At 70.1% G+C, this 55,888-nt stretch carries 56 protein-coding genes, 1 tRNA gene and 3 pseudogenes (2 of these 60 cut by a window edge); 41 read left to right on the top strand and 19 right to left on the bottom strand.

The window, feature by feature from the left end:
* From IH00_RS0111220 to IH00_RS0111265, 11 genes are all read left to right on the top strand, one after another.
* Positions 1-661: the end of a GMC family oxidoreductase gene (locus IH00_RS0111220; protein ID WP_031072256.1), read on the top strand. It extends 950 nt beyond the left edge of the window; 661 of the gene's 1,611 nt are visible here — the last part of the coding sequence; its start codon lies beyond the left edge, outside the window; the stop codon is at positions 659-661.
* The gene (locus IH00_RS0111225) at positions 658-1,665 is read left to right on the top strand and encodes a DMT family transporter (RefSeq protein ID WP_199819735.1); all 1,008 of its coding nucleotides are present in this window, start codon (positions 658-660) and stop codon (positions 1,663-1,665) included. Before IH00_RS0111220 ends, IH00_RS0111225 begins: the two co-directional genes overlap by 4 nt.
* On the top strand, positions 1,662-2,921 hold the full coding sequence (locus IH00_RS0111230) for an ATP-grasp domain-containing protein (protein WP_031072261.1): 1,260 nt from the start codon (positions 1,662-1,664) through the stop codon (positions 2,919-2,921). Before IH00_RS0111225 ends, IH00_RS0111230 begins: the two co-directional genes overlap by 4 nt.
* A gap of 58 nt (positions 2,922-2,979) precedes the next feature.
* Positions 2,980-4,362, top strand: a complete 1,383-nt coding sequence (locus IH00_RS0111235; protein WP_031072270.1) for a hypothetical protein — start codon at positions 2,980-2,982, stop codon at positions 4,360-4,362.
* A gap of 9 nt (positions 4,363-4,371) precedes the next feature.
* Positions 4,372-5,067: a class I SAM-dependent methyltransferase gene (locus tag IH00_RS0111240; protein ID WP_031072272.1), complete on the top strand. Its 696-nt coding sequence runs from the start codon at positions 4,372-4,374 to the stop codon at positions 5,065-5,067.
* Between the two features lie 24 nt (positions 5,068-5,091).
* Entirely contained in the window at positions 5,092-6,366 is a 1,275-nt protein-coding gene (locus IH00_RS0111245; protein ID WP_031072274.1) for a diaminopimelate decarboxylase, read from the top strand.
* On the top strand, positions 6,363-7,205 hold the full coding sequence (locus tag IH00_RS0111250) for a 2,3,4,5-tetrahydropyridine-2,6-dicarboxylate N-succinyltransferase (RefSeq protein ID WP_199819736.1): 843 nt from the start codon (positions 6,363-6,365) through the stop codon (positions 7,203-7,205). The genes IH00_RS0111245 and IH00_RS0111250 overlap by 4 nt, the downstream gene beginning before the upstream one ends.
* Positions 7,206-7,208: 3 nt before the next feature.
* Positions 7,209-8,393, top strand: a complete 1,185-nt coding sequence (locus tag IH00_RS0111255) for an aminotransferase class I/II-fold pyridoxal phosphate-dependent enzyme (protein ID WP_031072278.1) — start codon at positions 7,209-7,211, stop codon at positions 8,391-8,393.
* A 38-nt stretch (positions 8,394-8,431) separates the two neighbouring features.
* The gene (locus tag IH00_RS0111260; protein WP_031072280.1) at positions 8,432-9,787 is read left to right on the top strand and encodes a M20/M25/M40 family metallo-hydrolase; all 1,356 of its coding nucleotides are present in this window, start codon (positions 8,432-8,434) and stop codon (positions 9,785-9,787) included.
* 375 nt (positions 9,788-10,162) lie between these two features.
* Entirely contained in the window at positions 10,163-10,381 is a 219-nt protein-coding gene (locus IH00_RS42725; protein ID WP_158827779.1) for a hypothetical protein, read from the top strand.
* 6 nt (positions 10,382-10,387) lie between these two features.
* On the top strand, positions 10,388-11,263 hold the full coding sequence (locus IH00_RS0111265) for a DUF2637 domain-containing protein (protein WP_063835353.1): 876 nt from the start codon (positions 10,388-10,390) through the stop codon (positions 11,261-11,263).
* A gap of 42 nt (positions 11,264-11,305) precedes the next feature.
* On the opposite strand, the gene IH00_RS0111270 is transcribed toward IH00_RS0111265, so the two are convergent.
* Positions 11,306-11,839 (bottom strand): TetR/AcrR family transcriptional regulator, encoded by a 534-nt coding sequence (locus IH00_RS0111270; protein WP_052411334.1) that lies wholly within the window; start codon positions 11,837-11,839, stop codon positions 11,306-11,308.
* A 110-nt stretch (positions 11,840-11,949) separates the two neighbouring features.
* Between IH00_RS0111270 and IH00_RS0111275 the strand changes: the two genes are divergently transcribed.
* Positions 11,950-14,034 carry a pectinesterase family protein gene (locus IH00_RS0111275; protein WP_031072286.1) on the top strand — a complete coding sequence of 695 codons (2,085 nt, stop codon included), beginning with the start codon at positions 11,950-11,952 and terminating at the stop codon, positions 14,032-14,034.
* A 337-nt stretch (positions 14,035-14,371) separates the two neighbouring features.
* On the opposite strand, the gene IH00_RS0111280 is transcribed toward IH00_RS0111275, so the two are convergent.
* The 5 genes from IH00_RS0111280 to IH00_RS0111300 all read right to left on the bottom strand — a co-directional run bounded on the left by IH00_RS0111280 (position 14,372) and on the right by IH00_RS0111300 (position 17,393).
* The gene (locus IH00_RS0111280) at positions 14,372-14,773 is read right to left on the bottom strand and encodes a DUF4234 domain-containing protein (RefSeq protein ID WP_199819737.1); all 402 of its coding nucleotides are present in this window, start codon (positions 14,771-14,773) and stop codon (positions 14,372-14,374) included.
* A gap of 131 nt (positions 14,774-14,904) precedes the next feature.
* Positions 14,905-15,441, bottom strand: coding sequence for a hypothetical protein (locus IH00_RS0111285; protein WP_158827781.1), 537 nt, complete (start codon positions 15,439-15,441; stop codon positions 14,905-14,907).
* Positions 15,442-15,540: 99 nt separating this feature from the next.
* Positions 15,541-16,080, bottom strand: coding sequence for a DUF4396 domain-containing protein (locus IH00_RS0111290; protein ID WP_031072292.1), 540 nt, complete (start codon positions 16,078-16,080; stop codon positions 15,541-15,543).
* A 146-nt stretch (positions 16,081-16,226) separates the two neighbouring features.
* Positions 16,227-16,856, bottom strand: a complete 630-nt coding sequence (locus IH00_RS0111295; protein WP_031072294.1) for a DUF305 domain-containing protein — start codon at positions 16,854-16,856, stop codon at positions 16,227-16,229.
* 90 nt (positions 16,857-16,946) lie between these two features.
* The gene (locus tag IH00_RS0111300) at positions 16,947-17,393 is read right to left on the bottom strand and encodes a DUF6153 family protein (protein WP_031072296.1); all 447 of its coding nucleotides are present in this window, start codon (positions 17,391-17,393) and stop codon (positions 16,947-16,949) included.
* 439 nt (positions 17,394-17,832) lie between these two features.
* Between IH00_RS0111300 and IH00_RS0111305 the strand changes: the two genes are divergently transcribed.
* The 4 genes from IH00_RS0111305 to IH00_RS0111320 all read left to right on the top strand — a co-directional run bounded on the left by IH00_RS0111305 (position 17,833) and on the right by IH00_RS0111320 (position 20,675).
* Positions 17,833-18,975: a PP2C family protein-serine/threonine phosphatase gene (locus IH00_RS0111305; protein WP_052411321.1), complete on the top strand. Its 1,143-nt coding sequence runs from the start codon at positions 17,833-17,835 to the stop codon at positions 18,973-18,975.
* A 73-nt stretch (positions 18,976-19,048) separates the two neighbouring features.
* Positions 19,049-19,477, top strand: a complete 429-nt coding sequence (locus tag IH00_RS0111310) for a hypothetical protein (RefSeq protein WP_031072301.1) — start codon at positions 19,049-19,051, stop codon at positions 19,475-19,477.
* A complete protein-coding gene (locus IH00_RS0111315; RefSeq protein WP_199819738.1) occupies positions 19,456-19,704 on the top strand; it encodes a helix-turn-helix transcriptional regulator in 249 nt (82 codons plus the stop codon). The genes IH00_RS0111310 and IH00_RS0111315 overlap by 22 nt, the downstream gene beginning before the upstream one ends.
* Positions 19,701-20,675, top strand: coding sequence for an NAD(P)-dependent alcohol dehydrogenase (locus IH00_RS0111320; RefSeq protein ID WP_031072304.1), 975 nt, complete (start codon positions 19,701-19,703; stop codon positions 20,673-20,675). Before IH00_RS0111315 ends, IH00_RS0111320 begins: the two co-directional genes overlap by 4 nt.
* A gap of 153 nt (positions 20,676-20,828) precedes the next feature.
* Here the strand turns inward: IH00_RS0111320 and IH00_RS37230 are convergent, their stop codons facing one another.
* A complete protein-coding gene (locus tag IH00_RS37230) occupies positions 20,829-21,065 on the bottom strand; it encodes a hypothetical protein (RefSeq protein ID WP_063835359.1) in 237 nt (78 codons plus the stop codon).
* A 5-nt stretch (positions 21,066-21,070) separates the two neighbouring features.
* On the bottom strand, positions 21,071-21,631 hold the full coding sequence (locus IH00_RS0111330; RefSeq protein ID WP_031072308.1) for a DUF5994 family protein: 561 nt from the start codon (positions 21,629-21,631) through the stop codon (positions 21,071-21,073).
* 291 nt (positions 21,632-21,922) lie between these two features.
* Between IH00_RS0111330 and IH00_RS0111335 the strand changes: the two genes are divergently transcribed.
* The gene (locus IH00_RS0111335) at positions 21,923-22,447 is read left to right on the top strand and encodes a DUF5994 family protein (RefSeq protein ID WP_031072309.1); all 525 of its coding nucleotides are present in this window, start codon (positions 21,923-21,925) and stop codon (positions 22,445-22,447) included.
* A 195-nt stretch (positions 22,448-22,642) separates the two neighbouring features.
* Here the strand turns inward: IH00_RS0111335 and IH00_RS0111340 are convergent, their stop codons facing one another.
* Together IH00_RS0111340 and IH00_RS0111345 are read right to left on the bottom strand one after the other, a co-directional pair.
* On the bottom strand, positions 22,643-23,476 hold the full coding sequence (locus tag IH00_RS0111340; protein ID WP_039946727.1) for a YhjD/YihY/BrkB family envelope integrity protein: 834 nt from the start codon (positions 23,474-23,476) through the stop codon (positions 22,643-22,645).
* A gap of 231 nt (positions 23,477-23,707) precedes the next feature.
* Entirely contained in the window at positions 23,708-26,332 is a 2,625-nt protein-coding gene (locus IH00_RS0111345; RefSeq protein ID WP_031072311.1) for an RICIN domain-containing protein, read from the bottom strand.
* A 298-nt stretch (positions 26,333-26,630) separates the two neighbouring features.
* On the opposite strand from IH00_RS0111345, the gene IH00_RS0111350 reads away from it, so the two are divergent.
* Complete coding sequence (locus IH00_RS0111350) at positions 26,631-28,181, top strand: sigma-70 family RNA polymerase sigma factor (RefSeq protein WP_031072312.1); 1,551 nt, start codon at positions 26,631-26,633, stop codon at positions 28,179-28,181.
* A 498-nt stretch (positions 28,182-28,679) separates the two neighbouring features.
* Entirely contained in the window at positions 28,680-31,049 is a 2,370-nt protein-coding gene (locus tag IH00_RS0111355) for a non-reducing end alpha-L-arabinofuranosidase family hydrolase (RefSeq protein WP_031072313.1), read from the top strand.
* 253 nt (positions 31,050-31,302) lie between these two features.
* On the opposite strand, the gene IH00_RS0111360 is transcribed toward IH00_RS0111355, so the two are convergent.
* Complete coding sequence (locus IH00_RS0111360; protein WP_031072314.1) at positions 31,303-31,704, bottom strand: hypothetical protein; 402 nt, start codon at positions 31,702-31,704, stop codon at positions 31,303-31,305.
* On the bottom strand, positions 31,701-31,949 hold the full coding sequence (locus IH00_RS0111365) for a type II toxin-antitoxin system CcdA family antitoxin (protein ID WP_031072315.1): 249 nt from the start codon (positions 31,947-31,949) through the stop codon (positions 31,701-31,703). Before IH00_RS0111365 ends, IH00_RS0111360 begins: the two co-directional genes overlap by 4 nt.
* Before the next feature lie 1,958 nt (positions 31,950-33,907).
* Here IH00_RS0111365 and IH00_RS0111370 point away from each other — a divergent pair.
* Entirely contained in the window at positions 33,908-34,201 is a 294-nt protein-coding gene (locus IH00_RS0111370) for a hypothetical protein (RefSeq protein ID WP_031072318.1), read from the top strand.
* A 262-nt stretch (positions 34,202-34,463) separates the two neighbouring features.
* Positions 34,464-34,997, top strand: a complete 534-nt coding sequence (locus IH00_RS0111375; protein ID WP_031072320.1) for an NUDIX hydrolase — start codon at positions 34,464-34,466, stop codon at positions 34,995-34,997.
* Here IH00_RS0111375 and IH00_RS37235 read toward each other — a convergent pair.
* Positions 34,975-36,318, bottom strand: a pseudogene (locus tag IH00_RS37235) (hypothetical protein). The gene IH00_RS0111375 and the pseudogene IH00_RS37235 sit on opposite strands and share 23 nt — an antisense overlap.
* Positions 36,319-36,586: 268 nt before the next feature.
* Here IH00_RS37235 and IH00_RS0111390 point away from each other — a divergent pair.
* Positions 36,587-36,937 (top strand): hypothetical protein, encoded by a 351-nt coding sequence (locus IH00_RS0111390; RefSeq protein WP_234334822.1) that lies wholly within the window; start codon positions 36,587-36,589, stop codon positions 36,935-36,937.
* Positions 36,918-37,632, top strand: a pseudogene (locus tag IH00_RS43950) (site-specific integrase); the annotation flags it as partial. The gene IH00_RS0111390 and the pseudogene IH00_RS43950, both read left to right, overlap by 20 nt.
* 481 nt (positions 37,633-38,113) lie before the next feature.
* Here the strand turns inward: IH00_RS43950 and IH00_RS40120 are convergent.
* Positions 38,114-38,335: pseudogene (locus IH00_RS40120) on the bottom strand (transposase); the annotation flags it as partial.
* 963 nt (positions 38,336-39,298) lie between these two features.
* Here IH00_RS40120 and IH00_RS0111400 point away from each other — a divergent pair.
* Positions 39,299-39,655, top strand: a complete 357-nt coding sequence (locus IH00_RS0111400) for a hypothetical protein (RefSeq protein WP_158827785.1) — start codon at positions 39,299-39,301, stop codon at positions 39,653-39,655.
* Between the two features lie 713 nt (positions 39,656-40,368).
* On the opposite strand, the gene IH00_RS0111405 is transcribed toward IH00_RS0111400, so the two are convergent.
* The 3 genes from IH00_RS0111405 to IH00_RS0111415 all read right to left on the bottom strand — a co-directional run bounded on the left by IH00_RS0111405 (position 40,369) and on the right by IH00_RS0111415 (position 42,794).
* A complete protein-coding gene (locus IH00_RS0111405) occupies positions 40,369-41,079 on the bottom strand; it encodes a creatininase family protein (RefSeq protein WP_234334823.1) in 711 nt (236 codons plus the stop codon).
* A 19-nt stretch (positions 41,080-41,098) separates the two neighbouring features.
* Positions 41,099-42,226 carry an NsdA family TPR-like regulatory protein gene (locus IH00_RS0111410; protein WP_158827787.1) on the bottom strand — a complete coding sequence of 376 codons (1,128 nt, stop codon included), beginning with the start codon at positions 42,224-42,226 and terminating at the stop codon, positions 41,099-41,101.
* Between the two features lie 187 nt (positions 42,227-42,413).
* Positions 42,414-42,794, bottom strand: coding sequence for a GntR family transcriptional regulator (locus tag IH00_RS0111415; protein ID WP_052411323.1), 381 nt, complete (start codon positions 42,792-42,794; stop codon positions 42,414-42,416).
* A 399-nt stretch (positions 42,795-43,193) separates the two neighbouring features.
* Here IH00_RS0111415 and IH00_RS45045 point away from each other — a divergent pair, with 399 nt between their 5' ends.
* The 8 genes from IH00_RS45045 (at position 43,194) to IH00_RS0111455 (ending at position 48,937) form a co-directional block, all read left to right on the top strand.
* Positions 43,194-43,328, top strand: coding sequence for a hypothetical protein (locus IH00_RS45045; protein ID WP_267882558.1), 135 nt, complete (start codon positions 43,194-43,196; stop codon positions 43,326-43,328).
* 197 nt (positions 43,329-43,525) lie between these two features.
* Entirely contained in the window at positions 43,526-43,843 is a 318-nt protein-coding gene (locus IH00_RS0111425) for a hypothetical protein (RefSeq protein ID WP_031072339.1), read from the top strand.
* Positions 43,840-44,481, top strand: coding sequence for a GGDEF domain-containing protein (locus IH00_RS0111430; protein ID WP_031072341.1), 642 nt, complete (start codon positions 43,840-43,842; stop codon positions 44,479-44,481). The genes IH00_RS0111425 and IH00_RS0111430 overlap by 4 nt, the downstream gene beginning before the upstream one ends.
* Positions 44,481-45,656, top strand: coding sequence for a hypothetical protein (locus IH00_RS0111435; protein ID WP_031072342.1), 1,176 nt, complete (start codon positions 44,481-44,483; stop codon positions 45,654-45,656). The genes IH00_RS0111430 and IH00_RS0111435 overlap by 1 nt, the downstream gene beginning before the upstream one ends.
* Positions 45,656-46,018, top strand: coding sequence for an RRQRL motif-containing zinc-binding protein (locus IH00_RS0111440; RefSeq protein WP_031072343.1), 363 nt, complete (start codon positions 45,656-45,658; stop codon positions 46,016-46,018). Before IH00_RS0111435 ends, IH00_RS0111440 begins: the two co-directional genes overlap by 1 nt.
* A 26-nt stretch (positions 46,019-46,044) precedes the next feature.
* On the top strand, positions 46,045-46,269 hold the full coding sequence (locus tag IH00_RS0111445) for a hypothetical protein (RefSeq protein ID WP_031072344.1): 225 nt from the start codon (positions 46,045-46,047) through the stop codon (positions 46,267-46,269).
* A gap of 94 nt (positions 46,270-46,363) precedes the next feature.
* Positions 46,364-48,544, top strand: a complete 2,181-nt coding sequence (locus tag IH00_RS0111450; protein ID WP_031072345.1) for a cell division protein FtsK — start codon at positions 46,364-46,366, stop codon at positions 48,542-48,544.
* A gap of 141 nt (positions 48,545-48,685) precedes the next feature.
* Positions 48,686-48,937: a hypothetical protein gene (locus tag IH00_RS0111455; protein ID WP_031072346.1), complete on the top strand. Its 252-nt coding sequence runs from the start codon at positions 48,686-48,688 to the stop codon at positions 48,935-48,937.
* 15 nt (positions 48,938-48,952) lie between these two features.
* On the opposite strand, the gene IH00_RS0111460 is transcribed toward IH00_RS0111455, so the two are convergent.
* Positions 48,953-49,234, bottom strand: coding sequence for a hypothetical protein (locus tag IH00_RS0111460; RefSeq protein WP_031072347.1), 282 nt, complete (start codon positions 49,232-49,234; stop codon positions 48,953-48,955).
* A 56-nt stretch (positions 49,235-49,290) separates the two neighbouring features.
* Here IH00_RS0111460 and IH00_RS0111465 point away from each other — a divergent pair, with 56 nt between their 5' ends.
* The 8 genes from IH00_RS0111465 to IH00_RS0111500 all read left to right on the top strand — a co-directional run bounded on the left by IH00_RS0111465 (position 49,291) and on the right by IH00_RS0111500 (position 55,188).
* A complete protein-coding gene (locus tag IH00_RS0111465) occupies positions 49,291-49,479 on the top strand; it encodes a hypothetical protein (protein ID WP_031072348.1) in 189 nt (62 codons plus the stop codon).
* Positions 49,480-49,490: 11 nt separating this feature from the next.
* Positions 49,491-50,108: a hypothetical protein gene (locus tag IH00_RS0111470; protein WP_031072349.1), complete on the top strand. Its 618-nt coding sequence runs from the start codon at positions 49,491-49,493 to the stop codon at positions 50,106-50,108.
* Positions 50,102-50,383: a hypothetical protein gene (locus IH00_RS0111475; protein WP_107064445.1), complete on the top strand. Its 282-nt coding sequence runs from the start codon at positions 50,102-50,104 to the stop codon at positions 50,381-50,383. The genes IH00_RS0111470 and IH00_RS0111475 overlap by 7 nt, the downstream gene beginning before the upstream one ends.
* Before the next feature lie 17 nt (positions 50,384-50,400).
* Positions 50,401-50,952 carry a hypothetical protein gene (locus IH00_RS0111480; RefSeq protein WP_052411324.1) on the top strand — a complete coding sequence of 184 codons (552 nt, stop codon included), beginning with the start codon at positions 50,401-50,403 and terminating at the stop codon, positions 50,950-50,952.
* Positions 50,953-51,038: 86 nt separating this feature from the next.
* A complete protein-coding gene (locus tag IH00_RS0111485; RefSeq protein ID WP_031072354.1) occupies positions 51,039-51,965 on the top strand; it encodes a bifunctional DNA primase/polymerase in 927 nt (308 codons plus the stop codon).
* The gene (locus IH00_RS0111490; protein WP_031072355.1) at positions 51,962-53,512 is read left to right on the top strand and encodes a YfjI family protein; all 1,551 of its coding nucleotides are present in this window, start codon (positions 51,962-51,964) and stop codon (positions 53,510-53,512) included. The genes IH00_RS0111485 and IH00_RS0111490 overlap by 4 nt, the downstream gene beginning before the upstream one ends.
* Before the next feature lie 284 nt (positions 53,513-53,796).
* Positions 53,797-54,003: an excisionase family DNA-binding protein gene (locus tag IH00_RS0111495; protein ID WP_031072358.1), complete on the top strand. Its 207-nt coding sequence runs from the start codon at positions 53,797-53,799 to the stop codon at positions 54,001-54,003.
* Between the two features lie 30 nt (positions 54,004-54,033).
* Complete coding sequence (locus tag IH00_RS0111500; protein ID WP_031072360.1) at positions 54,034-55,188, top strand: tyrosine-type recombinase/integrase; 1,155 nt, start codon at positions 54,034-54,036, stop codon at positions 55,186-55,188.
* A 51-nt stretch (positions 55,189-55,239) separates the two neighbouring features.
* Here the strand turns inward: IH00_RS0111500 and IH00_RS0111505 are convergent.
* Positions 55,240-55,313 (bottom strand) — tRNA-Gly (locus tag IH00_RS0111505).
* Positions 55,314-55,779: 466 nt separating this feature from the next.
* On the opposite strand from IH00_RS0111505, the gene dcd reads away from it, so the two are divergent.
* A protein-coding gene (dcd, locus tag IH00_RS0111515; protein WP_031072362.1) for a dCTP deaminase crosses the window boundary here: on the top strand, positions 55,780-55,888 show its beginning. Its footprint extends 467 nt past the window's final position; 109 of the gene's 576 nt are visible here — the first part of the coding sequence; it begins with the start codon at positions 55,780-55,782; its stop codon lies beyond the right edge, outside the window.

Genomic DNA, 55,888 nt, shown 5'->3' on the forward strand with positions numbered 1-55,888 from the left:
GCTGCGCGAACTCGCCGTCTACGCGCGCGAGCGGCGCGGGCTGCTCAGCCTGCCCATCGCCCTCGGGCACGGCTTCGTCCGGACCTCGGACGAGGAGACCCGTCCCGACGTGCAGTTCCACTTCGCACCGGCCAGTTACGGCGAGGGATCGAGCCGGCGGCTCGACACCTCGCCCGGCATGACCGTGGGCGTCTACCCGCTGCGGCCGGAGTCCAAGGGCTCCATCCACATCCGCTCGCGCGACCCGCTGACCCCGCCCGCGATCCGGCCGCGCTTCCTCGACGCGGAGGCCGACCGCACCCGGCTGGTGGCGGGCATGCGCATCGCCCGCCGCATCGTCGAAGGCGCGAGCTTCGATCCGTACCGCGAGTACGAACTGGTGCCCGGTCGCGGCGTCACCGGGGACGAGGAGCTCCTCGCCTACGCCCGGGCGCACGGCGACACCTCCTACCACCCCGTCGGCACCTGCCGCATGGGCGGCGACGAGGGCGCGGTGGTGGACCAGCGGCTGCGGGTGCACGGTGTGCGGGGCCTGCGGGTGATCGACGCCTCCGTCATGCCGGCCATGGTCTCGGGCAACACCAACGCCGCGAGCCTCATGATCGGCGAGAAGGGCGCCGCCCTCGTCCTGGCGGACCACCGCGCGGGGCGCGCCGCGTGACCAGCCGGGCGCGGGCGGATTCACCGGGGCGGCCCGCCGCCCCGGGCACCGCGGAGGGGACGTCCGGCTCCGTGGCGGGCCCGCCGGGAGAGGGCTCGCCGGGTCGCGGCATCGCCTACGTGTCGGCGTTCCTGGTCCTGGCGAACGCCAACGCGGTCTTCTCCGGGAACCTGCTCCAGAGCATGCACCCCTTCACGTTCCTGTTCTGGAGCTTCTTCGCCGGCGCCCTGTTCTTCGGCACGGTCCTGGTGGTCCGCGACGGACCGGGGGCTCTCAGGGTCGGACGGGCGTCGAGCGTGCCCCTGCTGATCCTGAACGGGACGACCGCCTTCAACTGGATCGGCTACTTCTACGCCCTGCACTTCATCGAGCCCGCCATCGTGAGCGCCATGATGGGCGGCCTCGGCCCGCTCGTCACCATCGCGCTGGAGCGGATCCTGCGGGGCCGGCGCTTCCCCCGGCGGGTCTACGTACCGGCCGCCGGGGTGCTGCTCGGGGCCGGGATGCTGGCCTGGGGCTCCCTGACCGGCCAGTCCGGACTCGCCGGGGTCAGCGTGGCGGCCTCCGTCACCGGGCTGCTCGCGTCGGTGGTGGCCGGGGTGTCGCAGGCCCTCAACACCGTGGCGACCAAGCAGCTCGGCGACCGCGGGTGGGGCGCCACCCGGATCATGACGCACCGCTTCCACCTGCTGCTGGCCGTGGCGGCCGTACTGGCGCTGAGCGGACCGGGGCTGTCGGTCGGCGGGGCGTCACAGGCCGGGCTGCTCGCGGTGGCGACCGTGCTCGGCGTCATCGCACCGCTCTGGCCGCTGCAGCGCGGCATCATCCTCTCCGAGCCGTTCACCGTCGCGGCCCTGCTGGCCCTGGCACCCCTCCTGACCTACCTGTTCCAGGGCTTCGACGCGCGCATGGAGTGGTCCGCCCTCTCGGCGGCCGGCTGCGCCGTGGTCGCGGTCTTCACCGTCCACGGAACACGCATCACCCACAAGGGAAACGTGGCATGACTATGACATCACGAAAAGTGCTGGTCGTCGTCGACGGCTACTCGTCGGGGTCGCAGCTTCCGCGCGTGATGGCGGAACGCGGCTGGGACTGCGTCCACGTCTCGGCGCTGGAGGACATCCCCGACTACTACCGGGAGACGTTCGACCGGGACGCGTACCTCGACCACTTCGCCCACGGCGGGGACACCGCCGGGCTCGTCCGCGACCTGGCGGCGTACCGCCCGTCGGCCGTCGTCCCCGGCACGGAGAGCGGCGTCATCGTCGCGAGTCTCCTGGCGGACGCCCTCGGCCTCCCCGGGAACGACCCGGCCCGCAGCAACGCCCACCGCGACAAGTACGAGATGCACAACCGCCTCCGGGAGGCGGGTCTGCGCAGCATGGACCACTACCTCGCCCACGACGCCGCGGGCCTCCTGGCCTGGGCCGACGAGGGCTCCTGGCCGGTGGTCCTGAAACCGCGGGCCAGCGCGGGGACGGACTCGGTCACCTTCTGCCCGGACCGGGCCGCGCTGGAGGAGGCGTTCCACCGGCTGCACGGAGCCGTCAACCGGATCGGCGAGCGCAACGACGCCGTCCTCGCCCAGCGGTTCCTGTCCGGCCAGGAGTACTTCATCAACGGCGTCAGCGCCGACGGCCGGCACCTCGTCACGGAGATCTGGCGCACCGACAAGATCAGCGTGCCGGGCGCCGGAGCGATCTACGACCGCAGCGTCCTGCTGGACCCCACGACGCCCGCGACGAAGGAGATCACCGGCTACGTCCACGACGTCCTCGACGCCCTCGGCATCCGCTGGGGCGCCCACCACACCGAGCTGATGGTGGGGGACGACGGGCCGACGCTCATCGAGTGCGCCGCCCGCCTCTCCGGGGGCCTCAACCGGGACGCGGCCCGCCACGCCGTCGGCACCAGCATGCTGGACCTGCTGGCCGACCTGGTGACCGAGGGACCGGCGTCCGTGCACCGGCTCCGCGAGGCGCAGCGCCCCCACCGGTTCCCGCTGTGGCAGGTGCAGTTCATCTCCGACCGGGCCGGTGTGGTGAAGGAATCCTTCTACGCCGAACTGCTCGCCTCCCTCAGCAGCACGACCTGGCTGCAGAAGGCGCCCTCACCGGGCGACGCGGTCAGCGTCACGACCGACCTCTTCTCCAGCCCCGGCATCGTCTTCATGACCCACGCCGACCCCGCGGTCCTGCAGCGCGACTACGAGACCGTCCGCGCGTGGGAGCGCGAACAGCGCCTCTTCACCCTCGCGTAGCCGCGCCGCCCGGCGCACGCCGCAGCACCGAGAACACCTTCCCCAGAAGGGCAATCCAGTGTCCGAAGAACACCCCGCCGACCGCTTCGACTACGCCCGCAACCTCCCCGGGGCCGGGACCTACCGCGCCTACCGCGGCACCTTCTGGCCGCCCGCGCCCGGCTACGAGGTGTCCTGCCTCGACCTGGCCCCGTACGTCCCCGGCCTCGGCCCGGACTTCGCGCGCGGCCTCGCCGCGCTGAAGTCCGCCGTGGAGGACGAGTGGCGGACGGTCAAGGAGATCGGCATCCCGGCCCGGCGGCGCTTCAACGACCCCGGGGCGATCTCCCGGGCGATGCGCGCGATCATCCCGCACCTGACGGGCGCGGCCGACCGGCGCGCCCTCACCCTGCGCGCCGACGCGGTCGAGCACGGCTACACCGACGAGATCCTCGAGGAGCTCGCGGGCCTCGACGAGGAGCTCACGGTCGTCGCCGGCCAGATATCCACCTGGTACGGCAAGGAGGTCCGCGGCCTGCCGACCGCCTTCGCCTGCCGGCGCGACGACCGCAGCCAGGCGCACGTCGACCGCGCCCTGGAGGACAGGACCGAGGCCGAGGGGTACCTGCGCGGCCTCCACCCCGACCTCCGCCTGGGCGACGTGCCCGCCTTCGGCGTGACGGACCTCTTCCACATGGCCGGCGAGGGCAACCTCCACCCCAAGCACATCGCCTACTTCCTGCCGGAGGACGAGGGCGTCAAGTACTCGCCCTTCAAGAAGACGTTCTACTTCCGCAACACCCACCGGGCGCTGCTGGAGAGCATCTCCGCGCCCCTCGCCGACCGCCACATCCGCACCGGCGACACGTTCGACCCGGCCGACGCGCGGTTCGCCACCATCCCCGTCCTCGGTGTCCTCAGCCATGAACTGGGCCACTTCGTGCACCGCCCGGTCACCGACTACAAGGCGCTGAACGAAGCGGAGCGCTGGGCCTCCGTCGTCCTCCAGGAAGTCGCCGCCGACGTCTTCGGCATCCTGATCCTCGCCGACGTCTGGGCGCGGCGCACCGGTCTCCCGGCCGGCGACGTCGTCGCCTACTACCTGGCGGAGTGCCTGCGCTACGTCGACCGCGGGCTCGGCCACTTCCCCGACAGCGACGGCATGTTCCTCCAGCTGTCCTACTTCGTCCAGCTCGGCGCGCTCACCCTCGACGAGCAGGACGGCCCCCGCCTGACCGGCCGGCCCGAGGCCGTCCTGGCCGGGCTGCGGTCCCTGGCCCGGGTGCTGGCCGACACGCTGCTCGCGGACCGGGCCGACGCGTCCGTCGCGCTCCACCGCGCCTTCGGCCCCGCCACCGGCGCCCCCCTGCGGCCGCTCGTGGACGGGCTGCGCCGCCGGCCGTCCACGTCGGTCGAGTACACGCAAGAACACATCCACGCCACGAGCCGTTCCGCCGCTTAGGAGACAGCGATGATCCAGACCAAGCAGGACCTCGGCGCGGTGCGCGACTACTACACCGCGCAGCGCTCGGCCAGCACCGACCAGGAGAGCATCTACGCCATCTGGGAGCGCGGCGAGGCGTTCAACGACTCCGTGACGCCGTCGACGTACGTGCCCGAATACCGCTCCCACATGCTGCTCAAACTCGTGTCGCTGACCGGGGACGACGCCCGCGTGTTCTCGCTGGGCTGCGGCAACGGGTTCGTGGAGGGCGACCTCGCCGCCCTCGGCCGCACGGTCCGGGCGATCGACTTCAACGAGGAGGCGGTCGAGCTCACCCGCAGGAAAGGGGTGGACGCCTTCACCGCCGACTACTACGAACTCGACGCGGCGGAGCTGGCGGGCGTCGAGGCCGTGTACGCCGACGGCTTCCTCGGTCACCTCTTCGACGCCGAGGACGAACTGCGCCCCGCGCTGCGGAAACTGGAGGGCCTCGGCCTGGCCTCCGGCACCACGCTGGTCTTCTCCAACGACGCGCCCTTCTCGGCCGACGCCGCGTTCGAGCCGCACCACCGCGTCCAGGACTTCTGGTTCCTGTCCAAGGACTACCTCCAGCGGAGCCTGGAGAGCGCCGGTTTCTCCTCCGTGGAGAGTTACTACTTCCCCTACCTGCGGCCCATCAGCGGCCTGCGCAACCGCACCATCTGCGTCGTACGCGTCCCGTAGCGGACCCGGAGGAGAGGGAGAGCAGTGCCCATATCGGACGAGTTCGCCGGCAGGCTGCTGCCGCTGCTCCAGGACATCGTCGCGGCGTACGGGACGCCGTTCCACATCTACGACGCGCGCGGCATCACCGGGACGTACCGCGCGATGACGGAGGCGTTCGCGGGCGAGCCCTACCGGCAGTACTTCGCGGTGAAGGCCCTGCCCAACCCGGCGGTGCTGTCCCTCCTCCTGGCGCGGGGCAGCGGCCTGGACTGCGCGTCGCCCGTCGAACTGGACCTGGCCGCCCGGCTCGGCGCGACGGGTGACGACATCGTCTTCACGTCGAACAACACCTCGCCGGCCGAGTACCGGCAGGCGCTCGCCGCGGGCGCGCTGATCACCTTCGACGACCGGGCCTTCTTCGACCGGGTGGACACCCTGCCCGGGACGGTGGCGTTCCGGGTCGCACCGCACGGCCTCGCGGCGGGATCGGCGCTCATGGGCGACGCCGCGCACACGAAGTTCGGCGTCCCGGCGGAGGAACTCGCCGACGCCTACCGCGAGGCCCGCCGCAGGGGCGCCACCCGCTTCGGCATCCACGGGATGATCTGCGCCAACGAACTGGACATCGACCGCGCCTCGCGCGCCGCGGCCGACGTCATCGAGCTGGGCGCCCGCGTGGCCGCGGACGCCGGCATCGAGCTGGAGTACGTGAACATCGGCGGCGGCCTCGGCATCCCGTACCGCCCCGAGGACAAGCCCCTGGACTTCGCCGCCTACGCGGACGCCGTCATCGGGGCCCGTGACCGCTGCTTCGGCGGCAACACCCCGCGCATCCTCATGGAGTGCGGGCGCTACGTCACCGGGCCGCACGGCGTCCTCGTCACCCGGGTGATCAACCGGATGCGCAAGGCCCGGGAGATGGCCGGCGTGGACGCCTCGATGTCGGCGCTCATGCGGCCCGGGTTCTACGGCGCCTACCACCACGTCAGCCTGCCCTTCGCGCAGGGGCGGCCGGACGTCGAGGCCGACGTGGTGGGCGCGCTGTGCGAAAACATGGACAAGTTCGCCGTCGGACGCACGCTGCCCGACCCGGCGGTCGGCGACATCGCGCTGATCCACGACACGGGCGCACACGGACACGCCATGGGCTTCACCTACAACGGACGGCTCCGGCCGGCGGAGCTCCTGCTGACCGACGGCGGGGACGTCGTCGAGATCCGGCGCGCCGAGACCTTCGAGGACTGGACGGCCACCGCGCGGTGGCAGCCGCGGCCCGTGCCGACGGCCCGCGGCACCCACCCCGGACAGGAAGCGTGAGACGCGACGTGACCAGCGAGACCACGAGAACCCTCATCGAGGACGCCTTCGAGCGGCGCTCGGAGCTGACGGAGGACGAACTGCGCGTCCTCGCCCCGCACATCGAGACCGGACTGGGAGCGCTGGACCGCGGCGAGCTGCGCGCCGCGCGCCCCGTCGACGGCACCTGGCAGGTCGACACCCACGTCAAGAAGCTGATCCTGCTGTCCTTCCTCACCCGGCGGAACACCGCCGCGGAACGGAACGCCGGCCGGCCGCAGAGCTACGACAAGGTGCCCCTGAAGTTCGAGGACTGGCAGGACAGCGACTTCGAGAAGGCGCGGGTGCGCGTCGTCCCGGGCGCGGTCGTCCGGTACGGCGCCCACGTGGCGCCCGGCGCCGTGCTGATGCCCGGCTTCGTCAACATCGGCGCGTACGTCGGCGCCGGCACGATGATCGACACCTGGGCCACGGTCGGCTCGTGCGCGCAGGTCGGCGAGCGCTGCCACATCTCGGGCGGCGCCGGCCTGGGCGGCGTCCTGGAACCCATCGGCGACGACCCGGTGGTGATCGAGGACGACGTGTTCGTCGGAGCCCGCAGCGAGATCGCCGAGGGCGTCCGGGTCCGGCGCGGCGCGGTGATCGCCATGGGCGTGTACCTGGGCCGCGCGACCCCGATCGTGGACCGCGCCACCGGCGAGGTGTTCTACGGCGAGGTGCCGGAGAACGCCGTGGTCGTCCCGGGCGCACGGGCCGTCGAGGGCCGGCCCGGCCTCTCCGTGTACGCCGCCGTGATCGTCAAGTACGCCGACGAGCGCACCCGCGGCAAGACCGCGCTGAACGACCTGGTCCGGGACTGACGCATGAGCGACCCCGCGCGCAGCGCCTTCGCCCGGCTGCGGGAACTGCTCGACGGCGTTCCCGCACCGGCCGGAGCCGGCCCCGTCCAGCTCCATCTGGGGGAGTCCCGGCTGGCCCGCCCCGCGACGGTGACGCCGCCGTCCCCCGACACCGAGGGCTGGACCCGCTATCCGCAGCCCGGCGGCCCGGCCGCCCTCCGCGCCGCCTACGCCGACTGGCTGGAGCGCCGGTTCGGCGTGCGGGCCGCCGGCCCGGGCGGCGTGGCGTTCGAGCCGACGCCGGGCACGAAGCAGGCGGTCGCCGTGGCGATCGCCCTGGCCGTCGCCCGCCGCCGCGGCGGCGACGCTCCCGTCGTCGTCATGCCCAACCCGTACTACCCGACCTACCGCGCGGCCGCCGAGGCGGCGGGCGCGCGGCCCGCCTACTACACGCTGGACGACCCCGGTGACGTGACGCCCGTGGAGGCCGCCGTCCGCGCGGCGGGCGGACGCGCCGCGGCCGTGGTGGTGTGCAACCCCGGCAACCCGCGCGGGGAGGTCCTGCCCGCCCGCTCCCTGGCCCGGCTGAGCCGGCTCGCCGCGGCGGCCGGGGCCTGGTTGCTGGTCGACGAGTGCTACACGGACGTGTGGCTCGGGGCGGCCCCGCCGGGCTACCTCCCGCTCGTCGCCGGAGGCGCCGCGGAGCCCGTGCCCCACCTCGTGCTGCACAGCCTGTCGAAGAGGTCGGGCGCACCCGGCCTGCGCAGCGGGTTCGTCGCCGGGGACGCCGCGAGCGTGGCCGCCTACGCCGCGTACAACCGCTCCTGCGGGGTGTCGGCGGCCGACCCGGTCGCCGCCGTCGCGGCCGCCCTGTGGGCGGACGACGCCCATGTGGACGCGGCGCGGCGGGCACTGGCGGCCAACTGGGCCCTCGCGGACGAGCTGCTGCGGGACCTGCCCGGGTACCGCCGTGCGGAAGCGGGGTTCTTCCTGTGGCTTCCGGTGGCGGACGGCGAGGAGGCGGCCCGGCGCGCCTGGCGGGAAGCGGCCGTCTCCGTCATGCCGGGCCGGTACCTCGCCGCCGAGGACCCGGACGGGGCGAACCCCGGCACCGGGTTCGTACGCATCGCGCTCGTCCACGACGTGACGGTCATGCGCGAGGCGCTGACGAGGCTGCGGGCCGTGTGGGCGCTCACCGCGACGGCGTGACACGGGCGCCGGCCAGGCCCGCCGAGGAGAAGAGACCTATGGAAACGATGGAATCCGCGCCGAAGCCCAGGGCGCAGGGACAGTCACCGGTGTGGCTGGCGCAGCGGCTGATCCGGTTCGACACGGTGAACCCGCCCGGCGACGAAGCCGAATGCGTCCAGTGGATACGGGGCGTGCTCGACGGCGCCGGCATCGAGACGCGGATCGTCGCCGCCGACCCGCGCCGCCCCAACCTCGTCGCCCGCTACCCCGGGCGCGGTCTCGAACCGCCGCTGCTCCTCCACGCGCACGTCGACGTGGTGCCGGTGGAGGGCCAGACGTGGACCCGGCCGCCCTTCGCGGGCGAGGTGGTGGACGGGGAGCTGTGGGGCCGCGGCGCCGTCGACATGAAGGGGCAGCTCGCCATGATGCTGTCGGCGCTGCTGCGGATGAGGGCCCGCGGCGACGTACCGGCGGGCGACATCATCCTGGCCGTCGTCCCCGACGAGGAGACCGGCAGCGACGTCGGTTCCCGCTTCCTGGTCGAGCGGCACCCGGAGCTCTTCGCCGGGGTGCGGTACGCGATCGGGGAGGACGGCGGGGCGGAGCTCGGGCTCGGCCGCCACGCGCGGCTCCACCCCATCGTGGTCGCGGAGAAGCGCACCTGCTGGGTCCGGCTGACCGTGCGCGGGCCGGGTGGACACGCCTCGCGCGTCGCGCCGGACACCGGCACCGTCAACCGGCTGCGGCGCGTGCTCGAATCGATCTCCGGCGGCGGGCTGGGCATCGAGCGGACGCCCGTCGTCGACCGCATGCTCGAGGAGCTCGCCGGCGCCCTGCCCGGCGGTGTCGGCGCACGCATCGAGGCATTCCGCCGCAACCCGGCGGACCCGGGCGTCCTGGACGGCCTGGACGGGACGACGGTCCGGTACCTGCGCTCCCTCGTGCAGCACACCGTCAGCGCCACGGTGCTGCACGGCGGCACGGGGACCAACGTGCACCCCACGGAGATCGTGCTGGAGCTCGACGGCCGTGTCCTGCCGGGCGGTTTCACCACCGAGGAGTTCCTCACCCTGCTGCGCCGGCAGGTGGGCGCCGACCTGGACCTGGAGCTGTTCGTGGAGGGCGAGATCAGCCCGCCCCCGCGGCTCGACGCGTTCTACGACCGGCTCGCCGCGGTGCTGCGGTCCCGGGACCCCGAGGGGATCCCCCTGCCGGTGGTGACCACGGCGTCCACCGACGCGCGGCTCTTCAGCAGCCGGCTGGGGATCCAGTGCTTCGGCTGGATGCCGCTGCGGCACGGCCCCGACGTCGTCTACCGCGACCGTCTGCACTGCCCCGACGAACGCATCGGGGTCGAGGCCCTCGAATTCGGCGCGGAGTGCTTCCACGCCCTGCTGTCCGGCGGTCCGTGACGGGGCAGCCGGTGACGCGGGAGGCCGTGACCGGCGGCTCCGTGACCCGCGGACCGTGATCGGGTGCCTCCCCGGCAGGGCCGCCGGCCGGTCCGGGGGGCCACGGCCGTCCTTTGATCCGAGAAGATGTCATCCCGGATTGTCCGACTGGATATCAACCGCCGAGCAGGCAAGATTTTCAGCCATCGCTGGAGGGGCTTGCAGAACCGATAAAACCCCGGGGGGTCCCCCGTGCGGACCAACATGCTCACTCGTATGCCGCGCACCTGGGGGACCTGCCGGAGCGTTAGGTGGAATATGACGCCCACCTGTCCAGCAGTCCCGTCTGAAGGGCACGTGCTGACGAATGGCCGACGCCTTCCGGCCCGCGTGCCCATGGGTGAATTCACCTATACGCCCGCGCCCGCAGCACTCTTCTTCTGCGGTCCCGGCAGGCGCTCCTGGAGTCCGGCCGAGCGGATCGCCCTCACCTGGTCCACCCCGGTGCTGGAGGAATTCATCGAGGCAATGGACCGGATCGAAGAGGACTTCGAGCGATCATGGGGCCGCGCCGGCTCCGGAAAAGATCAAGGTCCGTCGGACGGATCGGCCTGAACTCCTGTGCATGAATTCCACCGAGGATATCCGACCGGAAGTTACGACTTCGACCCCCGCGCCGATCTTGTTACGGGAACGGCGGATCCGTACCAGGAAGCCTTCCGCGTTCCCGAACCCCGGCCGCCCTACGGGCCGGCGGATCCGCCCTGGGACCCCACGGAGGAACTCGCGTTCCTGCTCCAGGACGCCATCGCGGCGGAGGAGCGGACCCCGCGTCCCGCACCGGCTCCCGCACCGCACGAGACCGCGCCCGGTCACGGCCCGCCGGCGGACCTCGACCGGATCACCGCGACGCTGCCCCCGATCCGGTCCGCCGGCGCCGGCCACCGCAAGACGCGCGAGTGGTCGCTGACCTGGCTGCGCATCGCCAGCTTCTGCCTCGCCGCGCTGGCGGGTGCCATCGTCTCCATGGTCAGCGTCTTCGGCGGGGTGGTCACCTACGACCCCCTCCGGCACATCGCCGAGGCCCACAACAGCAGTGCGGTGGTGAGCTGGTGGCCCCTGCTGATCTACGGGCCGTGGCTGGTCGCCTCCCTCTCGGTGCTGCGTGCCGCTCTCCACCAGCGCAGGGCCGCCCACTCCTGGGCGGTCGTCCTGCTGTTCTCCGCGATGGCCATGCTCCTGTGCGTCGCCCAGGCGCCGAGGACCGTCACCGCCGCGGCGGCCGCCGCGCTGCCGGCCCTCGCCTCGCTGGCCTGTTTCCAGCAACTGGTGCGCCAGATCACGCTGATCAGGCCACCCCGCCAGGCCGCCCCCAGGCACCGCAGCGCCTCGCCGTCCGCAGGGCTCACCTCCGGCCCCGCCCCCGCTCCGGACCGGACCGCCGTCCCGGCCGCCCGGCAGCCCGGCGCGTCCCTGGCCGGGGAGGCCGGACGGTGACCGGCCGGCCGGGCGGCGGGCCCGGGAACCCGCGCCCGGTCGTCACGGGCTCACCGAGCGCCAGATGCGGTCCGGCAGGGTGCGGGCAGCCTCCTCCAGGTCGACGTCCCCGACGGAGAGCCACCGGCGGGCCACGCCGACCACCGGGCCGAGGACGAGGGACTCCACCAGCGGCTCGGGGAGCGGCGCCAGTTCACCCGACTCGACCCGGCCGCGGATCCAGGCGGCGACCGGTGACAGCCGCGCCTCCTGGGAGTCCCTGATCCGTCCGGCGTGGGCCATGGTGTACCGGTCCGCGGTGGCGGAGTGCATCAGCCTCGCCGCGTCGGGATGGTCCCGGACGAACTCCAGGTAGGTCCGGACGACGGCACGGATGCCCGATCGTGCGGTACGGGTCCGCCCCAGCGCCGCGACCAGTTCGTCCAGCAGCCGCCCCACCCAGCGCAGCGCGAGCGCGGTGACGAGGCCGTCGAGGCTGCCGAAGTGGTGGTAGAGACTGCCCGGGCTGACGCCGCTCGCCCCCGTGATGGCGCTGACGGTGAGGCCCTGCTCGCCGGATGCGGCGTAGACGTCCAGCGCCGGACCGGCGGGCGCCGGCGGGTTTCCGGTGTGACGGCAACCTTTTCCGCGGCGGCTGCGACCAGGGGGTGACCGAACCACCCCCACAGTCGAAACGGACGCACTTCGTGAGTGACAACCGCAGCAAGGCCCGGCACCGCCGGCGGAGGCCGGCCCTGGTCGCCGGAGTCCCGCTGGCCCTGATCGCCGCCGGGGCGCTGGCCTACGGCACCGTCTTCGGCCTGTTCGGCGAGGACGCGCAGCCGCACGCGTCGGCCGCGGGCGCCGTACCGGCCTGGGCCACCGAGGCCGCCGACGGCTTCGCGTCGGTCGACGCGCTGGGGCAGAAGGGCACGTACGGCGGGCGCGGCGGGCGGACCGTCACCGTCCGGACCCTCGCCGATCTGGAGAAGTACGCGACCGCGGCGGAGCCGTACGTCATCGTCGTCGCCGGCACCATCCGGATGGACCCGGTCGGCAAGGAGATCAAGGTCGCCTCCGACAAGACGATCGTCGGCTCGGGGACCTCGGGGCACATCGTCGGTGGCGGCTTCTTCCTCGGCCCCGGTGTGCACAACGTCATCCTCCGGAACCTGACGATCCGGGACGCGTACCAGGGCATCTGGAACGACAAGGACCACGACTTCGACGCCGTGCAGATGGACGGCGCGCACCACGTGTGGATCGACCACAACGACCTGCGGCACATGGCCGACGGGCTCATCGACATCCGCAAGGACAGCACCTACGTGACGGTGTCCTGGAACAAGCTGAGCAACAACAACAAGACCTTCGGCATCGGCTGGACCGGGAACGTCACCACCGACCTGACGGTCCACCACAACTGGTTCCGCGAGACCGAGCAGCGCAACCCGTCCACGGACAACGCCGCCCACGCGCACCTGTACAACAACTACCTCCAGGACGAGCCGGGGACGGCCATCACCGCCGCGTACGGCAACTACGCCCGCGGCAGGACCAGGATGGTGCTGGAGAACTCCTACTTCGACGGCCTGCGGAACCCCGTCACCCGGGACGCCACCGCCGCCCTCGTCCAGCGCGGCAACGTCTTCTCCCGCACCAGCGGCCGCAACGAGAGCGGGGGCGGCCCGGCGTTCGACCCGAAGGCGTACTACCGCTACACCCTCGACCGGGCAGCCGACGTCCCGGCGCTGCTCAGGGCCGGTGCCGGGCCCCGCCCCTCCATCGGTACGACGACCACGACCACGACCACGGCCTCCGCAGCCGCGGCCCCGGCCGTGATCACGGTGGCCAAGGACGGCAGCGGCCGGTACACCAGCATCCAGAAGGCCGTCGACGCGGTCCCCGCGGGCAACGCCTCCCGCGTGGTGATCCAGGTGAAGCCGGGCACGTACCGCGAGACCGTGAAGGTGCCGTCCACCAAGCCGCACATCACCCTCCAGGGCTCGGGCCCGAGCCGCAAGGACACCGTCATCGTGTACGGCAACGCGGCGGGCACCCCCAGGCCCGGCGGCTCGGGCACCTACGGCACCGGCGGCAGCGCCACCGTCGCCGTCGAGGCCGACGACTTCCAGGCCCGCAACCTCACCATCGCCAACGACTTCGACGAGGCCCGCAACCAGCACCTCAACGGCCACCAGGCGGTGGCGCTGCGGACCGCGGCCGACAAGGTGCTCCTCGACGGCATCATCGTCGACGGCGACCAGGACACCCTGCTGCTGGACACCGCGGCCAAGGACCGGCAGGGCCGTGTGTACGTGACCCGCTCCTACATCACCGGCAACGTCGACTTCGTCTTCGGCCGGGCCACCGCGGTGATCGACCGGTCGGTGCTGACGCTGAAGAAGCGCTGGGACGGCACCGCCGCCGGCTGGATCACCGCGCCCAGCACCCCCGCGGGCCGCAAGGGCTTCCTGATCAACCGGTCCGTCGTGAACGGCGACGTGCCCGCGAGGACCTTCCACCTGGGCCGCCCCTGGCACGCGGGCGGCGACGCCTCCCTCGACCCGCAGGCCACCGTCCGCGACACCACCCTGAGCGCCGCCGTCCGGCCCGCGCCCTGGACCGACATGGGCGGGTTCTCCTGGAAGGCGGACCGGTTCGCCGAGTACCGGAACACCGGCCCGGGCGCCGGCCCCGCGTCCGCCGACCGCCCACACCTGAGCGACGCCCGCGCCGCGGCGCAGGAGGTCGCCGACTGGCTGGGCGACTGGACCCCGTCGGCGTCCTGAACCCCCCGCCCGGCGGCGTCCGCTTCCGCGGCGGGCGGCCGTCGGGGAGTGGGTCCGGGGCTGCGGTCCGGGGCTGCGGTCCGGGGCGGTTCGGGGCGGTTCGGGGGTGAGGTCCGCTCCGCGGGACCCCCGAACCGCAGCCGATCGCGTTCACCGCGCGGTCGTCCGCCCGGCGTCGTGATCACCGCACCTGAGCCGCCCGCCAGACCGTCACCTGCACCACGAGCAGCAGCCTGAGCGGCGGCTACCGGGGGCGACGGAGGGGGACCCGTACGGTCGGCGACCGGTGTGCGCTGCGCGTCGCGCTCGGGACCGCGCCGCGGCTCGGGACCGCGCCTCAGACCGCCAGAGGAACCTGCTCGCCCTCCACCGGGTTCCGGTAGTGCTCCCAGATCTGGTTCAGCTCGTGCTGGTAGTAGAGCGAGTGGAGACTGAACAAGAACACCAGGATCAACCCGATCCACGGGTTGCACGTGGGCTGCATCCCTGCCGACCTCTGCATGCGGGCAATGCGTTGACCGGTGTTGAAGACCGACACGAAGGGCGGCACGATCACCAACGCGCCGATCGTGATGGCCACCACGGCCAGGCCCGGACTGACCTCGATCCGCTGATCGAAGTCGCGGGCCTCGCGATTCACCTTGTAGTACCAGACAAGGTGATAGATGCCGAGCGTGATGAGCGGCCAGACGAGCCAGACGAGAAATACGTTGCGGGGTTTGCCAGCGTGACCGGACACGGCACACCTCCTCTTCCTCCAGTCCATCACGACGAGCTGGATGGCGCGCGTTCCGCGAGGCGGCCGCCCCCGGCCCCGCGCTCACGCAGACGGGCCCGTCCCCATGGATCTGCAGGCCAGGACGGCAGCCGTCAGATCACCTCTTCGTCCGCCTCGTTCATGAACGCCGCAAAGGCATCCTCGTACTTCTTCATCACCTCGCTGTATTTGTCCACATCGAGGGTCTCGCCCTGAAAGGCCAGTGCCACCATTTCCGCGAGCGACTCACGGTGCGGCACCGTTCGGGCCAGCATCCTCCTGCTCTCCGCCGTGCCCACCAGACGTGCTGTCGTCTCCGCCTGCACCAGCTTGTTGGCCGCAGGGATGTACCTGGTGTTGTGCACTTCCTCGACCTGAGCCGTCGACGCCTCGCCGATGAAGTTCACCACGCCGTTCATCTCGGTCCTGAAGGACTGGGAGCTCGTTCCGACCTCCACATAGGCACTCCGCCGGATGTCCGACCGGCGGGCGTTCGCCGTCGCGTCCTGCACCCGCTCCGCCTGGACGTAGACGAGAACGCTTCCCGCCAGACCCGCCATGGCTCCGATCAGGGCGCCCATCAGCGCGGAAACGGCAGGGTTCTGCCAGGCGTACACCTTGCCGCCCGGGCTCTTTCGCTCTTCTTGCATATGCCTAGATGTACAGCGGAAACGCCATCTCCCACGCCATGGACGCGCGGTAAACGCAGCAACGCCGGGGCCGAACGGCGTCGGGCCGGCCCGTGCGTGTCAGTGGTACGCGTGGACGACGGCGTGGCCCTTGCCGCGGCCGATCATCCATTTGTTGACCGGGGTGGTGACGAGGAAGGCGACGGCGAAGCCGCCCAGGAGGGCCGACCAGAAGAGACCGTCGGAGAGGTGCGCGTCCATGGCACCGGGGGTCAGCGCGATGATGAGGTTGTCCACCAGCTCCATGATCGCGATGGACACGGTGTCGGCGGCCAGGGCGACGCGGACGGCGGCCTTGAGGCTCAGGCCCGCCCTGAGCACCGCGTACAGGGTGAAGGAGTAGCCGAAGAGGAACGCCAAGGCGATCGCCAGGACCATGGTGGGGACGTTGCTCCAGAGCAGGGCCGTGCCGATGACCATGCCCAGGATCTCGCCGAGCGCGCAGCCGGTCAGGCAGTGCGCCGTCGCCTTGGCCGCGATGCCCCAGGACGCGCCGCCGGCGCCGTGACCGTGCTGAGCGTGCGCGGTGTGCCCCTGGGCGGTATGCCCCCGCGCGCCGGGGGTGGCGGCCCGACGCGCGGTGTGGTCACTGCGGTCCATGGCGTCCTCCCTCGCACTTCTCCAGTGTGTGCCGGACCTGACGGTCCCGCACGCACCGCACCGGCAGAGGGCGGCGCAGGGCAGGGGAGAAGCGGCGGGGGCAGCCGGTGAGCGCCCCCGCCGCGGGTTCCCCCGGAGCCCTCGGGTCAGCTCTTCCCGAGCAGCTCGTTCATGCGGGTGATCTCGGCGCTCTGCGTGGTGACGATGGTGCCGGCCATGTCCTTGGCGGGCTGGTGGGCGCCCTCCGACTGCTCGGTCCTCGCCATCGCGACCGCGCCTTCGTGGTGCTTGACCATCATCTCGAGGAACGCTGTGTCGAACGCCGTGCCCGAGGACTTCTCCAGCCGGTCCATCTCCTCGGGCGTCATCATGCCGGACATCGAGTGACCGGCGTGCTCCCCGCTCCCGTGCCCCTCCGGGACGTCCTCGCCCCAGGAGGTGAGCCAGCCGGACAGGGTCCTGATCTCCGGGTCCTGCGCCTTCTTGATCTCCGCGGCGAGCTCCTTGACCTCGGCGGACGCGGCCCGGGTCTCCGCCAGCACGGCCATCTCCACCGCCTGGCGGTGGTGCGGGATCATGCCCTTCGCGAACGTGACGTCGGCGGCGTTGTGCGTGCCCTGTCCGGCGGGGGCGGAAGCGCTCGGCGAGGCGCTCCTGTGGCCCTCGTGGCCGGACGGGCTGTCCTCTCCGCCGCCGCAGGCGGCGAGTACGACGGTGGCGGTGGCCGTGGCCGCGACAGCGGCGGCGCGGCGGATCACGGAACGACGTGCGGTCATGGTGGTGCAACTCCTGTGTGCACTGGAACCGGATGGGGCATGGCTCTCGCGGCGGCGCCGGGCACAGGGCCCGGGCACGCCGGGGCGCCCCTATATGCGCAGGAGTTGCAGTTCGCTCAGCGCCGGCGGAGCGCGTACGCCGGACGTCGCGCCGTTGACGAGGGCGGTCGTGCCCGGGGGCGCGCCCGGGTCCGTTCCGGCCGGGGCCGGGGCGGGCAGCACGGGCGCCGTGCTCGTACCTCCCGCGGCGCAGGTGGTGTCGGCGTGCTCGGCGTGCCCGCCGTCCGTGCCGTTGTCACCGTGGCCGGCGTGCACGCAGTCCTCGGGGGCCGACACGGCCGTGCGGGACGCGGCCGAGGCCGTGCTGCCATGGTGCGCACCGGCCACCGCCACGGAGTGGGGCGCGGCAGGGGAGGCGAGCGCGGGGCCCAAGCCGTGCATGGCCAGGACGCCGGCCAGGACGGCCAGCACGAGCAGCGCGTACGCCCGCGCCCCGTGGGGCCGGGCCGCCACCGCACGCCATCCCTGCCGACTCATGGCTGCATCGTAATCCGGCACCTTCCGGCACCTCCCGACCGCACCTCCGGGCACGTGCGCACCACCTCCCGACCGGCACGTGTGAACCTGCGCCTTCGGACCGGCACGTGCGAACCTGCGCCTTCGGACCGGCACCGTCGGACCCGGGCCTTCGGACCGGCGCGTTCCGGCACGTGCGGACCTCCTGCCGGCCACCTGCGGGCGGCCGGCACCTGTGGACGCCACCTGCGGGCGGCCGGCACGTGCGGACCGGAGCCTCCGGATCGGCACCTCCGGGCCGGCGCCTTCCCGCGCCGCCGTGTGCCCCGGCGTACCGCCGGCAGCGCCTCGCCGTCGCGACGACCGGCACACCGCCGACGCCGCTACAGCCCCGTATGTCGGGTACTCGGGCGCCCTGCGCGACCGATGGGTGCCCTTTATGTCCCGATATGATGGCTTTATGATCACGCTCGGTCGGCTGCGCCGCCGCCGCTTCCCCTACAGCGGTCGGTGGGAAGCCGCCTTCCTGTCCCCCGTGATCCTCACGGTCCTCATCGCCGCCCTGGCGTTCTCCACGCCGAGGGAGATCGCGTTCAGCCGCCTGTTTCCCGCCGCGCCCGCCCTCGCCGCCGCGATGTGGCCGGTCATCCCCACGCTCTTGCTGGGGGCGTTCTGCCTGGTCGCCATGATCGTCCTCAGCTTCTTCCACACCGACCTGGGGACGCCGTACACGGGGGCGGCGATCGTCGCGGTGACCCTGGCCGCCGCGTACGCGAGCCACCTCCGCATCCGCAGGGAGGAGATGCTCTTCCACATCCGGCTCGTCGCCGACGCGGCCCAGAAAGTGCTGCTGCGGCCGCTTCCGCGCCGTATCCACGAGGTCGAGATCGAGTCGCTGTACCTGGCGGCCCAGGAGCAGGCCAGGATCGGCGGCGACTTCTACGAGGCGGCCGACACCCCGTACGGGGTACGGCTGCTCATCGGTGACGTGCGGGGCAAAGGTCTGTCCGCGGTGGGAGCGGCCTCGGCGGTGATCAGCTCCTTCAGGGAGGCCGCGCACGACGAGCCGGATCTGCGGGGGATCACCCGGCGCCTGGAGACCAGCATCACCCGCTACATCGCCGGGTACCCGGGCCCGGACCTGCCGGAGCGCTTCGCCACCGCTCTCATCGCGGAGGTGCCGCCCGGCGGTGGCCACGTCAGAATCGTCAACTGCGGTCACCCCCCGCCCCTGCTCGTGCACCACGGGCGGACCCGCGTCCTCGATCCTTCCGCGCCCTCGCCGCCCCTCAACCTCGCGAGCCTCATCGGAGAGCCCTACTGCGTCGACACGGTGGCCTTCCTCCCGGGCGACCAGCTGCTGCTCTACACCGACGGCGTCACCGAGACCCGGGACCACGCGGGCGAGTTCTTTCCGCTGCCGGACTGGATGGCCCGGCAGGGCCTGATGTCCCCCAGCGAACTGCTGGACCGCCTTCACCGGGACCTGCTCCGGTACAGCGGCGGAAGGCTCGATGACGACATCGCCGCCCTCGCCCTGCAGCATGCCGACACCTCGGTCACCCGCCCGGCCCCACTGACGTCGCCCCCGCCGGCAATGTAAAGAATCCTTGACTCGATGTACGTCCAGCCTTACATTCGTCATGTCAAGTTTTCTTTACAGGGGGAGGTCGGGAGTGGCGCTCGAAGAGAAGCGCGCGTGGACCATGGCAGGGGTCTCCATCAGCGCGTACCTGACGTACCTGGTCATCGTCCTCGGGCGGGCGGACGGCATCCCGCTCGCCGAGGTGCCGTACGTGGCGACGCTGCTGTGGACCGTCGGCGCGGCGGTCGTGGGGTCGATCGCGCTCCACGCCGTGGCCGCGATGGGCTCGTGCGACGAGGGCACGACCAAGGACCAGCGGGACAGGGAGATCAGCCGGTTCGGCGAGTACACGGGACAGTCGTTCCTCGTCATCGGCGGGATCGCGGTGCTCGTCATGGCGATGGCGGAGGTGGACCACTTCTGGATCGCCAACACGATCTGCCTGGCCTTCTTCCTCTCCGCCGTCCTCGGCTCCGTGGCGAGGATCGCCGCCTACCGATGGGGCTTCCAGCCGTGGTGAAGGCGACCCGCGTCACGAACTCCCTCCGCGCTCTCCGCTTCGCCCACGGAGAGATGACCCAGGCGGAACTGGCGGACCGCATCGGCGTCACCCGCCAGACCGTCATCGCCATCGAGAAGGGGCGCTACTCGCCCTCCCTGGAGATGGCGTTCCAGATCGCCCGCGTTTTCGGCGTCTCGCTCGACCAGGTCTTTCAGTACCCGGACAGTGAAGGGGACACGTCGTGAAGGCGATCGTCCAGGACGGCTACGGCTCCTCCGACGTGCTGCGCCTCGGGGAGGTGGACAAACCGACGGCCGGTGAGGGCGAGGTGCTCGTACGGGTGCACGCGGCAGCCGTCGACGCGGGCTTCTGGCACCTCATGACGGGCCGGCCGTACCTGCTGCGCCTCATGGGGTTCGGGTTCCGTGCCCCCAAGGTGCCCGTCCGGGGCCGGGAAGTCTCCGGCAGCGTGGAAGCGGTCGGCGCGGGGGTGACCCGGTTCCGGCCGGGAGACGAGGTGTTCGGCTTCTGCGAGGGATCCTTCGCCGAGTACACGTGTGCTCCCGAGGACAGGTTCCTGCCGAAGCCCGTGAACCTCACCCACGAACAAGCCGCCGCCGTCCCGATCTCCGCCGTCACCGCCCTCCAGGCGCTGCGCGACGCGGGCAGGGTACGGCCGGGACAGAGGGTCCTGGTCATCGGCGCGGCGGGCGGCGTGGGGACGTACGCGGTGCAGCTCGCCAAGGCGTTCGGGGCGCACGTCACGGGCGTCTGCAGTACGGCGAAGAAGGACCTGGTCCGCGCGATCGGCGCGGACGACGTCATCGACTACGCCCGCGAGGACATCACCGACCGCGCGCGGAACCCGTACGACCTGATCGTCGACACCGCCGGCAACCGCACGCTGTCCCACCTCCGCCGCGCCCTCACCCCGCGGGGCACGCTGGTCATCGTCGGCGGAGAAGGCGGCGGCCGATGGCTCGGCGGTACGGACCGGGTCCTCAGGGCCCTGCTGCTGTCCCCCTTCGTACGCCAGCGTCTGCTCGGCCTGTTCTCGGCCGAACGGCAGGAGGACCTGCGGACGCTGAGCGAACTCGTCGAGGCGGGAAAGGTCACCCCGGTCGTCGGCGCCACGCACCCGCTCGGCGAGGCCGTCGAGGCGCTCCGCCGACTGGAGAAGACCCACGCACGCGGAAAGACGGTCATCACCATGTGACACCCCGCCGTCGCCCGGGGGCGGGGGCCTCGTCCGTCCGGGTGACATGGAGGGGTATCCAGGCCATGTGCCGGCGGGCGCGCCTCCCCGGACGCACCCACCGCCCTTCGGCCGGAGGGGATCCGGCCCGCCTTCGGTCGGACCTGCCTTCGGTCAGACCTGCCTTCGGTCCACGGGGAGCCGATGCCCTCCGCGGTCCCCGTCGTGGTGTCCGGTGGACCCGTCGGCCGGGTGCCGGCGCTTCCGGCTCCGGCCGCCGCGCATCGGCAGCACATCGCTGTAGCGGAAGGCTGCGATCCTCTGGTCGTGCTGCGCGTTGAGCAGGTGGATCAGCAGAACTCCGAGGGCGATCATGCCGAGGATCACCGCGGTGGTGATGACGGTCTCCATCGTCCTCACCCTTCCCGGGCGGAGGTCAGGAGCCCGAGCCGGTTCCTGAGCGGCGGAGGCGCTGACCCGCCCTCGCTGTCCCACTCCGATTCCCGGCCGCGGTCCTCAACCACCTCGCGGATCGCGGACTCGTCGGCCATCAGCCTGCTGGCGGTGAGGAGGCCCCCCGGGGTGGCTGCGGCGGCCATCAGCCGGGCGGCAGCAGCCGCGCCGGTCTCCGGCGGGATCACCAGCAGGTCCCAGCGCCCCGCGGTGTAGGAGAGGAGGATCATCTTGTGCGGATCCTGCTCCTCGGCGAACCAGCCCACATGCACGGTGTGCCCCGCCGCGGGCACCTTGCGCGGGATCACGGGCCAGTGCGTCGGGTTCACCGTGACACGCGTGATCCGGCCCCAGCGTGCGTCCAGCACGCCGACGAGGGCGGGGAGTTCACGGAAAAGATCGCGAGAGCGAGGCCACCACGCGCCGTCCAGGAGACCCGGGGCGGAGCCCGAGGTCATGGACAGACGGGCCGGTGGTGAGGTCGCACGCTCACGGATGGTCACACGGTCGATGGTCGCGGTCATGGCGCGGACCTGTCCCCGGGCGCGGTGTCGCGTCCCGGTGTTGTTGCTCCCCGAGAACGACACCGGCACGGAAGCCGGTGTGCGAAATGCTCCCGGTCCCTCCACTGTACTCCGGCCACGGACCGGTGAACCCGCGCGTGACCAGCGAATTCACCGGGAGTCGGAGAGTCGCGGCGCAGGGGCGGGCATGGACGCGGGCTCACGGAGTACGGTGAAACCGGCAGCCGCCCGGACGCCGTCCCAGGCGATCGACGAACCCCTACCGAAACCGCAGGCGGGTGAGCACACCTCATGCCCGACGCCGACACCCCGCGTGAACCGAAGCTCCTGCCGGACGCGATCCACGAGGCCGTACAACCCGGAACAGCCCTGCTGCGGCTGGAGACGACACATGCCCGGGAGGGAAACCTCGACGGCGCGTGGTGGCCGCGCTCCCGCGACCTCGCCGCCGAGCTGCCGAACCTCATCACCGTGCTGACCGAGCACCTCGGACCCGTCGACCGCGTCGGCCTGGACTCCGGCGCCTGGGAGGAACTACCGACCCGGCTGACCATCGGCGACCGCGTGGTGCACATCGACTCCTTCCCGGTCGGTGACGACACCGTCCTCATCACCCGGGGCGCTCGGGACCACTTCTCCCTGCTGGTGGTCCCCCCGGACACGGCCCCGGACGCGGCGCGCGCCGCGATGGCCCGGGCCGTCGGCGGGGGCAACACCACGGCCGAACAGATCCTTGTCGAGACCGGCACCGGCCGGACCCGCGTGATCGCCACGGAAGAACCGCGGGCAGGCCAGGAGCGTCGCGACACGGAGTGAGCCCGGCAGCGGTGTCCGCCTCGTGACAAGCCGTCGGAGAATGCCGGGACGGACGTCGTTCCCACGGGCGATCGAGGCCCTCGTCCTGCGAGCCGTGCGCTACGGCCCCCGGCCGCGCCGCAGTTCGCGCGCGGCGGGTGCGGCGCCCGGGCGCCGTCGTCCCCACCCCTCAGCGCGTGTCAGGGCGGCGCTCCCTCATCCTCGCCTTTTCAGCGCATGGGCCAGGCGCGGGAACTCCTCGTGGACCAGACGACCGAACAGTGCACCGCCGAAGATGACGACGCCCACGCCGACCAGCCAGGACTGGAGAACCAGGACGGTTCCGACGGGGCCGTAGGTGACCGTGTTGGAAGCGATCAGCGGGGAGAAGACGAGCAGGGAGAAGACCCTGAGGCCGAGCAGCCCGATCACGGTGGCCACCGCCCCGGGCAACAGGGCCCGCCAAGCGACCCGCCCTCCGAGCAGCAAGCGCTGCGACCACCAGAAGAACGCGACGGCGCTCAGCGCCGCGGCCAGGGCGCCGACAGGAGACTCCCGGGGCAGCGTGGTGGTCGCGGAGAGGAACAGGTAGCCGGTGAGCGCGCCGAGCCACACGGCGTGCCGCCACCTGGCCCACCAACGGGCCTGCGGCAGGTCCCACACCTTTTCGTAGCCGGCCTGGACCGCCGCCGCGAAGGTCAGGCCGAAGACGGCAAGGGCGGCGATGCCGAATGCCGTTGTGGTGCGCAGGGCCTGATCGGGCAAGGTGAACAGCTGCTCCACTTCTCCTCGGGACGTCGTCGAGACGCCGAGTCCGTCCGCCAGCCACTGCCCGAATCCCCGCCCGCCTTCGGGGTCGGCCGAGGACACGATGACCAGCAGGGGCACCAGCGTGAGAAATCCGAGTGCCGCGAAGCCCAGGGAAAGCTGCCCCAGGCCGAGATCACGGAGCCGACGCCACCCCCGTCCGGCTGCTGAATGCCGGAGTACGCGACGGACGCGGCTGAGTCGGGCCGGATGGTCTGGGGTGCGCGAAGGCTTCGTCGGCATGCTTGTCGACTACCACGGCGGATCCTCCCGGCGCGGGAGGGCGCAGCGCAGAGGTCTGCGGTTCAGCAGCGCGAGTCACGCCATCCCTGGCTCTTCTCGCGGGGCACGACGCACCGCTGCCGCACCTGAGCTCCTCGGCATGCCGGCGAACCGGTCGAACGTCCAGCCGGGAGCCGGCAGCCGTCGCGGGGCCGCAGGCCGTTGTGCCTGCGGCCCGCTCGGGCGCCGGCGTCAGGACGGGTCGCCGTACTGGAGGCCGCGTCCGTTGGTGCCGACGTAGACGCGCCCGTAGGTGTCGGGGTCGCCGGTGATGACGCCGACGCCGCCGATGCTGCCCCACTGGTGGGCGTCGTCGTTGACGCGGACCCAGGTGGCGCCCTTGTCGGTGGAGCGGAAGACCCCGGTGACGTCCTTGACGGTACCGATCAGGTACAGGGCCTGGTACGCGGCGCCCGGCGCGGCCTTGCCGAAGCCGAGGGCGGAGGCGGACTGCACCGTCTTGAGTGTGGTGAAGGTGCGGCCGCCGTCGGTGGAGTGCAGCAGACCCTTGGCGCCGCCGGCGATCCACAGGTCTCCGGCGATGCCGGGGACGGCCGTGAGCCGGCCGGCGGGCAGGCCGGTGGCGCGGGCGGTGAAGGTCGCGCCGCCGTCGGTGCTGGCGTGGAGCGTGCCGCCGGACAGTGCGTAGAAGGTCCTGGCCGAGGAGCGGTCGGCGACGACCACCGCGCCGGTGCCCAGCCCGCTGACCTTCGACCAGCTCGTCCCCTTGTCGGTCGAGCGGTACGGGGCCTGACCGGCCTGGGTCCAGACGATGGCGGAGCCGTCCGCCGCGAGTGCGACCTGGCCGCTGTCGGCGCTGCCGACCGGCTCCGCCGTGAAGCCGCTCCAGCTGCGGCCGCCGTCGGTGGAGTAGGCGCCGTCCTGGGCACCGCCACGGCCGACGCGCACCATCATCGCGGGGTTGGACTGGGCGAAGTCGACGTCGGTGCTGGTGATCATCATCGGGTTGTCCAGCCGCCCGGCGGGGACCCTGGTCAGGGAGTCGTGGCGGAACCCGCCCAGGTCGCCCATGGCGGTGATGACGGTGGCGCCGCCGGGCGGGGCGATCGCGTCCATCAGCGCGGTCTCCTCCAGCCCTCGGGCCCCCACGGCCCAGTGGCTGGTGCCGCCGGTGTCGGTGGCGGTGGCGTCCTCGCTGCGCCAGATGCCGCTGCCGGTGCCGTACAGCACGTGCCCGGAGTCGAAGGGATCGATGGCCAGGGCGGTCATCCAGTGCCCGACGCCGGTACCGACGTAGGGAGCGGCGGAGGCGTCCCGAACCGATTTCGCGGACAGTGCCTTCCAGGTCGCGCCGCCGTCGGTGGTCCGGTACACCTCGTCCTCGGGCCACCAGCGGTCGAGGGTGGTGACCATCACCGTGGACGGCTTCCGCGGGTCGACGGCCAGACCGGAGAACCCGTGGCTGCCCCGGGACGGGGAGATGTTCCTCCACGCCCCGACGGCCGGCGTGTACTTCCACACCGAACCGGCCGTCGCGCCGTTGGGTCCGGGGGAGTCGGCGTACGTCAGGTACAGCGAGCCGTCACCGGAGAGCACGCCGTGCTGCGGCATCTGGCCGGTGGGCTGCCCGGAGACGGCCTGCCAGGTGCTGCCGCCGTCGGTGGAGCGGTACAGGGACGTGTGCTTGTCGGCGACGCCGGCATAGACGGTCCTGCTGCCGGCCGGGCCGTACGTCACGAAGGAGACGCCCGCGCCGCTGCTCGCCCCGTCCTTGACGGGGAACGAGGAGACCTGACGCCACGTCACACCGTGGTCGGTGCTGCGCCACAGGCCGTTCTTGCGGGTGCCCAGCAACAGGGTTCCGTGGTCCGCGGGGTCGATCGCCAGCCGTTCGCCCGCCCCGCGGCCGTCCTCGTTGGCGCCCAGCTTGAAGGGAAGATCGGTGCGCTGGAAGGTGCGGCCCCGGTCCGTGGAGCGCAGGATCGCGCCGTTGCCGGCCCAGCCGTTGGTGTAGGTCCCCGTCGCCAGGTAGAGCCGCGCCGGGTCGACGGGGTCGCTGGCCAGCGAATCGATGCCCAGCAGGTTCCAGTCCTTCTCGCCGAGCCAGTCGGTCAGCGGGATCCACTGCTCGGCCGCGGCGTCCCAGCGGTAGGCGCCGCCCATGTCGGTGCGCGCGTACAGCAGACCCCTCTCACGAGGGTTGAACACCAGCCCGGTGACGTAACCACCGCCCACCACCTGGGCGTTGTTCCACACGTACGGTCCGGTCGCGGCCGCCCGGGTCCCGGACGTCCTCACCAACTTCCACTGCTGGTTGGTGCTGCCCTTGCCGGGATACTGGATGACCGCCGCGCCGTCGGCCGTGGAGCCCCCGGAGACGTCCAGGACCTGGCCGCTCCTGCGGGAGGTGAGGGTGACGGCGCCGGAACCGCTCACCTCGTCGATCCGCCACTCCTGGGAGGTGGAGGAGCTGTCGGTCTGCTGCTCGGCGACGGCCTTCTCGGCGGTTGAATCGCCCGCTATGCCCAGCACTTTGCCGCTGTTGCGGTTCACCAGCTCGTAGTGGCCGTCCCCGGTGGGCCGCAGCCTCCACTGCTGGTTGGCGGTGTTCTGGTCGGTCCACTGCTGGATACGGGTGCCGTCGGCGGTGGAGAAGCCGTTGACGTCCAGCACCTTGCCGCTGCGCACGGAGACCAGCCGGTAGTAGGCATTGCCGTCGACCACCGCGGCCTGCGAGTCCTCCTGCACGAACAGGAGGTACGGCACGAGGACGGCGGGCACGCCGAGCAGCAGACCGGTCGCGGTCCAGCGACGGCGGTGACGCCCCCGGCGCCCGCCGTTCGTGGGGTTGTTCATGGGGGGTGTTCTCCTTGCATGCCACAGGGAAAGGGGCATCCGGCTGCCAACACGGCCGGATCCGCCTCCTTGTGGTCACAGGCCCCGCGAAGGGTTGCCTCGGGACGGGAACTTTCTTCGGGCCCACCGGGGAGTCGGCCAGGGAACACCACCGACAAGCCCACGACGCCCGGTACCGGGCCCTCACACCGGCGTGGACCGGTCCCGTGATGCAAGCACAGGCTTCGGCCGCTTACCCTTGCCGACGCCAAGGCGCTGCGCCGTACCCGGCGGATCGCCCCCCCTGAGGGAGGTGGGAATGGGGCTCATGGACGCGGACCACGCGAGGCTGGTCGTCGCGGCGCAGGCCGGTGACGATCGGGCGCGCGAGGAACTGATCGCCGCATACCTGCCGTTGCTCTACAACATCGTCGGGCGAGCGCTGAGAGGACATGCCGACGTCGACGACGTCGTCCAGGAAACCCTGCTGCGCGTGGTGCGCGACCTGCCCGCCCTGCGTGCCCCGGAGAGCTTCCGGTCCTGGCTGGTGTCGATCACGCTCCGCCAGATCAATACCCACTGGCACCGGCAGCGCGCCTCCGCCGACCGGACCACGGTCATCGACGACGCACTCCGGATACCGGACGTCGGCGCCGCACTCGAGGACGCGACGATCCTGCGTCTGCACATGTCGGACGAGCGCCGTCAGGTTGTCGAAGCCGGCCGGTGGCTCGACCCCGACCACCGGGTGCTGCTGTCGCTGTGGTGGCAGGAATGCGCCGGCTCGCTGAGCCGTAACGACATCGCCGCCGCGATGGGGCTCAGCGTCGCCCACGTGGGCGTACGCGTCCAACGCATGCGCGAGCAGCTGGAACTGAGCCGGACGATCGTCGCCGCGCTGGAGGCCGACCCGCGCTGTCCGCAGTTGGACGAGACGGTCGCCGGCTGGGACGGTCTCCGTTCATCGGTGTGGCGCAAACGGATCGCGCGGCACACCCGTGAGTGCCCGGTCTGCCTGGCGACGACGACCGAACGGGTTCCGGCCGAACTGCTGCTCCTCGGCATCGCGCCGCTGGCCGTCCCGGCCGGACTCGTCGCCGCGCTGGCCGCCAAGGGCCTGCTGTCGGGTACGGCCGCGAGCGCTGCCGGGCTGGCCACGGCACACGTCGCCGCCGGCACGGCGACGGGGGGAGGCGGGCTGCACAGCTCGCTGATCGGCAAACTGCACGCGGTGACCGCTCATCCGATGGCGAGCCTCGCCACCGGCGCGGTGCTCATCGCCGGGACCGCCACCTACGCGACCTGGCCCGAACCGGCCCCCCGGGTGCCCGGCGTCATCGCCGCGCCCACGGTCGGCGCTCCCACGCCGACCCCGTCGCGCACCACCACGCCGGCCCAGCCCTCCCCGGTGAGTCCGTCCGCCGTGGCCGGCACTGTTCCGCTGGGCGCGCACGCGCTGGAGTCCGTGGACGAACCCGGCCTGTACGTCACGTACGCCGACGACTTCGCGATGCTCGGCCGAGTCCCCGCGTCCAGCAGCGCGCGAACACGGCAGCGGGTCACCTTCACGGTCGTCCGGGGGCTGGCCGACACACGGTGCGTCACCTTCCGCGCCGCTGACGGCCGCTACCTGCGCCACCGTTACCTCCGGCTGCAGTTGAGCACCGACGACGGCAGCGAACTGTTCCGTGAGGACGCCACCTTCTGCCCGCGCCCCGGGGCGGTCGCCGGGTCGGTGACCCTGCACGCGCACAACTATCCCGGATCGGTCATCCGCCACCGCGACGGTGGCATCTGGCTCGACGGCTCCGACGGCACTCGGGCCTTCGCCGGCCAGGCTTCCTTCATCGTGCGCAGGGCCGGGGCCTGAGAACCGCTCCTTGAAGGCGGCGGACGGAGTCGCGCCGCTGATCCTGCACCACGATCCCGGTACACGCCGTTCTCCACCCGGCCGTGAGCCGGTGGCTGCGCCGCATTCGGCTTCGATCCGTATGCCCCCACAGGTGACCGGACGGCGGGGCTCGGGATAACGCTTTTTGCCTGCGAAATGCATCACTGGGCAATTTTCCGGGCGGCGCGACTTTTCCGTTACGGGACCGCGAGTGCGGAAGCCTCCACTTCGTGGGGGTAGCCCTTCCCGCCGCTCACCATGACGAGCCGGCGTGGCGGGTTCCCCGACTTTCCCGTTGTCGTATCCCCTGAAGAAAGCCTTTCCGATGACGCGACACACCCACGAACCCCGGGCGACCGGCAGGCAGGAACGGCCGCACCTCCTGCACCGCGCCCACCCCGCGGCGGATCAGGCCTTACCGGCCGATGCGCGCACGATCAGGGCGCCCAGGGCGACCCGCGACCCCCGAGGAGAATCATGAAGGGCCTGCACCGGCTCGGCCGGCGTCGCCGGACACTGACGACAGGACTGTCGGCCGCGGCGATGGTGGCCGGCGTCGTGACGCTGCTTCCCAGTTCCGCCGGAGCCACGACGACCCTGGGTACGCAGGCGGCCCCCTCGGGCAGGTACTTCGGCACCGCTGTGGCCGCCGGCAGGCTCGGCGACCCGGCGTACGCCGCGATCCTGGACCGGGAGTTCAACATGATCACCCCGGAGAACGAGATGAAGTGGGACGCCATCGCACCGTCCCGCGGCACGTTCACCTTCGGCCCCGCCGACAGGATCGTCGACCGTGCCATGGCACAGGGCCAGCGCGTGCGCGGCCACACCACGGTCTGGCACAGGCAGCTTCCGTCCTGGGTCAGCTCCATCCGCGACGCGAGCACGCTGCGCAGCGTGATGAAGAACCACATCACCACCGTGATGGCCCGCTACCGGGGCAAGGTCTACGCCTGGGACGTGGTCAACGAGGCGTTCGCCGACGGCTCCACCCAGCACCGCAGCTCGGTGTTCCAGGACGTGCTGGGCAACGGCTTCATCGAGGAGGCGTTCCGCACCGCCCGGGCGGCCGACTCCTCGGCCAAGCTCTGTTACAACGACTACAACATCGAGAACTGGTCGGACGCCAAGACCCAGGGCGTCTACAGCATGGTGAAGGACTTCAGGTCCCGCGGCGTGCCGATCGACTGCGTCGGGTTCCAGAGCCACTTCGGCACCGGCGGCCCGCCGTCCAGCTTCCAAACCACCCTGGCGAACTTCGCAGCCCTGGGTGTCGACGTCCAGATCACCGAGCTGGACATCGCCGGGGCGTCGCCCACCCACTACGCCAACACGGTCAAGGCATGCCTTTCCGTGGCCCGGTGCACCGGCATCACGGTATGGGGCATCCGTGACAGCGACTCCTGGCGCAGCGACGAAAGCCCTCTGCTGTTCGACAACAACGGCAACCCCAAGCCCGCCTACACCGCCGTCGTGAACGCCCTCAAGGCCGCCCCCGGTACCCCCGGTGGGGCCGGTACCGGGGCGATCAAGGGCGTGGCCTCCGGTCGCTGTATCGACATCGACGGCTCCACCACCGCCAACGGCACCCAGGCGCAGCTGTGGGACTGCAACGGACAGGCCAACCAGCGCTGGACCTACACCGCCGGCAAGCAGCTGATGATCTACGGCAACAAGTGCCTGGGCGCCAGGGCCAACGGCACCGGCAACGGCACCGCGGTGGTCATCGGGGACTGCGACGGCGGCGCCGGCCAGCAGTGGAACATCAACACCGACGGCACCATCGCCGGCGTCCAGTCCGGGCGGTGCCTCGACGCCGTCGGCGCGGGCACCGCCAACCGCACCAGGATCCAGCTGCACTCCTGCTGGTCCGGCGGCAACCAGAAGTGGACCGGCCCGTCCGGGACCCCGACCCCGTCAGCGCCGGCGCCGACGGGCGGCACGTGTGCTCTTCCGTCGACGTACCGATGGAGGTCGACGGGTGCGCTGGCGCAGCCGGCGAACGGGTGGGACGCGGTGAAGGACTTCACCAACGTGACGTACAAGGGCAAGCACCTGGTCTACGCGTCGAACGCGTCGGGGGCGTCGTACGGCTCGATGATGTTCAGTCCCTTCACGAACTGGTCGGACATGGCATCGGCCCGCCAGACGGGGATGGGCCAGCCCGCGGTGGCGCCCACGCTGTTCTACTTCGCGCCCAAGAACATCTGGGTGATGGCGTACCAGTGGGGTTCGTGGCCCTTCATCTACCGCACGTCGAGCGACCCCACCGACCCCAACGGCTGGTCCGCGCCGAAGCCGCTGTTCACCGGCAGCATCCCCGGTTCGCCCACCGGGCCGATCGACCAGACACTCATCGCCGACGGCCGGAACATGTACCTGTTCTTCGCCGGCGACAACGGCAGGATCTACCGGGCGAGCATGCCGATCGGGAACTTCCCCGGCAACTTCGGCTCGTCGTACACGACGGTCATGAGCGACACGACGGACAACCTGTTCGAGGCGGCGCAGGTCTACAAGGTGCAGGGCCGGAACCAGTACCTCATGATCGTCGAGGCGAAGGGTACGAAGGGGCGCTACTTCCGCTCGTTCACGGCCTCGAGCCTGAGCGGTTCGTGGACCCCGCAGGCCGCCAGCGAGAGCAACCCGTTCGCGGGCAAGGCGAACAGCGGTGCGACCTGGACCAACGACATCAGCCACGGCGACCTGGTCCGCAACAACCCCGACCAGACCATGACCATCGACCCCTGCAACCTGCAGTTCCTCTACCAGGGCAAGTCGCCTCAGGCGGGCGGCCCCTACGACAGACTGCCGTACCGGCCGGGTGTCCTCACGCTGCAGCGCTGACCTGCCCGATCCTCGGCGATCGCTCTTCGGGCCGGCCTGCCGACGCGGCGACGAGCGGTTCACGGCGCGGGTGACCCCACCTGCCGACCGATACCCACCGCCTGGAGGAACCCCAGCCTGCGTGGGCTGGGGTTCCTTCCCGGGGCCGATCCGTACATGACCGCTGTCGTCCGCTCCGCTGGGCACGAACGGGGCACGGTGGTGGCAGCGCAACGGAACGTGCCGGGGCGCATGCTCCGGGCGGCCTGGTGCGTCAGAGTGGAATGATCCGGACCTGGTTGCCGCAGAGCTTGGTCATGTCGTCGCTGTCGGACGTCAGCAGAGCGACCGGTTTCGGCTGGCGCAGCGCGACCTCGGCCACCGTGGCGTCGATGGCGTACTTGTGCCCGTGCAGCCCCGCGCCTTTGAGGAGCTCCGTTGCCGCTTTGGCTGCGTGTTCGGTGACCGGCTCCACCTTGATACGGGACAGGGCCCAATTCAGGCGAGGCATATTGGTGCGGGAGTGGCTGACTTCCACGATGGTGTTCGCCCCGATCGCCAGGTCGGCTCCCATGTCGTGGAAGACCTTCAGCATCGCGAGGAGCTTGCGGTCCTGCGCGATCCAGGCGGAGAGCCCCTCCGAATCGAGAACGACGGTTTCGATGCGCTCGCTCACGCGGCGTCCGCCCCTTTGGAGGAGCCGGCGGCGCCAAGGATCTTCGCGTGTGCCTCGGCGAGCTCCTCGTCGCTGAAGCTTCCGTGCTCTTCCTCGTGCCGGCGAAGGTCGTCGCCCAGAAGCTGGTGCCGGATCTGGCGGGCCACGGCTTCCGCCACGTAGCCGGAGACGTTGTCCGTGAGCTTGCGGAGCTCCGCCACCTGATCGCTGGGCAGCGTGACCGTGATGCGGGTCGTTGAGGACATGTAGCAAGCATACTGGAGTATGCAGAAGGAGGCTCGGGCTTGTGCTCCTGGCCTCGTCAGTCAGGGTCGCATGATCCAAGGGGCGCGGCTCGCGGCGCTTCGGCCATGCGCAGCGTGGCGAGACCGGCAGCGGTGTCCAGGTGGGCAAGCAAACAGTTCGCGGACGTGCACAACACGTTCAGCGGGGGCGTGCAGCATGGCCCAGTAGTTAGGTCGGCAGCGTGGGTTCGCTCAGCTTTGAGATGCCTCCCGAAAGAGGTTGGGGCAATTCTCAGGCGTGATTTTGTATTGGGCCTTCGCGTTTCAGGGCCGACTAATTCACGCCCGTCAGCTTGCCCGGTCGCGACGGCAGTGTCCCGGGCCGGCTGCCAACCGCGAGAAGATGCCGCAACTCGTCCCACCACATAGAGGACCGGCACCCACGGGCATACGGGAAACAGCCAGGGCAGAGCTCGCTCAGCGTCTTGCCGACAGGACGCGCACGCTCGGAGACCGCTTGCAGCAGGGAGAGACGGCTGTCGCAAGTAGCGCTGGAGACCTCGTCCGCCAGGAACCGATGCCTCCCGAGGGCGCATCAGCGGACGAGATCTCGGCGTATTTTCCCGCGCCTGACGGCGATTTCGTCCTCACCGATCGGACCCTGTACTACCGCGACAAGCGCGGCAACGTCTATCTGCTCCCCCTCGCATCGATCACCTCTTGGAGACAGAAACGCTGTGACATGTACCCGCACCTGCCCCCGCGTCTTCAGCGCCGCATCTTGGAGATACAGGTGAGCACGTCTGATGGAGGGCGCTACTCATTCAGTCGGGCAAGATCTTTGCTCGGCAGATACGCAAGACGGGCAAGATCCGCCGTCGCCGGTGGTGATGCCGTTGAACGGCCTCCATCTACTCAACCATGGCCAGGAGGGGGCTGCTGCGGCTGACCGGGGGCCGGCGGCAGCCTCAGGCCCTCCCCCTGAACTGGCTGGTGGGCGAGCACCGCTTTAAGGAGTTCGATCTACCCTCGTCTTGGTCCGGACTCGCCTCGTGCACCGGTGCCGGACGTGGTTGCCGCGTGTCGCTGCCGTCCACGCTCGTTGATGTCAGCGGAACAGCTCCGGCACCGCGCAAGCCTCCAAGGGCTCATCCGGCCGGTCGGCCCAGCGCCACCAGACATGCCGACTGGCACCCCCCAGAGCGACCGGCAGGCGCGCGCCGGCCATCGTCCTCCCGCTTGGAGAGGACATAGCCGCCCGCCCTCATGGGCTGGCTGTACTCAGGACAGTCCGGGAGCGTCTTCGGTCATGCGGCGCACCCTGCCGGAGCGACCTCTTCGTCCCGAAGCAACTTGGGTGGGCCCTCGACCTTGGGGCTGTACGGCTCTCACCTGCTGCGATGGTCCGCAAGCGTCTGCGCTTGTTTGCCGCTGTTCGCTGGCGTTGTCACGCAGTTAGACACTCGCCGCCTCCTCGATGCGAACTACGGGCGGGGTGATCGCTGAGGTCTGCCGACCTGTGTTGGTGGTCCGGGCCCATGACACGATGGTTGCTGTACTTTGCTGCTGTACGGCGGTCCGGTCGTCAGGGGGATCATGGCAGCCTTGGGGTTTTTCTTCATAGCTCTGCCGTGCCTCGCCATTGTCAGCTTTGTCTGCTTCGCAGCATGCCGAGCCCAGCGGCAGAAGCCTTTCAAGGCGCTGGCCTACGTATGCCTATGCCTCGGCGTTGTCTGCACCCTCACTCCCATAGGAGTTGTTGGCTGGGCGCTGTCTCTATAGGTGCAGGAGCGCAGGGTGTGTCTGCTACGCCCGCAAAGGCGCCAGTTTGGGAGATCGCGTACGTAGATCGGTCTTGAGCTGGCAAGACGCTGACCTGCGTGTTCTCGGGATACTCCCCGGCGTTCCCCGTTGTTCCCCTCCGGTCTCTCCCGAATCAGGCACGTGAGGGGCACGCTGCGCTGTATCCTCCCGTCGCTGTGCCGATGCCGCTCATCGTGATCAACGTCGAGGGCAGTCTGCTGCTGGGCCTTTTCATGCTCTTCGTTGGCGAGCCGCTGCTGATGACGGTCGCTTACTGGGCTTTCCTGGCTGTCATGGTTCCGATCTTCCTTGTGACCACCGCTGGGAGCCGACCGCCCCAGCCACAGCGGGGTTTCCTACCTCAGCCCGCATGCACGCAGCGCGCCGCCGGGCGCGGCCAGCCGGGGCGAAGACAGGAGGCAGGCCGCGCCGCTGAGGCGGCGCGCGCCCGCGCCGTGCGCGGGCCTTGATGAAGTAGAGGAAGTCTTACCGCAGCCGGGGTCGTGCTGCTAAGTCTCTGGCTGCTTCGGTGGCGGCTCTTTGGACCGGCGCGCCCGGGCAAGTGGAAAGCGCGGCAAGCGCACAGCGCCGCAAGCACGGCCCCAGTAGCGCCATACGCGCCGAGGCGCAGAGCGGCCCCAGCAGTCTTCCGTGCGTCACGGGCGTGCCGAACCCCGATGGCTTCCATCCCAGTTCTGAGATGCTGAAGGCCGATGGAGAGGGGCCGCCGCGATGCAGTGGAAGGTCCACGGGGAACGTCCGATCTACGAGAACAAGTGGGTGAACTTGTGGCTCACCGACATCGAGACGCCGGACGGTAACCGCTGGGAACACCACGTCGTCCGCCTCCGCCATCTCGCCGTGGCTGCAGTCGTCAACGGCCACCGCGAGGTCCTGCTGATGTGGCGGCACCGCTTCATCACCAACGCTTGGGCGTGGGAGCTGCCCATGGGCCTCGTCGAGGAGGGCGAAACGCCAGCCGAGGCGGCGGCCCGTGAGGTCCTGGAGGAGACCGGCTGGCGCCCCGGGCCCATCAAGCCGTTGATCTACGCCGAGCCCGCCAACGGCATCACCGACTCCCAGCACCACGTCTTCCGCGCCGACGGGGCGACGTACGAGGGGCCGCCGACCGAGAAGAACGAGTCGGACCGGGTTGAGTGGATCCCGCTGGCCGATATCCGGGGGATGATCGACCGCCGCGAGATCGTCAGTAGCGGCTCCCTCGTCGGGTTGCTCTACGTGCTCATGGACGAGGCGATCCGCTGACCTGCCGGGGCAGTTCCTCCCGGAGCCGGGCCTCGAAAGCCACCGCGGCCGGCTCCCGGCGGAAGGGCCCCAACTGCTCGTAGAACTCCCGAAGGTGACCGGCGACCCGTCGGGAGCTGACGGCCGCCGCCGGCGCCAGGGCGTCCATCGCCGTGTGGCACGCCTCGTCGAGCTTGCCGCGCTGGAGCTGGGTGCGGGCCAGCCAGAAGGCGTGGAAGGCACGGCCCCGGTGATTCGATCCGTGTTCACGGCGAAGGGTGTCCGCGATCAGCGGTTCGGCAAGGGCGGCTTCGCCCAGGCGGCCATGCGCGATGCCGGTGTCCACAATCAACTTCGGCTGGTCGAAGTAGGCCACCCAGGCCGGATCCGGATCGTCGGCGCTGACCCGCCCGAAGTGGCTGTGGGCTTCGGAGATCGCGCGGTGCGTGGCACCGCGGTTCCCGAGGACGGCGTGGGCGAAGGCTTCACGCATCGCGAGCATGGCCAACACGCAAGAATCGTCCCCTCAGCGCCTCGGGCCTGGTCCTGCGCGGCAGTGACGAGTGCGAGGGCGTCTCCGGGCTTGTCCTGGTACGTGGCCTGGAGGCTCATGCAGGCGAGAACGTTGGCCATGAACTGGCGGTCATCCACGGCCTTGGCCAGGCCGAGGGCTTCGGTGAAGTAGGCGCGGGCCTGGTTGTACTGGCGGGCGTCGAAGTAGGTCCACCCGGTGAGCCGGGCCAGCTCGGCCGCGATGCTGTGCAGGCCGTTCCGCATGGGCGTGGGGCGCTGCTCCTTGAGGAGACCCACGACGTACCGAAGCTGGCCCACCACTGCCGGCCGTAGGGTCTCGCCGCCGTGCTCGTCGTCCCGCCGCCAGTAATCCGCGATCGACGAGTGCAGGGCGTCCAGCGTCGAGAGGCTGAGGTCCCGCTCGGCCGCCAGGGCGAGGATGCTGTCCACGTCCGCCCCGGGCAAGCCCGACGCCACCTGCGTGTCGGTGGGCGGTTCCTCGGCAGGTTCACGTGGTGTGACGGTCAGGTTCTGCGGGGTCTCCCATGCGCGTCGGGCCAGGCCCAGCATGTGCCCGGGGATGCGCAGTCCGTCCGAGATCCGCTCGATCACGTCCATGTGCAGCAGTTGCCGACGCCCGGCCATCACCTCGCCGACACGGCTGGGGGTGAGATCGCAACGCCGCGCGATCATCGATGGGTAGATGCCTGCTCGGGCCCTGACCAGCTGGAAGATACGGCGGAAGTCTCTGGCCTGGCATTGCCTCGATCATCACCGGATCCACGAGCAGGCTGACCGGGAGATCCTTCGAGCGGGATGGCTCAGGCATCGGCACGCTCCGGCGTGATGACTACGGATCGCTACTCATGACCAACCATGGGTGCTGTTACCCAGGTTGGGTAATCCGCCTGGCCTTTCTGGCGGTTCCTGCGGAGCGCGATGCTCTTGGCCATGGTGAACGGACAGGACGACGTACGGATGACACTGCGGGTGTCACGCGACTCCGGCCGCACATGGAGCCCCTTGGTGGAGGTGCGGGTGGGGAAGAAGCCGTTGATCCCGGACGGCCGCGGCTTTCCGCCGTGTACGTGCGGCAGATGCGCGCGGCAGAGCACCATCGACGCCCTCCGGGCGATGCCGTGATGCGTTGCGCGCAGTGGCGTCGGCTGCCGCTGGACCTCGCGCGGGAAGCGCAGGCGAGGTCGACCGCAGAATGCCTCGATCGCGTCGTGCAGTGCCGGCTGTCCAAGCATGACGCCGGTGAGCACTACGGCCTTCTCGACGACCTCGAGTACGGCACCGCGCTCTGGCTCCGCTGGGACGAAACAGACGTGGAACTGGTCGTACTGCCGGACTGCCCGATGGTCGGACCGAGCCCCGTCCGGGAGGGCTGCTGCCTGTTCGCCGACCACGCCGAACAGCACACCTGGCAAGGAGTCGGTGCCTGAACGGCCCGTTGCCACTGTCTCCCAGGGGCGCGGTCGCCGACCCGATGGGGCCGCGCTGGCGGCTGAGGTCCGCCTCGCCGCGTACGGTCCGGTCCGCCCCGAGGGCCAGGCGGCCATACGGCGACCGGACGTCGACCTCGGCACCCCGGCGTGTAGGTCCGCAGGGCCGAACCGGAACTGACCACCGGTCGACGCGTTCAGGGCGACACCAAGTCGGAGGCGGGACGGTGCTTCATGGTGCTGCCCGCCTTCATGGCAGAGGACCTCCGCCGACACCTGGACTGGTACGCCGAGAAGGGGCCGACCGGACTGCTGTTCGGGGGGAGAGAGGAGGGCAAGCCGTTCCGGCGGTCCACCTCGCGGGCGGAAGTGGCGCAAGGCCCGGACCGCCGTCGGCCTGCCTGACGACTTCCGCTTTTACGATCTTCGTCACACCGGTCACACGCTCGGCGACCCGCTCCGGCGCCGGGCTCAAGGACACGATGGTCCGGACGGAGCAGTCCGACAAGGAGTGTCAAAAAGGAGGTCGTTGCGGGAGCGCGAGAAGGCATCGGGCACTCAACGGGCACGACAAGGCTGACCTGGTCCGGACAACAACAAAGCCCCGGGCCGATGGCCTGGGGCTTCTGCGTGGAGCGGGTGACGGGAATCGAACCCGCGCTCTGAGCTTGGGAATCCGGATGCACAAGAGCTAGATAGGGTCATGACATGCAGAAACGTCGACCACCGGGGTTCATGAGTGGATGAGTATGGTCCCTCATTTACCGTGGCTGACCGCCGTAGGTGGTGCAAGGTGGTGCGGCGTGAAGCCGCTGGTGAAGGTTTCCCACCGAGGAGCGGTCCGGGCCTTTAGCCTGGCGGAGGATACGAGATTCGAACTCGTGAGGGGTTGCCGCCAACATGCTTTCCAAGTCCTTTGGTGCTGTTGACGGCTTGTCTGGGGCCGTTCACCTGTGTTCATGGCAGTGCGGCGTGCGAAACGGAAACTGAGACGGTTCGTAGCGCTGGGCTTCTCAACCGGCGGGGAATGGCGGGCCGCAAGGAGCAGACGAGTGGTGCCGCCGAGTCGCTCCCGTGGGCACCTGTCATCGTCGGTCACCACCGTCCACCTTGCACGGCCCGGAGACTCAACGCTCCTCCTGCCGGCAGATCCTGTACGGCGTGGGCAGAGCATCGTCCGGTGCCGTGCCGGGTGTTGCGGCGGGCGATGACCGGCATGATGCCTCGGGCACGGATCTAGTCGCGGTAGATGTCGTGGTCATAGCCGCGGTCGGCGAAGAGCGAATCGGGCTTGCGACGAGGGCGGCCGACGCGACCGCGGATGGTCGGGATGGCGTCGAGCAGTGGCAACTGGGTGACGTCGTTGCGGCTGCCGCCGGTGAGGATGACCGCGAGCGGGTCCGCAGGCGTCCGTGCTTATCCGCCGTTGTACGCCCGTGTTGTCACGTAGTCAGACACTTACTCCCGCTGCCCGTCACCCGCGCCACCGCTGTGGCGTAAGTGATCACGGCCCCTTACGCTGGCCCGCAATTGTGCAGGTTTGTGAGCCTGCTTCCATCTTCGTGGAACTCGAGTTCCTATTGTATTTGGCCATCTCGCCATGTGAGCAGGCCCATGGCTCAAATTCCTCTCCAGCGTAGAAGGTGATTGCGGTAGGCTTTGATCATGATGAGACGGCTGGGTTCGGCGATCGGCAGCGTAGCTCTAGCGGCGGGGGTGCTAATGGGAGGAGGTGCGGCGGCCCACGCTGCTCCTCTCGATCTCGATAAAAATGGGTGCTCCGTTGGTACGACGAATGGCGGGCATACCGTCGGCATAACCTGCTATAACCGCTACGAGGAAGTGAGGTTCTATTTTTGCGGTACCAGCACTTGCGGCTGGACTGGCTGGATATCATTCCGCCGGTATGAGGCGGGAGGCAGTTGGATAGCGGGACCATACACGAGGGGCGACTACTATTCTGGGACATATCAACTGCGTGGCTAAGGGCTTGGGTTAAACTGCCTCATGCACCCGCACTACGACGGATATCGGCCCCGTAGTAAGCGCTGTTGAGTGGAAATGGCATCACCCAATGGCGACTTCTGCGGGGCTCCCATGTGTTCCGCGTGCGGCAAGCGTAAGTCATGTACCGTGCCGAGACGTTTTGGTCTCCCTATTTTCGGTTAATCTCCGAGTGGGGCATCGTCCTGTCAGTGGTTGTACTCTAGGAAGAGTTAAACGAAGAGTGACACTACTGCGCTCGTGACTGTGAAGCGTGGCTATGCCGCGATGCAGCAGCTCTCTGCGTGGCTCCACATGACCTATGGGCGGTGAATCGGTAGCATCATGGCAGACGGCGGGCAAGTGACATACTGGCGCGTGGCTATCACGGATGTTCAGCGAGGCGTGACAAACTTGCTCAGCGAGCATCGCGAACGCGCCCCGGCTGAGATTGACTTCGATGCTCTCCTTATGGTTGCAAAAGCAGGGCTCTTCCGCTTGAGCCTGATGAGCAGGGATGGCGAGATTCCGGGCATCGGTGTAGTCGACGCGATTGTCAAGTCAGTCGCCGTAGACGAGGTGGTGACTCGGACGGCGACATACCGCATCGAGCCTTACCCCACAGTGGACGGTGCCTGGAAGATCACGGAAACCGGGAGCGGTTCGGTAGTAGCAGAGCGTTGCGAGGGGTGGCATGACGCTGTCTATCGAGCGATGCAACTAGGCGACTATTAACCAGCCCGCCGGCTGACCACTACAACTGAAGAGGCCCACGGCTCTGACCACACCAGATGCCGTGGGCCTTTGTCGTTGTCGGTCGGCCTCGGCTTACCTCGCACGGCCCAGACTTTGCGCCGGTCGGTCGAGCGGATTGTGGTATGGGACCTAAAAGATCAAACGTTCCAGATGTCGGTGGTGAGAAATGCACGAAACGCGTCCTTGCGCCCACTGAGGAACTGCGTCCTGGTGCAGCGCTCTGACCTGAGAGGATTTTCCGTATGAAGCCGTCGTTCCCTCGGAGGGACTTTGCATTCCGGTCCACCTCTGCACAATGGCGCCCTCATAGCGTCGTCTGTCAGGCAGGGCGGTGGAGCGGCTTTGGGCTGGAGCCGCTTTGGCGCGAGTGATCATGGCCCCTTACGCTGGCCCGCGGATCGGGCGGGTCTGTGAGCCTGCCCGTTAGTGCCCGATGTGGGGCCATGATCTGCGAGGCTCGCGCCAAAGTGGCTGCCAAATGCCGTGGAGCCGACCGCCCCAGCCACAGACGGCGTCTCCCGCTCCATGCCCGTAGCCGCCGGGCGCGGCCAGCCGGGGCGGAGACAGGAGGCAGGCCGCGCCGCAGAGGCGGCGCGCACCCACGCCGTGCGCGGGCCTTGATGAGGTAGGAGTAGTTCTACCGCGCTCGTCAGCGCCGCGCGCCCGCTCAGACAAGCAAGGCATGTGACGATTTACGCCTCGTCGAGCGCCTCCAGGTGATCCGCGAAGCTGGTCGTGAGGCTCGCCAGAACCGACTTCCCCTTCTCAGCCGTGGCGTATGAGGGGAAGCCGATGACTCCACTTTCCGTGTACGCCTTCATGCCCAGCGTGAGGAGGAACGGTCGCTCGCCCCCGTCGTGATCTGCTTTCTCATAGCCCGGCCGTACAAGGCTCGGCTCCGCATGAAGCAGGATCGACGTCTCGATCTCTCCCGCGTGCATGTCGTCGAACGAGTTGCTGACGAGGCCGGCGTGCTCACGCGCCCGGCGCCACTCCCGGCTCTGAGGGAAGACGCTCATTCGTGGCTCGGTGAGGTTGGCTTCCTGGACGATGTTGGACAGCACGTAGTTCCCGCCGTGTGCATTGACCAGGACAACCTTCCGGATGCCGGAGGCTTCCAAGGAGTCCGCGATGTCCGTGATCAGCGCATGAAGTGTCCGCGCGCTGATGCTCACGGTGCCCGGCCAGGTGCCGTGCTCATGGCTGCACGCGATCGTTATGGGCGGCAGCGCGAGCACGGGGTACGCCTCAGCCAGCTCGCGGGCGATGGCACAGGCGATAGCCGTGTCCGTGATCAGCGGCAGGTGGTTCCCATGCTGCTCGTACGATCCGACCGGCAGCACTGCCACGCGCGGTTCCTGTGCCTGGACATCGGTAGTCGTGATGTTGGGTAGCAGGCTCACAGCTCTCCTCAGATCCGGGTCAGCTCTCCTTTATACGGCCCAGGAGCCGATTCAGTTCGGCGATCTCCACGAGCTTCCGCCACCGCGTGAGGAGCGGCTGAAGCCGCCCCAGCTCGGCGAGGATGCGGGCTGAGCCCGTCGCTTGCGCGATTGCCGCCGCCTGTGATGCGGCGTTGTAGGCCCCTTCCACGTCTTTGAGCTGCGCGTACGCCGTGGCGAGGCGAGCTAGGCAGAGTCCCCGGTCTCGTTGCTGCTCGGCAGGCCACCGGGTCAGGCTTGCCTCCAGAGCCTGCACCGCGTCTTCCGGGTGCTGGAGCTGGAGTGAACAGTTCGCAGCTTCCATGTCGATGTACGAGACGGAGCAGTACGCAGCGAGGCCGCCGTCCTCCTCCGGGGCCTTGTCGGCGAACACGCGAGCTTCGTCCAGGGCGCGTGTGCAGTCGTCCGCCTGGCCGAGCAATGCGTACGAGTTGGCGCGTGCCCGAAGAGCCACGGCACGTACCTGGTTGGGCAGCTCCTGGGCGTGCTTCAGCGCTGCATTGGCGAGCCCGGCGGCGTACCCGGCCTGGCCAGCCTCAGCAGCGATGTTGCTGCGCCTCTGGAACACGTAGGCGCTCAGGGCTGGGTCGTCCAGTTCGGCCGCGTAATCGAGCGCGCGATTAGTCCAGAGCATGGCCGACTGTGAGTCGCCGGTGTCCTGATGAAGCCAACCGAGAAGCTCCGAGTACCGCGCCCCCACCCGGACCACGTCATCCCGGAGTGGGCCGGACGCTTCCTTGCACAGTTCCTCGATGAGCGGCATCTGGCTCTGTACGGCCGGCACGAGAAACCGGGGCCCAACTAGAGGTTCTGCCTGGACATGCTGAACGAATACCGACTTCAGGTAGCCGAGGACCTCAGGGGTCGCCTTAGGGGCCGGGGACCGTGGGGTTGGGAACGTGGGCAGGGTGTCGAGCTGGGACGGAGCTGTTTCCAGGGCTAGGCCGAGTTCCATGCGGGTCGTCTGGTAGACCTCACAGAAGAGGGCCTGGTACTCCTGCCCCGGCTCCCGCCGGCCGTTCTCGAACATGGAGATCTGTGTCTTCAAGCTCGATCGCGAGGCCAGCTTGATGCCAAGCCGTAAGGCAGCGTCCTCAAGCGCGTCCATCAGCTCAGCTTGGGACCACCCACGGGCCACGCGAGCCGCTTGCAGTTTCGTCTTCATCGCTTCCCCGACGTCAGGCGATGCGGGCGGACTCTCATCATGCCCTGACGCCCCGCCTGACGTGGGGAGTTAACAGGTAACAGGGGCCAACTGTTAACCCTGTCCACTGCGTATCTGCGCGAGTTGCGGCCTACTGGTTCTCGTCAACGGGTTCGCGGTGAGGGGCTTCAAGCCGCTCAACGCGTTCACGAAGCTCGGACAGTTGGGAGGTGAGATGCGTCAGTTGGTCCTGAAGCTCGCGGAGGCCCAAAGCGGTCTGCTGAGCCGTGGGGTCGCCCTTCTTCGGATCAATCACGTACGTGCCGCTGCCGCGACGGCCGACGACGAGTCCGTCGTCCGCGAGCTGCCTGTACGCGCTCTGCACCGTCATGAGGCTGACGCCCAGCTCCTTGGCCAGGCCCTTGGCGCCAGGCAGTTGTCCTCCTGGGGGGTACGTGCCATCGGCGATGCGGTCGCGGAAGTTGGCCGCGATCTCCTTGGCGGCAGGGGGCCTCTCAGGCTTCCAATCCATGCCTAGAGCGTATCCAACCTAGGTCACTTCCCCTTCGTCCCTGCAAGGCTTGACCCATCAAAGCAACCTAGGTAACTTCATCCATGTCGACGAGATACCTAGGTAACTCGCTCGCTCCGCTCCGGCGTGTCCCGTGAAGACGGGATCCCGATTGAGGGTTACCGCGCCCGTCGGAAGTGGCCGTTCCTTGAGAACTCAACAGTGTGACGAGATCGATCGACGGGGGTGGCGCCCCGTCCCCGTGGCGGCCGGGTGATGACCGTCGTGACCGCACTGCCTCTCGAAGCCCTTCACGGGGGTTGTGCTGGCTTGCGGTCGAACCGCCCCGATGGTCGTAGGCCGGGTTCGACTCCCGGCCGGGGCACTGCGGCAACAAGGCCGCACGCCAAAGGAGGCGACATGCGCCGGATTACCCAGCCCCGCCATCCGAACGTTGACCAGGTCGGCACCGACGTCGAGCACAAGGGCGAGCCGCACCGCATCACGGACGTCGGCGGCAACTACTTCACGCTGGTCCGCCACCGCGACGGATGAGCCGAGAACGTCAGGATCGACGACGTCAACGGCCAGTAGCAGCGCAGCCCCGATGGTCGTAGGCCGGGTTCGACTCCCGGCCGGGGCACCGCCCCGCCGCACACGCGGCATGGGGCCTCTCGCCGGAACGGTCGCCTGTCACCACAACACCGCGACTGCCCCGGCTCCATTCCGTCCCTTCGACACAGGAGCCATACATGCGTACGTACATCGGCACCCACCGGGTGCTGGACGCCGCCGAGTTCGCGGAGCTGGCGCTCGGTATGGAGGAGCTGCCTGCCGGTATCGACCGGGACCTGTTCCGGGGCCCGCTCACCCCGGAGACGGCCGAGGAGCGGGCGGCGCGCCTGGACGTGGCCCGTGAGGTCATCGCGGACCTGGCGGCTGAGGGTGAGGCCGGGGACGAGGTCGCCGGGTGGGACGCGCTGTACGCCGACGCGCTGACCCGCACGGTGCCGTTTCTCCGTGCCGCCCGCACCGCCGGCCGTTCCGCCGGGGCGGGGGCAGCGGCATGAGCCAGACACTCAGCACCCTGGCCGCTGCTCTCCCGCTCGCGGCTGGATGGTCGGTGCACAGCTTGCGGCTGCGGCGCCGGATCGAGGCGGCCGGCCGCGATCCGCTGACGAGCCTGATGCGCCGTGAGGCGTTCGAGGCCCGCGCCGGGCGCGAGCTGCGCAAGGGCCTCACGGCCGTGGTCGTGATCGACCTGGACGGCTTCAAGGCCCTGAACGACACCCACGGGCACGCGGCCGGGGATGTCGGGCTGGTCGTCGTCGCCGCACGGCTGAACGACTGGGCGATCCGCATGGGCGGATGTGCCGCTCGGCTTGGCGGGGATGAGTTCGCCGCCGTCGCCACAGCCGCGCACCAGGTGGATCTGCTGTCGGCTCTGGAGGACCTGCACGAGACGCTGCGCGAGCCGTTCACCTTCGACGGCGAGCCGGTGGAACTGGGCGCCTCCATCGGCGCGATCCGCCACGACGACGAGTTGGCCGGCACTCTGCCCGCGCTGATGCGCCGGGCGGATGAGGCGATGTACGTGGCCAAGGAGTCCGGGGGCGGCTGGTACGTCGCCGAGGGCCTGGCCCCGGTACGCGACACCGTGAACGGCCGCCGCGCCGGGCGCCCGGGCACCGGCCGGGAGGTGGCGTGATGACCACCCGAAAGCCGCTGACCACCGCGCAGAAGGTCGTCCTGACGGCTGCGTTCGTCCCCATGCTCGCCACCGGCATCGCGGGCGGCTGGGGCACGTACAGCAACATCAGCGGGGCCTACGGCCCGGGGACGGCTCTGGGAGCCGTGGCCGCCGGTGAGGGCGCGACCGCAGTTCTGGGCCTGGTGCTGCTCGGGCTGACCATGCTGGGGCAGTCCTCACCGGGGATCATCCGGTTGGGCTTGTGGGCCCTGCCCGCCGCCGCGTCCGTCATGGCCGCGATGGCCGCTGACGACCCCGGCCGCACCGTGATCTACGCGGTGACCCCCATGGGCATGTGCGTGTCTGCGGAGGGCATGGCGTTCCTCGCCCGCCGCATCGTCGTCCACCAGGACGGCCACGATGCCGAGGCGGCAGCCAGGGCCGCCGCCGTGGTGCGGGCCCTGGCCTATCACCAAGCCCGCGCCGCCAACCACCCCGACGAGCGAGTCAAGAAGGCGTCGGTTCGCAAGTCCTGGAAGCTCGCGCGCAAGGTCGGGCTGGGGGATGAGTCGCTGGGCGGGTTGCTGCTGGACATCCAGCGCGACGGCATCACCCACGGTGCGAGCGCCGCCCTGTCGGCGATGTTCGCAGTCGCCCCCGGCGCCGACCGGCAGGCCATCGAGGCAGGCGGACCGCTGACTCCCGAAACTGCTACAAACCATGATGAATCGGCAGAGTACCCCTCAAATCGGTTGGGGTCTGACCTGCACAAGTCGGCCCCCCAGCCGGAGTCGGCCACAGAGGAAAATGGCGCTCTTCAGGCGGCCGACTCGGAGCCGACTCGCGATCAGTCGGCTACCCCCGAACAACTGGCCCGCGAACGCGTCCTGGAGGGTCTGGGACTGCCGACCGAGGCGCCGAAGACGGTGCCGGTGAAGTCGGTCGCCGCTGTGCAGTCGGGTCCCCGCCGGGCGACCGGTCGGGTCCCTGAGTCGGCCCGCAGCAGCCGCCCGACCCGCACCCCGCAGGAGCTGCTGGACGAGGCGCGCATGGTTACCGCCGACTGGCCCGACGAGGGGCTGACGGCTGACGCGATCCGCAAGGCGGTCCGTACGTCGGCCGCCAACGGCCGCATGCTGCGCGACGCGCTCAAGGCCGAACGCGCCGGGCGCGCTGAGGCGACGGCTGCGTAATGGCCGCCCGCCGACGCCTGTACGACCCCACCGGCGAGCGCTACGGCATCCCCACCTTCCCCTGGCGTATGGCGCCCGATGGCCTGGCCACACGCCGCCAGCTCCGCGCCCGCGGGCTCCGCCTCTGGTACTCGCGCCGCTACTGGTGCAAGGGCACCAGCCCCATCCGCGTGGCGTATCTCTACCGCCTCGACCTGGCCAAGCCCGTCCGGCCGATGACGCCCGCGAAGTGGGCGGTTCTCGCCAAGGCGAACGCCGCTCAGCGGGTGTGCCCCGAGTGCCGGCGGGATGCCGGATACCGCATCCCGACCTCACTCGGCATGTGCGTGAGCTGCGCCGACGCGCCCCAGGTCGCTGCCTGAACCTCAACAACCCAAGGAGATCCACTGTGAGTACACAGACCACGGCCCTCACGTCGCGGAGCACCGAGTTCCACTACATCACCACGGTCCAGACCCGCGACGGCGTGCTGAACACCCGCGACGGGCTGCTGACCGTCCCCACAGGGTTCACCCGCGCCGAGTGCTTCACCCACCTGCTGGGCCAGCTCAAGGCGGAGTACGGATCGCCGATCAGCGTCCTGTACTTCGCCCTGGAGCCCAACCAGCTCTGACCCGTACGGCTTCGCTCAGCGGGGCCCGGACGATCTGCCCGCCAAAGCGCCGTCCGGGCCCCTTCCAACCCTCCGTTTCCGGAAGGAATCAGCAGTGAACCACGACGACGAAAGCGAACTGTTCAACCGGCTCGAAGCCGAAATGACCAGCGACACCGCGTCTGAGACGGGCGCGGAGGTGGTGGACCTGGACAAGGCCCGCTCCGCCCGCCAGTCGGCCGCCGACCCGACCCCGGAGCCGGACCCGACCGCCCGCATCATGGTGGACGGGCCGGAGCAGAAGGGCCCCGGCTACCTGGGGCGCCTGGCGGGCGCCGTGCGCCGCCCGATCGTCCCGGCCTGGCTGAAGTCCACGGCCGAGCTGAAGACGGCAGCCGGTTGGGTCGCCCGCCACTACGGCCACAAGGCCGGTTACCACGCCTTCCGCTCCCCGGCCTACGCCGCGCGCCTGGCGATGCAGGCGCCGCGTGGGGCAGCGAAGTTCATCGGCGGCACCATGCGGTGGGTGGCCGACAAGGAGGGCGAGCCGGTACGGCTGGCGATGGTGCAGAAGGAAGACGCGGCCACCTACCTTAAGCTCTCGCGCCAGCGTGATGGCCGCGTCCGGCTGCGCACCCTGGTGGTCATCCTGGCTTCGTTCATCGGCCTGGGAGCCGCGCTCGCCCTGTACGTCCTCGCCCCGGATTGGCTGCTGACCCTCTCGGTCGGCGCGGTCGTCATGGCGCTCGGATATGCGGGCCAGGCGGAGGACGCGCCGGTCATCAACCGGGCGGTGGAGCTGCCCAAGGCGCAGAAGCTGACCAGCGACATTGTGCTGCGGGCCCTGGCTGCGCTGAGCATTTCGCAGATCAACCAGGCGATCGCCAAGGGCCGGGACGGGTTCGTGTTCACAGCTCCGATCACCCGTGACGGTCCCGGCTGGCGCGCTGAGGGTGACCTCCCGTACGGCGTGACGGTCTCGGATGTGATGGACCGCCGTGACCGGCTCGCCTCCGGGCTGCGTCGCCCGCTGGGTTGCGTGTGGCCCGAAGCGGTGCCGGATGAGCACACCGGGCGCCTGGTGTTGTGGGTGGGGGATCAGGACATGTCCAAGGCCAAGCAGCCTGCCTGGCCGCTGGCTAAGTCCGGGTCGGTGGACCTGTTCAAGCCGGTGGCTTTCGGCACTGACCAGCGCGGACGCTGGGTGGACGTCACCCTGATGTACATCGCGGGCATCGTCGGAGCGATCCCCCGGATGGGCAAGACGTTCCTGCTCAGGCTGCTGCTGCTGATCGCCGCCCTCGACCCCCGGGCCGAGCTGCACACCTACGACCTCAAGGGCACTGGCGACCTGGACCCGGTGGGGGAGAAGTGCTCCCACCGCCACCGCGCCGGTGAGGACGACGAGGACATCGAGTACGCGATCCAGGACCTGCGCGCGCTGCGGGAGGAGCTGCGCCGCCGGGCGAAGATGATCCGCTCCCTGCCCCGCGACATCTGCCCGGAGTCCAAGGTCACCTCCGAGCTGGCCAGCAAGCCGAAGCTCGGGCTGCACCCGATCGTGATCGGGGTGGACGAGTGCCAGGTGTGGTTCGAGCACCCCAAGTACGGCGGCGAGTTCGAGGAGATCTGCACCGACCTGGTCAAGCGCGGCCCCGCCACGGGAATCACGCTGCTGCTGGCCACTCAGCGGCCGGACTCCAAGTCGCTGCCGACCGGGATCAGCGCGAACGCCTCCACCCGGTTCTGCATGAAGGTCATGGGCCAGATCGAGAACGACATGGTCCTCGGCACCGGATCGTACAAGCGCGGGGTGCGGGCCACGATGTTCGCCTGGGGTGACAAGGGCATCCACTACTTCGTCGGCGAAGGCAGTGACGCCCGCATCGTCCGCAGCGTGTACGTGGACGCGGTCATCGCGGAGGCGATCGCCTCACGGGCCCGCAAGCTCCGCGAGGACGCCGGCACACTCACCGGTCACGCGGCCGGGCAGGCCCCGGTGGCGGACGACACGGCGTCGTACGACCTGCTGCGCGACCTGCTGTCCGTCGTCGCGCCGGAGGAGCCGAAGGTGTGGAACGAAGTGGCCGTGGCGCGGCTGGCGGAGCTTCGGCCGGAGGTCTACGGCGGCTGGGAGCCGGAACAGCTCACCTCCGCGCTCAAGCCGTACGGCGTCCCCACGGGCCAGGTGTGGGGCAAGGCCGAGGACGGCAAGGGCGCCAACCGGCGCGGCTTTGAACGCGCCAAGCTCACGACCGCGATTGCGGAGCGTGACGGAAAGCGGGATGCGAGCTAGACGGAGATCGTCGCTAGACCTAGCGGGCACCCTCGCTAGGTCTAGCACCCCTGCTAGCGACCCATATACAACCTGATCAGCCCGCTAGTGCCTAGCGGGCTCCCCCTCACACACCCTTGAAACCGCCCTTGGAGGCCCTTTGTGACCCTCATAGCCGCCGCTAGCCTGCTGACCCTGCTGTTTACGCTCTGTTACGCCGCTCTGTGTGCCGCCTCGCCGTTCGGCAACTGCCGCAAGTGCAAGGGCTTCGGCTACGCGCTCAAGACCGACCGGCGCGGACGGCTCAGGCCCGGCAAGACCTGCCGCCGCTGCCACGGCGACCGCAAGCGCATCCGCATCGGCCGCCACTGGTTCAACGTCGCCATGCGCATCCACCGCGACGGCACCCGCTGACCCATCTGACCCGCATCACCCTGACCTGAGTGCGGCTTCCATGCGCTCCTGCCAGTCGTCATCGGCGAAGCCGGTCGCCATCAGCACGTCGCGGTAGTCCTGGTAGGCCAGTTCGAGCAGCGCCAGCAACTCGTCCACGTCGCCAGCCGCACCGAGCACGATCGCTGTTTGCACGCGGTCCACTTCCCAGTCCGACCAGGTGTCGGCCCACTCCTCAAGGAGCTGGATCACCACTGAGGCGTCCGGGGCCGGGAAGTCGCGGCGCACCCGCGCGCTCAGCCACTGCGCTTCGCCCATGCCATCCCCCGTTCCGCCCGCCAGGCGCGGACCTCCCGCTTGAAGGAAATTCTTCCATGGCTGTGACCCTCTCGCTCGTCCTTCTGTTCGGGCTCGTCCTGTTCTTCCTGCTGCGCGGTAAGTCGCTCGGCTACGGCTCGGCGTTCATCGCCGTGATGTTCGGCTTCTTCCTCGCCTCCACCGGCGCATCCCGCCCGATCAATGAGCTCACCGCCGCCGTCATCAACGCCATCCCGGACCTCTGAGGAGACAGGCCGTGAACGAACCGATCGTCACCCGGCACTGGCTGGCCATCGCCGCGCCCAAAGCGGCCCCCGTCCTGGCCACCTCCACCGTGCTGATCCTGGGCCGGATCTGGAACGCCAACGGCGCTGAACACAGCGTCGGCAACGCGGCCTTGATGGTCGTGCTCGCCGCCGGTGCGGCGACCGCCGGCGCTTTCGCGTCGGCCGGACGCGCGGGTGACCCGGTCATCGCCGGGACCGCGTTCGCCACCTCCGGCGCCCTCGCCCTGGCGGGGGTGGCCGGGTACGCCGACGGGCTCTCGCTGCCGCTGCTGCTGTGGGCCCTCGCCACCGCCGTCACCTACGGCCTGGCCGCCCGCTACTGGCGCACCGATCGCCGCGAAACCCTCGCCCACGAACGGCACACCAGCCTGCGGCACGAGGAACACGCCCACGTCGAGCGCGTCGAAGCCCTTCGCGCCGGGGCGCAGATCCAGGTCGCCCGCGAGGGCGCGGCCTACGCCGAAGCCCTCGCTGCCGCACTCACCGCACGCGCCGCACTGCCCGGGTTCGACCTCGCCCAGCTCACCCGGGCCGGGCTGCCCGAACTGCCCACCTCCCGCACCGACACCACCAAGGAGGACTGGTGAGCCACCTTCCCCGGCTGCGTATCCAGCGCACGGCGCTTCCTCGCAACGCGCTGATCCTGACCGACACCCCGCGCCCCGACTGCCCGGTGTGTGAGGGCATCGGCGGCATCGAGCACCCCTACGGCAATCCCGAGACGGGCGAGTACGAGGGGTCGGACTGGGAGCCGTGCCGCTGCTGGGACGAGGGCTTGCGCTGGGTCCTGTTGCCCCTGCCGCGCCTGCCCGAGCGCTTGCGCCGCCGACGCGGCGGCTACAGCGACGAACCGCCCTTCTAACCGAGAGGAACACCGCCGTGTTCGAGATCCGCGTCATCTGCAACCCGGCCGACACCGACCGCGTCACCCGCCAGCTCGTGGCTACCTTCACCACCGGCGCTGTACGCCAGCACCCCACGCGCGACGGGGAGCGCACCCGCCTGTACGTCACCGCCGACCACAAGCCCGCCGCCGGGCAGTGGCCGACGCCGGACGAGGCGTACGCCAAGGCACCCAGCATCATCAGCGAAATCGGCTGGACCGCCCAGGCCGCCAGCGACGTGCGGCGTGGCCGGCAGGACGAGCGGGAGTTCTGGCTGCGCAAGGCTGCGCTGCTGGACCGCATCGCGCTGGACGACGAGAAGGCCGGCACCCACGGCGACGCTTGCACGCTGGCCCGCCGGGCCGGACGCCACCTGATGGACCTGGACGGCGCCGACAACACGTGCGACGTGCGCGCCTACATCCGGCAGCAGTACGCGGCATGGGCCAAGCCGGAACAGCGTGCCGAGCTGGTGGCCGCTGGGCGCTGCCCAAACTGCCAGTGGCTCGACTACCAGTGCAACTGCGCGGAGCACCCCAACGCCTAGATACGCCCGGGGCGGTCGCCTGTCACCACAACACCACGACCGCCCCGGCTCTCCGTCCCTTCGACAGAAACAGGAGAACACCCAGCATGACACCAACCGGCACTCCCGCGCTGCTGCGCGCCGCCCTAAACGCCGCTGAGCGTGGCTGGCCCATCTTCCCCCTGCGCCCCGGGGACAAGCGTCCGGCCGGGCACCCGGAGCGCGATTGCCCCCGCACCGGCCGGTGCTCGGAGGGGCACCGCACACCGGAGCAGCGCGCCACCCTCGACCCGCAGCACATCACCGCGTGCTGGCAGGCGGCCCCGTACAACGTCGGCATCGCCACCGGCCCTGCCCAGCTCGTGGTGGTGGACCTCGACATCCCCAAGGACGACGAGGACACCGCCCCGGCCGAGTGGGCGGGGATGGCCGATGGCCTGGACGTGTTCGCCGCCCTGTGCGAGCGCGCGGGGGAGCGGCTGCCGACCGAGACCTACACGGTGCGCACCCGCCGTGGCGGGCAGCACCTGTACTTCACCGCCCCGAGTGAAAAGCGGCTACGCAGCACGGGCGGCAGCCTGGGTTGGAAGGTGGACACCCGGGCCTGGGGCGGGTACGTGGTTGCTGCCGGCAGCGTCGTGGGCGGAGCGCCGTACGAGATCGTTCACGACGCCCCTGCGGCCCCCCTCCCTGCGTGGCTCAGTGACCTGCTGACCCCGAAGCCCGCACCGACCCCGATGCCGCTGTCGGAGCTGTCGGCCCGGATGCGCAACGCCACCGCCTACAGCACCACCGCGCTGCGGGGGGAGCTGTCAAAGGTGCTGTCCGCCCGTCAGGGCGGTCGTAATCGGGCTGTGTACTTCGCCGCCTACGCCCTCGCCCGGCTGATCCGTACCGGCGACCTCACTGAGGCCGACGTCACCGGGGAGTTGATGAGCGCCGGGCAGGCCACCGGCCTGTCCGCTGCCGAGTGCCGAACCGCCATCCGCTCGGGTCTCGTCCGGGGCGGGGCTGTGGAGGTGAGTGCGGCATGAGCACACAGCCTGTGGACAGCTCCGAACTGTGGGCCGGGTTCGAAGCCTTGGACGCTCAAGCGGCAGCGGAGGCGCCGTGGGAGGAGCCCATTCCGCTCACCGCCCGCCGGGAACTGCCGGCCTTTCCCACGGAGGTCTTCCCGGCCTGGCTGGGCGACTACGTGCGCGCGGTCGCCGAGGAGACGCAGACCCCGGTGGACATGGCAGGTTCCCTCGCCCTGGCGGTGCTCGGCACCGCTGCTGGGGGCCGCGCCGTGCTTCAGGTTCGGGGACGGTGGCGTGAGCCCACGAACGTGTTCGTGGTCGTCGCGCTGCCGCCGGGCAACCGCAAGAGCGCGGTGTTCAACCTGATGGCCAACCCCCTTTACCGCTGTGAGGCGCTGCTGGTCTCCCAGTCGGCCGGGCGGATCGTCGAAGCGGAGATCACCGCCAGGCTGGCTAAGGAGGTCGCGGAGAGCGCGGCCGCCAAGGCTGCTCGGGCGGATGCGGAGAAGCGGGATCAGCTTGTGGCCGAGGCCATCAGCCTTGCTCAGGCTGCCGAGTCGGTGACGGTGCCCGCCAAGCCTCGTCTGCTGGCCGATGACGCGACCCCGGAGGTTATCGCCTCACTGCTGGCCGAACAGGGCGGCAGGCTCTCCGTCATGTCGGCGGAGGGCGGGATCTTCGACATCATCGCCGGGCGCTACTCGGGCACGCCGAACCTGGACGTGTTCCTGCGCGGGCAGGCAGGCGACCGGCTACGGGTGGACCGGCGGGGCCGGGAAGAGTTCATCGAGGCCCCGGCCCTGACCATGGGGCTTACGGTGCAGCCGTCCGTCCTGGAGGACATCGGCCGCATCAAGGGAGCCGACGAACGGGGCCTGTTGGCTCGGTTCCTCTACTCGCTGCCCAAGTCCCTCGTGGGCTACCGCAACATCCTGCCCGAGCCCATCCCTGACGCGGTGGCCGCCACCTACGAGGAGCACGTCACCGCTCTGACCATGTCCCTAGCGGACTGGACGGACCCGGCAGTACTCCAGCTCTCCCCGGAGGCGGGGGACGTACTGGTGGAGTTCGAGAAGCGGCAGGAACCCCGGCTGCGGCAGCGCGGCGGAGACCTTGCCCACGTCCAGAACTGGGCGAACAAGCTGGGCGGCGCAACGTGTCGCATGGCGGGTCTGCTGCACCTGGCCGCGCACACGAGCAACGGGCACACCGAGCCGATCAGCGCGGAGACCATGCGCGCGGCGGTGAAGCTGACCGACTACTTCACCGGCCACGCCCTGGTGGTCTTCGACCTCATGGGAGCCGACCACACCGCCAGCCGCGCCCACACGGTGCTGGAGGTGCTGCGCGCCCAGCAGTGGAATGAGGTCAGCAAGCGCGACCTCATGGCGAAGCTCTCGCGCTCGGAGTTCCCCACCGTCGCCGACCTCGACCCCGCGCTGAACCTGCTGGAAGACCACGGATACATCCGCTGCCAGCCCGTCCTGCGCACCGGAGGCAGGGGCCGACCGCCGTCCCCGCGCTACCTCATCCACCCCTGCCTGAGCGACCCCGCCGTCTGACCCCCGCCACAGAAACCACAGAATCACAGAAATAACTCCTCCCAGCCGCTGACCTGCGCAAACGTCGCCCGCGGCTGCGGACGGGTGGCTGCCACAGAAACCCACAGAAGCCCCACACAAATACGGGCCCACCCCGGGCTGGTTATTTCTGTGGGCCTTCCCGCGATTTCTGTGGCAGCCCGCCCCGGCCCCTCCGCCGCACCGTTCATACAGGTCAGCGGCCCTGCCCCGGGTTTCTGTGTATTTCGTGGTTTCTGTGGCGGGCCTGCCGTGAGGAGACCGCCTTGCCTGAGCGGCTGCTGTCCATCCCGCAAGTCGCTGAAGTCCTGGGAACCACCGAGCGGTTCCCGCGCCGCCTCGTGGCGGAGCGCCGCATCACGTTCGTGAAGGTCGGCACGCATGTGCGCATCGCCGAGAGCGTGCTAGCGGCGTACATCGACGCACACACCATCCCACCCGTTCAGCCGCGTCGTCGTCGTAGGAGGAACTAGTAAGTGGCGAGCAAGGAACCGAAGAAGAGCATGACGATGCGGCGCTTCGGAGCGGTGCGGCAGTACCGCTCCGGTCGGTGGACCGCTTCCTACGTGGACCCCACCGGCCAGAGGCGTCGTGCACCCGAGCCGTTCGAGACCAAGGAAGAAGCTGAGATCTGGCTCTCGCAGATCGAGGCCGACATCACGCGGAAGGACTGGCGTGACCCGGACGCCGGCGCGGTGAACTTCGAGAAGTACGCGCTGGAGTGGGTTGACGACCGGGACCTGTCAGCCACCACCGATGAGCTGTACCGGCGCCTGCTGCGGCTGCACATCCTGCCGACATTCGGTGAGTACGACCTCGACGAGATCACCGCGCCTCGTGTGAGGGCATGGCGCACTGAGCGCAAGAAGGCCACGGGCGCCACCACGGTCGCCAAGTCCTACCGGCTACTCAAAGCCATCATGGAGACAGCGACGGACGACGAGCTGATACGCCGGAACCCCTGCCGCATTAGAGGCGCGGGCAAGGAGACGGCTAAGGAACGGCCTATCGCGACCGTGCCACAGGTGGACGCCGTTGCCGACGCGATGGGGCCACGGTGGCGCCTGATGGTCTACATCGCGGCATACGGTCCCGCCCGACCCGAAGAGCAGGCTGCCCTGAGGCGCCCTGATGTGGACCTGGACGAGGTGGGCGTCTGGGTCCGTCGGGCCGAGCCGGAACTGACCTCCGGTCGTCGTGCCCCGGGTGAGACCAAGTCCGCTGCGGGCAAGCGGTTCATCGCTCTGCCGCGCTTCATGCGTGAGGACTTGGAACGCCACCTCAAGTGGTACGCGGAGAAGGAGCCGGACGGACTGCTGTTCGTAGGGGAGAAGGGAGCCCCCTTTCGACGATCATCGTTCGGCCGCAAGTGGCGCAAGGCGAGGGTCAAGGCGGGGCTGCCTGCCGACTTCCGGTTCTATGACCTCCGGCACACCGGTCACACGCTTGCTACCCGGGCCGGGGCCACGCTCAAGGACACGATGGTCCGGGCTGGGCAATCCACGGAGAAGGCGGCGCTGATCTATCAGCACTCCGACCATGAACGGCAGAAGGAGGTGGCGGAAGGTCTCCACAGGCTTGTGGAGACGGCCCGAAAGAAGGTCGCTGACCAGCGTGGACAGGGGCAAGGTGGTGCGGAGGTTGTGCAAGGTCCCTGAACCGGTCTAGACAACAAATAAGGCCCTGGTCTCTGACCAGGGCCTTTGTCGTGGAGCGGGTGACGGGAATCGAACCCGCGCTCTGAGCTTGGGAAGCTCATGTTCTACCATTAAACTACACCCGCGAGGACGGACCGGAGGACCGGTACCGCATCGTCGCTCACTGTACCTCATCGGCAGGCCCCCGGTGTATCGCGCCGCAGGGTCTTCGTGTTCTTCCCGCGCGGATCCGGGTACGGGCAGGGCGAGTTGAGGCGTACCGTGGGGGTGCGGAGTGCCGCTTGGAGTGGTGTCCCGTTGATCCCCTAATGTGGCTTTCTCGTCCACGCATTTGGGGAAGGGACTCGATGGACTCCATGGAGCGCACCGTCGTCCGCTGTGCCGAAGGGCACGTGTTCAGTACCGCTTCGTTCCCGATGCAGCAGCTCGGGGCCGGCCGGATCGGGCCCGGGCGGCTTCTGCGGTGTCCGCGGTGCGCGCGGTTGCGGCACGCCGTGCCCGTGGTGCTCGAGCGGCGCTAGCGAGCCGGTGGGTGGCGCGCGGAGTCCGTCCGATTGGGGCGGGCCCGCGCGCCCTGCGTATCCTCGGGGCGTGCTTCTCTCAGACAAGGACATCCGGGCCGAGATCGACGCCGGGCGGGTCCGCATCGACCCGTACGACGTTTCCATGGTGCAGCCCTCGAGCATCGACGTGCGGCTGG

Origin of the sequence: Streptomyces sp. NRRL S-118, assembly GCF_000716335.1 — a bacterium.
Classification (GTDB): Bacteria; Actinomycetota; Actinomycetes; order Streptomycetales; family Streptomycetaceae; genus Streptomyces.

What these genes read in the sequence shown, in the direction of transcription:
- IH00_RS0111230 (WP_031072261.1), top strand. Translation starts at nt 1,662, where the DNA reads ATGACTATGACATCACGAAAAGTGCTGGTCGTCGTCGACGGCTACTCG.
- IH00_RS0111490 (WP_031072355.1), top strand. Translation starts at nt 51,962, where the DNA reads ATGAGCACACAGCCTGTGGACAGCTCCGAACTGTGGGCCGGGTTCGAA.
- IH00_RS0111305 (WP_052411321.1), top strand. Translation starts at nt 17,833, where the DNA reads ATGATCACGCTCGGTCGGCTGCGCCGCCGCCGCTTCCCCTACAGCGGT.
- IH00_RS0111465 (WP_031072348.1), top strand. Translation starts at nt 49,291, where the DNA reads ATGGCTGTGACCCTCTCGCTCGTCCTTCTGTTCGGGCTCGTCCTGTTC.
- IH00_RS0111485 (WP_031072354.1), top strand. Translation starts at nt 51,039, where the DNA reads ATGACACCAACCGGCACTCCCGCGCTGCTGCGCGCCGCCCTAAACGCC.
- IH00_RS0111300 (WP_031072296.1), bottom strand. Translation starts at nt 17,393, where the DNA reads ATGAGTCGGCAGGGATGGCGTGCGGTGGCGGCCCGGCCCCACGGGGCG.
- IH00_RS0111430 (WP_031072341.1), top strand. Translation starts at nt 43,840, where the DNA reads ATGAGCCAGACACTCAGCACCCTGGCCGCTGCTCTCCCGCTCGCGGCT.
- IH00_RS0111345 (WP_031072311.1), bottom strand. Translation starts at nt 26,332, where the DNA reads ATGAACAACCCCACGAACGGCGGGCGCCGGGGGCGTCACCGCCGTCGC.
- IH00_RS0111415 (WP_052411323.1), bottom strand. Translation starts at nt 42,794, where the DNA reads ATGGATTGGAAGCCTGAGAGGCCCCCTGCCGCCAAGGAGATCGCGGCC.
- IH00_RS0111295 (WP_031072294.1), bottom strand. Translation starts at nt 16,856, where the DNA reads ATGACCGCACGTCGTTCCGTGATCCGCCGCGCCGCCGCTGTCGCGGCC.
- IH00_RS0111375 (WP_031072320.1), top strand. Translation starts at nt 34,464, where the DNA reads ATGCAGTGGAAGGTCCACGGGGAACGTCCGATCTACGAGAACAAGTGG.
- IH00_RS0111460 (WP_031072347.1), bottom strand. Translation starts at nt 49,234, where the DNA reads ATGGGCGAAGCGCAGTGGCTGAGCGCGCGGGTGCGCCGCGACTTCCCG.
- IH00_RS0111340 (WP_039946727.1), bottom strand. Translation starts at nt 23,476, where the DNA reads ATGCCGACGAAGCCTTCGCGCACCCCAGACCATCCGGCCCGACTCAGC.
- IH00_RS42725 (WP_158827779.1), top strand. Translation starts at nt 10,163, where the DNA reads ATGGGTGAATTCACCTATACGCCCGCGCCCGCAGCACTCTTCTTCTGC.
- IH00_RS0111335 (WP_031072309.1), top strand. Translation starts at nt 21,923, where the DNA reads ATGCCCGACGCCGACACCCCGCGTGAACCGAAGCTCCTGCCGGACGCG.
- IH00_RS0111435 (WP_031072342.1), top strand. Translation starts at nt 44,481, where the DNA reads ATGACCACCCGAAAGCCGCTGACCACCGCGCAGAAGGTCGTCCTGACG.
- IH00_RS0111255 (WP_031072278.1), top strand. Translation starts at nt 7,209, where the DNA reads ATGAGCGACCCCGCGCGCAGCGCCTTCGCCCGGCTGCGGGAACTGCTC.
- IH00_RS0111330 (WP_031072308.1), bottom strand. Translation starts at nt 21,631, where the DNA reads ATGACCGCGACCATCGACCGTGTGACCATCCGTGAGCGTGCGACCTCA.
- IH00_RS0111390 (WP_234334822.1), top strand. Translation starts at nt 36,587, where the DNA reads ATGCGCGCGGCAGAGCACCATCGACGCCCTCCGGGCGATGCCGTGATG.
- IH00_RS0111350 (WP_031072312.1), top strand. Translation starts at nt 26,631, where the DNA reads ATGGGGCTCATGGACGCGGACCACGCGAGGCTGGTCGTCGCGGCGCAG.
- IH00_RS0111290 (WP_031072292.1), bottom strand. Translation starts at nt 16,080, where the DNA reads ATGGACCGCAGTGACCACACCGCGCGTCGGGCCGCCACCCCCGGCGCG.
- IH00_RS0111410 (WP_158827787.1), bottom strand. Translation starts at nt 42,226, where the DNA reads ATGGACGCGCTTGAGGACGCTGCCTTACGGCTTGGCATCAAGCTGGCC.
- IH00_RS45045 (WP_267882558.1), top strand. Translation starts at nt 43,194, where the DNA reads ATGCGCCGGATTACCCAGCCCCGCCATCCGAACGTTGACCAGGTCGGC.
- IH00_RS0111285 (WP_158827781.1), bottom strand. Translation starts at nt 15,441, where the DNA reads ATGCAAGAAGAGCGAAAGAGCCCGGGCGGCAAGGTGTACGCCTGGCAG.
- IH00_RS0111260 (WP_031072280.1), top strand. Translation starts at nt 8,432, where the DNA reads ATGGAAACGATGGAATCCGCGCCGAAGCCCAGGGCGCAGGGACAGTCA.
- IH00_RS0111425 (WP_031072339.1), top strand. Translation starts at nt 43,526, where the DNA reads ATGCGTACGTACATCGGCACCCACCGGGTGCTGGACGCCGCCGAGTTC.
- IH00_RS0111355 (WP_031072313.1), top strand. Translation starts at nt 28,680, where the DNA reads ATGAAGGGCCTGCACCGGCTCGGCCGGCGTCGCCGGACACTGACGACA.
- IH00_RS0111240 (WP_031072272.1), top strand. Translation starts at nt 4,372, where the DNA reads ATGATCCAGACCAAGCAGGACCTCGGCGCGGTGCGCGACTACTACACC.
- IH00_RS0111315 (WP_199819738.1), top strand. Translation starts at nt 19,456, where the DNA reads ATGGGGCTTCCAGCCGTGGTGAAGGCGACCCGCGTCACGAACTCCCTC.
- IH00_RS0111365 (WP_031072315.1), bottom strand. Translation starts at nt 31,949, where the DNA reads ATGTCCTCAACGACCCGCATCACGGTCACGCTGCCCAGCGATCAGGTG.
- IH00_RS37230 (WP_063835359.1), bottom strand. Translation starts at nt 21,065, where the DNA reads ATGGAGACCGTCATCACCACCGCGGTGATCCTCGGCATGATCGCCCTC.
- IH00_RS0111500 (WP_031072360.1), top strand. Translation starts at nt 54,034, where the DNA reads ATGACGATGCGGCGCTTCGGAGCGGTGCGGCAGTACCGCTCCGGTCGG.
- IH00_RS0111440 (WP_031072343.1), top strand. Translation starts at nt 45,656, where the DNA reads ATGGCCGCCCGCCGACGCCTGTACGACCCCACCGGCGAGCGCTACGGC.